This window comes from Candidatus Nitrosotenuis chungbukensis (assembly GCF_000685395.1).
In the GTDB taxonomy this organism is placed as follows: Archaea; Thermoproteota; Nitrososphaeria; order Nitrososphaerales; family Nitrosopumilaceae; genus Nitrosotenuis; species Nitrosotenuis chungbukensis.
In genome coordinates, this window is the sequence record NZ_AVSQ01000003.1 from 1 (window position 1) to 56855 (window position 56855).

At 36.2% G+C, this 56855-nt stretch carries 64 protein-coding genes and 2 tRNA genes (1 of these 66 running past the window's edge); 25 read left to right on the forward strand and 41 right to left on the reverse strand.

What is annotated here, in order from left to right; genetic code table 11:
• The coding region (gene pstS, locus NKMY2_RS00965; RefSeq protein WP_052347432.1) for a phosphate ABC transporter substrate-binding protein PstS at positions 1 to 1175 on the reverse strand (1175 nt) is incomplete at its 3' end.
• Between the two features lie 258 nt (positions 1176 to 1433).
• Between pstS and NKMY2_RS00970 the strand changes: the two genes are divergently transcribed.
• Positions 1434 to 2063 (forward strand): hypothetical protein, encoded by a 630-nt coding sequence (locus tag NKMY2_RS00970; RefSeq protein WP_177316491.1) that lies wholly within the window; start codon positions 1434 to 1436, stop codon positions 2061 to 2063.
• Between the two features lie 33 nt (positions 2064 to 2096).
• On the opposite strand, the gene NKMY2_RS00975 is transcribed toward NKMY2_RS00970, so the two are convergent.
• A complete protein-coding gene (locus tag NKMY2_RS00975; protein ID WP_042683720.1) occupies positions 2097 to 3134 on the reverse strand; it encodes a phosphate signaling complex PhoU family protein in 1038 nt (345 codons plus the stop codon).
• A 127-nt stretch (positions 3135 to 3261) separates the two neighbouring features.
• Between NKMY2_RS00975 and pstC the strand changes: the two genes are divergently transcribed.
• From pstC to NKMY2_RS00995, 4 genes are read left to right on the forward strand one after another with little or no spacing between them, the layout of a single operon-like run.
• On the forward strand, positions 3262 to 4230 hold the full coding sequence (pstC, locus tag NKMY2_RS00980) for a phosphate ABC transporter permease subunit PstC (protein ID WP_042683722.1): 969 nt from the start codon (positions 3262 to 3264) through the stop codon (positions 4228 to 4230).
• Entirely contained in the window at positions 4227 to 5150 is a 924-nt protein-coding gene (pstA, locus tag NKMY2_RS00985; protein WP_052347433.1) for a phosphate ABC transporter permease PstA, read from the forward strand. Before pstC ends, pstA begins: the two co-directional genes overlap by 4 nt.
• Positions 5151 to 5158: 8 nt before the next feature.
• Positions 5159 to 5974, forward strand: a complete 816-nt coding sequence (pstB, locus tag NKMY2_RS00990; protein WP_076613356.1) for a phosphate ABC transporter ATP-binding protein PstB — start codon at positions 5159 to 5161, stop codon at positions 5972 to 5974.
• On the forward strand, positions 5975 to 6616 hold the full coding sequence (locus NKMY2_RS00995) for a phosphate signaling complex PhoU family protein (protein WP_042683723.1): 642 nt from the start codon (positions 5975 to 5977) through the stop codon (positions 6614 to 6616).
• 114 nt (positions 6617 to 6730) lie between these two features.
• On the opposite strand, the gene NKMY2_RS01000 is transcribed toward NKMY2_RS00995, so the two are convergent.
• Together NKMY2_RS01000 and NKMY2_RS01005 are read right to left on the reverse strand one after the other, a co-directional pair.
• On the reverse strand, positions 6731 to 7018 hold the full coding sequence (locus tag NKMY2_RS01000) for a hypothetical protein (RefSeq protein ID WP_157832405.1): 288 nt from the start codon (positions 7016 to 7018) through the stop codon (positions 6731 to 6733).
• Between the two features lie 77 nt (positions 7019 to 7095).
• Positions 7096 to 7169: transfer RNA gene (locus NKMY2_RS01005), tRNA-Lys, on the reverse strand.
• A gap of 151 nt (positions 7170 to 7320) precedes the next feature.
• Here NKMY2_RS01005 and NKMY2_RS01010 point away from each other — a divergent pair.
• Positions 7321 to 8553, forward strand: coding sequence for an RNA-guided endonuclease InsQ/TnpB family protein (locus NKMY2_RS01010; protein ID WP_076613357.1), 1233 nt, complete (start codon positions 7321 to 7323; stop codon positions 8551 to 8553).
• On the opposite strand, the gene NKMY2_RS01015 is transcribed toward NKMY2_RS01010, so the two are convergent.
• Positions 8545 to 9147, reverse strand: coding sequence for an SRPBCC family protein (locus NKMY2_RS01015; RefSeq protein WP_042683860.1), 603 nt, complete (start codon positions 9145 to 9147; stop codon positions 8545 to 8547). The genes NKMY2_RS01010 and NKMY2_RS01015 overlap by 9 nt on opposite strands.
• An 82-nt stretch (positions 9148 to 9229) precedes the next feature.
• Between NKMY2_RS01015 and NKMY2_RS01020 the strand changes: the two genes are divergently transcribed.
• The gene (locus tag NKMY2_RS01020; RefSeq protein WP_238549728.1) at positions 9230 to 9745 is read left to right on the forward strand and encodes a hypothetical protein; all 516 of its coding nucleotides are present in this window, start codon (positions 9230 to 9232) and stop codon (positions 9743 to 9745) included.
• On the opposite strand, the gene NKMY2_RS01025 is transcribed toward NKMY2_RS01020, so the two are convergent.
• From NKMY2_RS01025 to NKMY2_RS01050, 6 genes are read right to left on the reverse strand one after another with little or no spacing between them, the layout of a single operon-like run.
• Complete coding sequence (locus tag NKMY2_RS01025; protein WP_420887342.1) at positions 9735 to 10127, reverse strand: COX15/CtaA family protein; 393 nt, start codon at positions 10125 to 10127, stop codon at positions 9735 to 9737. The two genes, NKMY2_RS01020 and NKMY2_RS01025, sit on opposite strands and share 11 nt — an antisense overlap.
• A 52-nt stretch (positions 10128 to 10179) precedes the next feature.
• Positions 10180 to 11133, reverse strand: a complete 954-nt coding sequence (locus NKMY2_RS01030) for a plastocyanin/azurin family copper-binding protein (RefSeq protein WP_042683726.1) — start codon at positions 11131 to 11133, stop codon at positions 10180 to 10182.
• Positions 11134 to 11143: 10 nt separating this feature from the next.
• On the reverse strand, positions 11144 to 12670 hold the full coding sequence (locus NKMY2_RS01035; protein ID WP_042683727.1) for a cytochrome c oxidase subunit I: 1527 nt from the start codon (positions 12668 to 12670) through the stop codon (positions 11144 to 11146).
• Positions 12671 to 12721: 51 nt separating this feature from the next.
• On the reverse strand, positions 12722 to 13144 hold the full coding sequence (locus NKMY2_RS01040) for a cupredoxin domain-containing protein (protein ID WP_042683728.1): 423 nt from the start codon (positions 13142 to 13144) through the stop codon (positions 12722 to 12724).
• A complete protein-coding gene (locus NKMY2_RS01045) occupies positions 13145 to 13402 on the reverse strand; it encodes a cytochrome c oxidase subunit II (protein ID WP_042683730.1) in 258 nt (85 codons plus the stop codon). It abuts the gene before it with no gap.
• 52 nt (positions 13403 to 13454) lie between these two features.
• A complete protein-coding gene (locus NKMY2_RS01050) occupies positions 13455 to 14081 on the reverse strand; it encodes a histidine phosphatase family protein (RefSeq protein ID WP_042683863.1) in 627 nt (208 codons plus the stop codon).
• A gap of 49 nt (positions 14082 to 14130) precedes the next feature.
• Here NKMY2_RS01050 and npdG point away from each other — a divergent pair, with 49 nt between their 5' ends.
• Genes npdG through NKMY2_RS01065 form a run of 3 tightly spaced genes read left to right on the forward strand, consistent with a single transcriptional unit; the run spans position 14131 to position 15420 of the window.
• The gene (gene npdG, locus NKMY2_RS01055; protein ID WP_042683731.1) at positions 14131 to 14802 is read left to right on the forward strand and encodes an NADPH-dependent F420 reductase; all 672 of its coding nucleotides are present in this window, start codon (positions 14131 to 14133) and stop codon (positions 14800 to 14802) included.
• Complete coding sequence (locus NKMY2_RS01060; RefSeq protein WP_042683732.1) at positions 14802 to 15029, forward strand: hypothetical protein; 228 nt, start codon at positions 14802 to 14804, stop codon at positions 15027 to 15029. The genes npdG and NKMY2_RS01060 overlap by 1 nt, the downstream gene beginning before the upstream one ends.
• Positions 15022 to 15420 (forward strand): pyridoxamine 5'-phosphate oxidase family protein, encoded by a 399-nt coding sequence (locus tag NKMY2_RS01065; RefSeq protein ID WP_042683733.1) that lies wholly within the window; start codon positions 15022 to 15024, stop codon positions 15418 to 15420. Before NKMY2_RS01060 ends, NKMY2_RS01065 begins: the two co-directional genes overlap by 8 nt.
• On the opposite strand, the gene NKMY2_RS01070 is transcribed toward NKMY2_RS01065, so the two are convergent.
• Positions 15404 to 16585 (reverse strand): aminotransferase class I/II-fold pyridoxal phosphate-dependent enzyme, encoded by a 1182-nt coding sequence (locus tag NKMY2_RS01070; protein WP_042683735.1) that lies wholly within the window; start codon positions 16583 to 16585, stop codon positions 15404 to 15406. The two genes, NKMY2_RS01065 and NKMY2_RS01070, sit on opposite strands and share 17 nt — an antisense overlap.
• A 43-nt stretch (positions 16586 to 16628) precedes the next feature.
• Between NKMY2_RS01070 and NKMY2_RS01075 the strand changes: the two genes are divergently transcribed.
• Both NKMY2_RS01075 and NKMY2_RS01080 read left to right on the forward strand, forming a co-directional pair.
• Positions 16629 to 16703: transfer RNA gene (locus NKMY2_RS01075), tRNA-Arg, on the forward strand.
• A 37-nt stretch (positions 16704 to 16740) separates the two neighbouring features.
• Positions 16741 to 17232, forward strand: a complete 492-nt coding sequence (locus tag NKMY2_RS01080; protein ID WP_052347434.1) for a hypothetical protein — start codon at positions 16741 to 16743, stop codon at positions 17230 to 17232.
• Here NKMY2_RS01080 and NKMY2_RS01085 read toward each other — a convergent pair.
• A complete protein-coding gene (locus tag NKMY2_RS01085) occupies positions 17196 to 17789 on the reverse strand; it encodes a hypothetical protein (protein ID WP_042683736.1) in 594 nt (197 codons plus the stop codon). The two genes, NKMY2_RS01080 and NKMY2_RS01085, sit on opposite strands and share 37 nt — an antisense overlap.
• A 101-nt stretch (positions 17790 to 17890) precedes the next feature.
• On the opposite strand from NKMY2_RS01085, the gene NKMY2_RS01090 reads away from it, so the two are divergent.
• Positions 17891 to 18133 (forward strand): hypothetical protein, encoded by a 243-nt coding sequence (locus NKMY2_RS01090; RefSeq protein ID WP_042683737.1) that lies wholly within the window; start codon positions 17891 to 17893, stop codon positions 18131 to 18133.
• Positions 18134 to 18135: 2 nt separating this feature from the next.
• Here NKMY2_RS01090 and NKMY2_RS01095 read toward each other — a convergent pair whose 3' ends face one another.
• The 3 genes from NKMY2_RS01095 to NKMY2_RS01105 form a co-directional block, all read right to left on the reverse strand.
• The gene (locus NKMY2_RS01095; RefSeq protein ID WP_042683739.1) at positions 18136 to 18765 is read right to left on the reverse strand and encodes a PqqD family peptide modification chaperone; all 630 of its coding nucleotides are present in this window, start codon (positions 18763 to 18765) and stop codon (positions 18136 to 18138) included.
• 36 nt (positions 18766 to 18801) lie between these two features.
• A complete protein-coding gene (gene mtnA, locus NKMY2_RS01100) occupies positions 18802 to 19854 on the reverse strand; it encodes an S-methyl-5-thioribose-1-phosphate isomerase (RefSeq protein ID WP_042683740.1) in 1053 nt (350 codons plus the stop codon).
• A 70-nt stretch (positions 19855 to 19924) separates the two neighbouring features.
• Positions 19925 to 20548: a class I SAM-dependent methyltransferase gene (locus tag NKMY2_RS01105; RefSeq protein ID WP_338140609.1), complete on the reverse strand. Its 624-nt coding sequence runs from the start codon at positions 20546 to 20548 to the stop codon at positions 19925 to 19927.
• Positions 20549 to 20921: 373 nt separating this feature from the next.
• Between NKMY2_RS01105 and NKMY2_RS01110 the strand changes: the two genes are divergently transcribed.
• Positions 20922 to 22763 carry a hypothetical protein gene (locus tag NKMY2_RS01110; protein ID WP_157832407.1) on the forward strand — a complete coding sequence of 614 codons (1842 nt, stop codon included), beginning with the start codon at positions 20922 to 20924 and terminating at the stop codon, positions 22761 to 22763.
• Positions 22764 to 22819: 56 nt separating this feature from the next.
• Here the strand turns inward: NKMY2_RS01110 and NKMY2_RS01115 are convergent, their stop codons facing one another.
• From NKMY2_RS01115 to NKMY2_RS01150, 8 genes are all read right to left on the reverse strand, one after another.
• Positions 22820 to 23923, reverse strand: a complete 1104-nt coding sequence (locus NKMY2_RS01115) for a hypothetical protein (protein WP_042683743.1) — start codon at positions 23921 to 23923, stop codon at positions 22820 to 22822.
• Positions 23924 to 24030: 107 nt separating this feature from the next.
• Positions 24031 to 24441, reverse strand: coding sequence for an acyltransferase (locus tag NKMY2_RS01120; protein ID WP_042683744.1), 411 nt, complete (start codon positions 24439 to 24441; stop codon positions 24031 to 24033).
• Position 24442: 1 nt separating this feature from the next.
• Entirely contained in the window at positions 24443 to 25591 is a 1149-nt protein-coding gene (gene neuC / locus NKMY2_RS01125) for a UDP-N-acetylglucosamine 2-epimerase (RefSeq protein ID WP_052347435.1), read from the reverse strand.
• A gap of 34 nt (positions 25592 to 25625) precedes the next feature.
• Positions 25626 to 26750: an N-acetyl sugar amidotransferase gene (locus tag NKMY2_RS01130; RefSeq protein WP_042683745.1), complete on the reverse strand. Its 1125-nt coding sequence runs from the start codon at positions 26748 to 26750 to the stop codon at positions 25626 to 25628.
• An 85-nt stretch (positions 26751 to 26835) separates the two neighbouring features.
• Positions 26836 to 28422: a methyltransferase domain-containing protein gene (locus NKMY2_RS01135; RefSeq protein ID WP_042683746.1), complete on the reverse strand. Its 1587-nt coding sequence runs from the start codon at positions 28420 to 28422 to the stop codon at positions 26836 to 26838.
• Positions 28423 to 28454: 32 nt separating this feature from the next.
• On the reverse strand, positions 28455 to 29291 hold the full coding sequence (locus NKMY2_RS01140; RefSeq protein WP_042683748.1) for a phytanoyl-CoA dioxygenase family protein: 837 nt from the start codon (positions 29289 to 29291) through the stop codon (positions 28455 to 28457).
• 36 nt (positions 29292 to 29327) lie between these two features.
• Positions 29328 to 30275 carry a polysaccharide deacetylase family protein gene (locus tag NKMY2_RS01145; RefSeq protein ID WP_081781848.1) on the reverse strand — a complete coding sequence of 316 codons (948 nt, stop codon included), beginning with the start codon at positions 30273 to 30275 and terminating at the stop codon, positions 29328 to 29330.
• A gap of 23 nt (positions 30276 to 30298) precedes the next feature.
• Complete coding sequence (locus NKMY2_RS01150; RefSeq protein WP_157832408.1) at positions 30299 to 31357, reverse strand: GNAT family protein; 1059 nt, start codon at positions 31355 to 31357, stop codon at positions 30299 to 30301.
• 83 nt (positions 31358 to 31440) lie between these two features.
• Here NKMY2_RS01150 and NKMY2_RS01155 point away from each other — a divergent pair, with 83 nt between their 5' ends.
• Positions 31441 to 32136, forward strand: a complete 696-nt coding sequence (locus NKMY2_RS01155) for an N-acetylneuraminate synthase family protein (RefSeq protein ID WP_042683750.1) — start codon at positions 31441 to 31443, stop codon at positions 32134 to 32136.
• A 5-nt stretch (positions 32137 to 32141) separates the two neighbouring features.
• Here the strand turns inward: NKMY2_RS01155 and NKMY2_RS01160 are convergent, their stop codons facing one another.
• The gene (locus NKMY2_RS01160) at positions 32142 to 32858 is read right to left on the reverse strand and encodes an acylneuraminate cytidylyltransferase family protein (protein WP_076613358.1); all 717 of its coding nucleotides are present in this window, start codon (positions 32856 to 32858) and stop codon (positions 32142 to 32144) included.
• Positions 32859 to 32941: 83 nt separating this feature from the next.
• Between NKMY2_RS01160 and NKMY2_RS01165 the strand changes: the two genes are divergently transcribed.
• A complete protein-coding gene (locus NKMY2_RS01165) occupies positions 32942 to 33820 on the forward strand; it encodes an SDR family NAD(P)-dependent oxidoreductase (protein ID WP_052347437.1) in 879 nt (292 codons plus the stop codon).
• An 87-nt stretch (positions 33821 to 33907) separates the two neighbouring features.
• Here NKMY2_RS01165 and NKMY2_RS01170 read toward each other — a convergent pair whose 3' ends face one another.
• The 5 genes from NKMY2_RS01170 to NKMY2_RS01190 all read right to left on the reverse strand — a co-directional run bounded on the left by NKMY2_RS01170 (position 33908) and on the right by NKMY2_RS01190 (position 38032).
• Positions 33908 to 35050, reverse strand: coding sequence for an N-acetyl sugar amidotransferase (locus NKMY2_RS01170; RefSeq protein WP_042683753.1), 1143 nt, complete (start codon positions 35048 to 35050; stop codon positions 33908 to 33910).
• Between the two features lie 68 nt (positions 35051 to 35118).
• The gene (locus NKMY2_RS01175; RefSeq protein ID WP_042683754.1) at positions 35119 to 36024 is read right to left on the reverse strand and encodes an NAD-dependent epimerase/dehydratase family protein; all 906 of its coding nucleotides are present in this window, start codon (positions 36022 to 36024) and stop codon (positions 35119 to 35121) included.
• Between the two features lie 48 nt (positions 36025 to 36072).
• Positions 36073 to 36495: a hypothetical protein gene (locus NKMY2_RS01180; RefSeq protein ID WP_042683755.1), complete on the reverse strand. Its 423-nt coding sequence runs from the start codon at positions 36493 to 36495 to the stop codon at positions 36073 to 36075.
• 39 nt (positions 36496 to 36534) lie between these two features.
• Positions 36535 to 37626 carry a DegT/DnrJ/EryC1/StrS family aminotransferase gene (locus NKMY2_RS01185; RefSeq protein WP_042683757.1) on the reverse strand — a complete coding sequence of 364 codons (1092 nt, stop codon included), beginning with the start codon at positions 37624 to 37626 and terminating at the stop codon, positions 36535 to 36537.
• Positions 37595 to 38032 (reverse strand): GNAT family N-acetyltransferase, encoded by a 438-nt coding sequence (locus NKMY2_RS01190; RefSeq protein WP_042683759.1) that lies wholly within the window; start codon positions 38030 to 38032, stop codon positions 37595 to 37597. Before NKMY2_RS01190 ends, NKMY2_RS01185 begins: the two co-directional genes overlap by 32 nt.
• A gap of 86 nt (positions 38033 to 38118) precedes the next feature.
• On the opposite strand from NKMY2_RS01190, the gene NKMY2_RS01195 reads away from it, so the two are divergent.
• Positions 38119 to 38898: a glycosyltransferase family protein gene (locus tag NKMY2_RS01195; RefSeq protein WP_238549730.1), complete on the forward strand. Its 780-nt coding sequence runs from the start codon at positions 38119 to 38121 to the stop codon at positions 38896 to 38898.
• Between the two features lie 107 nt (positions 38899 to 39005).
• Here the strand turns inward: NKMY2_RS01195 and NKMY2_RS01200 are convergent, their stop codons facing one another.
• The 5 genes from NKMY2_RS01200 to NKMY2_RS01220 all read right to left on the reverse strand — a co-directional run bounded on the left by NKMY2_RS01200 (position 39006) and on the right by NKMY2_RS01220 (position 44365).
• Positions 39006 to 40499, reverse strand: a complete 1494-nt coding sequence (locus tag NKMY2_RS01200) for a capsular polysaccharide export protein, LipB/KpsS family (RefSeq protein WP_042683760.1) — start codon at positions 40497 to 40499, stop codon at positions 39006 to 39008.
• Between the two features lie 66 nt (positions 40500 to 40565).
• A complete protein-coding gene (locus NKMY2_RS01205) occupies positions 40566 to 41726 on the reverse strand; it encodes a DegT/DnrJ/EryC1/StrS family aminotransferase (protein ID WP_042683762.1) in 1161 nt (386 codons plus the stop codon).
• 71 nt (positions 41727 to 41797) lie between these two features.
• On the reverse strand, positions 41798 to 42655 hold the full coding sequence (locus NKMY2_RS01210) for a sulfotransferase family protein (RefSeq protein WP_076613359.1): 858 nt from the start codon (positions 42653 to 42655) through the stop codon (positions 41798 to 41800).
• An 86-nt stretch (positions 42656 to 42741) separates the two neighbouring features.
• Positions 42742 to 43788 carry an N-acetylneuraminate synthase family protein gene (locus NKMY2_RS01215; protein ID WP_042683875.1) on the reverse strand — a complete coding sequence of 349 codons (1047 nt, stop codon included), beginning with the start codon at positions 43786 to 43788 and terminating at the stop codon, positions 42742 to 42744.
• A 121-nt stretch (positions 43789 to 43909) separates the two neighbouring features.
• On the reverse strand, positions 43910 to 44365 hold the full coding sequence (locus NKMY2_RS01220; protein ID WP_042683763.1) for a WxcM-like domain-containing protein: 456 nt from the start codon (positions 44363 to 44365) through the stop codon (positions 43910 to 43912).
• A 107-nt stretch (positions 44366 to 44472) separates the two neighbouring features.
• Here NKMY2_RS01220 and rfbB point away from each other — a divergent pair, with 107 nt between their 5' ends.
• The 3 genes from rfbB to NKMY2_RS01235 are packed head-to-tail and all read left to right on the forward strand — an operon-like array spanning position 44473 to position 47593.
• Complete coding sequence (gene rfbB / locus NKMY2_RS01225; protein ID WP_042683764.1) at positions 44473 to 45459, forward strand: dTDP-glucose 4,6-dehydratase; 987 nt, start codon at positions 44473 to 44475, stop codon at positions 45457 to 45459.
• Positions 45460 to 45483: 24 nt separating this feature from the next.
• Complete coding sequence (locus tag NKMY2_RS01230) at positions 45484 to 46545, forward strand: glucose-1-phosphate thymidylyltransferase (protein WP_042683765.1); 1062 nt, start codon at positions 45484 to 45486, stop codon at positions 46543 to 46545.
• Position 46546: 1 nt separating this feature from the next.
• Positions 46547 to 47593: a glycosyltransferase family 2 protein gene (locus NKMY2_RS01235; RefSeq protein WP_042683767.1), complete on the forward strand. Its 1047-nt coding sequence runs from the start codon at positions 46547 to 46549 to the stop codon at positions 47591 to 47593.
• Here the strand turns inward: NKMY2_RS01235 and NKMY2_RS01240 are convergent.
• From NKMY2_RS01240 to NKMY2_RS01255, 4 genes are read right to left on the reverse strand one after another with little or no spacing between them, the layout of a single operon-like run.
• Complete coding sequence (locus NKMY2_RS01240; protein WP_042683768.1) at positions 47590 to 47949, reverse strand: holo-ACP synthase; 360 nt, start codon at positions 47947 to 47949, stop codon at positions 47590 to 47592. The two genes, NKMY2_RS01235 and NKMY2_RS01240, sit on opposite strands and share 4 nt — an antisense overlap.
• A 9-nt stretch (positions 47950 to 47958) precedes the next feature.
• Entirely contained in the window at positions 47959 to 48396 is a 438-nt protein-coding gene (locus tag NKMY2_RS01245) for a MaoC family dehydratase (protein WP_042683769.1), read from the reverse strand.
• A complete protein-coding gene (locus NKMY2_RS01250; protein ID WP_042683770.1) occupies positions 48389 to 48628 on the reverse strand; it encodes an acyl carrier protein in 240 nt (79 codons plus the stop codon). The genes NKMY2_RS01245 and NKMY2_RS01250 overlap by 8 nt, the downstream gene beginning before the upstream one ends.
• Positions 48628 to 50382 carry an HAD-IIIC family phosphatase gene (locus tag NKMY2_RS01255; protein ID WP_042683772.1) on the reverse strand — a complete coding sequence of 585 codons (1755 nt, stop codon included), beginning with the start codon at positions 50380 to 50382 and terminating at the stop codon, positions 48628 to 48630. The genes NKMY2_RS01250 and NKMY2_RS01255 overlap by 1 nt, the downstream gene beginning before the upstream one ends.
• A gap of 115 nt (positions 50383 to 50497) precedes the next feature.
• Here NKMY2_RS01255 and NKMY2_RS01260 point away from each other — a divergent pair, with 115 nt between their 5' ends.
• Positions 50498 to 51028: an acyltransferase gene (locus NKMY2_RS01260; RefSeq protein ID WP_042683774.1), complete on the forward strand. Its 531-nt coding sequence runs from the start codon at positions 50498 to 50500 to the stop codon at positions 51026 to 51028.
• Positions 51029 to 51070: 42 nt separating this feature from the next.
• Positions 51071 to 51904 (forward strand): polysaccharide deacetylase family protein, encoded by an 834-nt coding sequence (locus NKMY2_RS01265; protein WP_042683775.1) that lies wholly within the window; start codon positions 51071 to 51073, stop codon positions 51902 to 51904.
• Between the two features lie 10 nt (positions 51905 to 51914).
• Here the strand turns inward: NKMY2_RS01265 and NKMY2_RS01270 are convergent, their stop codons facing one another.
• Entirely contained in the window at positions 51915 to 52853 is a 939-nt protein-coding gene (locus NKMY2_RS01270; RefSeq protein WP_042683776.1) for an NAD-dependent epimerase/dehydratase family protein, read from the reverse strand.
• Positions 52854 to 52937: 84 nt separating this feature from the next.
• Here NKMY2_RS01270 and NKMY2_RS01275 point away from each other — a divergent pair, with 84 nt between their 5' ends.
• Entirely contained in the window at positions 52938 to 53714 is a 777-nt protein-coding gene (locus NKMY2_RS01275) for an FkbM family methyltransferase (protein ID WP_042683777.1), read from the forward strand.
• A gap of 1 nt (position 53715) precedes the next feature.
• On the opposite strand, the gene NKMY2_RS10140 is transcribed toward NKMY2_RS01275, so the two are convergent.
• On the reverse strand, positions 53716 to 54492 hold the full coding sequence (locus tag NKMY2_RS10140; RefSeq protein WP_052347440.1) for a class I SAM-dependent methyltransferase: 777 nt from the start codon (positions 54490 to 54492) through the stop codon (positions 53716 to 53718).
• Between the two features lie 139 nt (positions 54493 to 54631).
• On the opposite strand from NKMY2_RS10140, the gene NKMY2_RS01285 reads away from it, so the two are divergent.
• Both NKMY2_RS01285 and NKMY2_RS01290 read left to right on the forward strand, forming a co-directional pair.
• A complete protein-coding gene (locus NKMY2_RS01285; protein WP_042683779.1) occupies positions 54632 to 55816 on the forward strand; it encodes a glycosyltransferase family 4 protein in 1185 nt (394 codons plus the stop codon).
• A 27-nt stretch (positions 55817 to 55843) separates the two neighbouring features.
• Positions 55844 to 56855: the 5' portion of a DegT/DnrJ/EryC1/StrS family aminotransferase gene (locus NKMY2_RS01290; RefSeq protein ID WP_052347441.1), read on the forward strand. The gene runs 155 nt beyond the window's last position; the window shows 1012 of its 1167 coding nt (coding positions 1-1012); the start codon lies at positions 55844 to 55846; its stop codon lies off the right edge, out of view.

Genomic DNA, 56855 nt, shown 5'->3' on the forward strand with positions numbered 1-56855 from the left:
TCTGTCTTCTTGTCAGCGGTATCAGACTTTATCGGCTCAATGCCTGCTTGCTTTGCAGAACCGTAATTCCAGACTGTTTCTCCGTTGAATGTTATTCTTGCCAGTCCTTGCTTTCCTAACTCCTGAACTGCCGGAGGCAATGGGTCATAAAGCAACGGCTTTGAGAATTTCTGGCCGTCAGTTATCATCCAGTGAACCAAATGAATTAGTGCCTTGGCCTCATCCATGCTTTTTACCGACCTGTCAATATTCTCATAGAGAAGCAAGTAGGTAAAACTTGCAATCGGATACGAATTTGCTCCAGGCGCGTTGGTGATGCTTACTTTGCTCCAATCGGCTTCTGCTTTTGGCAGCTGATCTACGTCAAATGCGCTTACTGCCGCAAACACGGATTCAAGGTTTGGTTCTATGAATTTGGTCTTGTCCGCGTTTTGCAAATATGCATAGGTCATTCCATTTTGAAACGCATATGCTAATTCAACATAGCCAATTGCATACTTTGTGTTTCTTGTAGCCCATGCAACACCTTCGTTTCCTGCAGCTCCAACGCCTGTTGGCCATGGAACGCTTTTTCCTACACCTACTTTGGCAGCCCACTCCTTGCTTACCTTTGATAGATAGTCTGTGAACACGTATGTGGTCCCTGAACCATCTGAACGTCTAGTAACAAGTATTGGCCTGTCTGGCATCTTGGTTTCTGGATTTAGTTCAGCAATTTTTGGATCGTTCCATCTCTTTATTTTCCCAAGATAGATGTCAGCTACGATTTCGCCCGTTAGCTTGAGTCCTGATTTTGGAACTTCAGGCAAGTAATACGCCATGACTACAGATCCAATTGCTTCTGGAATATGCAATGTGCCTGAAGCAAGATTAGCTTCGGCCGCTGTAAGTGGCGCATCACTAGCTCCAAAGTTAACGGTTCTTTCCGTGTGCTGTTTTACGCCCCCACCGCTACCAATTGACTGATAGTTCAGATTTACATTTGGATGTAGCTTGTTGTACTCTACTCTCCATGTATCAATTAGTGGGTATGGGAATGTAGCGCCCGCTCCGTTTATTGCAAATGTCTTGTCAGACTTTGGCGGTTCTGGCCAAGATGCTGCACTTGCAGACAATGGTACAAAGACACTTGCCATAAGAATCAGACTGAGTGTTATTGAAAGTATTTTCTTCATTGATCAACGAGATTGTAATTTGCTATATACAAATAATTGACATAGATTACATTTCGTTCGTAAGTAGTCATATACTATATAGATTTGATTAAATACAAATTAAATTATTACAAAAAAGCCTAATTTTTGAGAATTGAGTTGTTTTTCTATGCGTAAAGTTAAGATTAGAATTTTGATCTATATAGTATACAGCATACATCGTATGATACGCAATCAATATGGAATCTTCTTTATTATTTGTCTGCCAAAATGGCATCAATGATGAAAAACAAAATAATAATGACATCTGTTATTGCAGCAATTGCATCAATCGCGTTGGTTTTTGGTTTATCACAAACCCAAAACATCGCTGCAGACACACCGCAAGGAAACAGTGTGTATGTATTTGCCGAAGGAGTAAATCCACGTATGACATTCCTATTCAGGGATGGTACAGAAGTGTCTGATTTCCAAGCATTTACACAGACTAATGCATTAAGTGGAGGTAGCGGCATAGGTATTCAGCCAGAATTCACGCTGGTAAAAGTGCCAGGCAATACACCACTCCTCTACAAAGCAACCGACGAATTGCTCGTAAAAGGTAAACGGGGCAGCATAGAATGGCAGCACAACAGATTTGATGTCACAGTAGATCTAGTACAGGCTGGAGAACCAGTTAGATCCTTCAAGTACACCGGATGCGAAGTTACCAGCTATAGAGTGTATACTGATTGGGACAAAGAAGAAGGTTACACAACTGGTGGAAAGACAGGATTTGCTGTTCAGGATGAGTTCAAACTTCTGTGTCAGGGATTCTCTCCTCTAAATCCACAGTTAGACCAAATGAACGGTGTAACAACAGAATACAAAACCAAATCCACGCTAGATCTTAAACAGGAAAACAACTAATTTTTTTTCTTTTTTATTTTTAATTATACAAGACTATTTTTCAGTTATAATGTTCTGAATAGTCTCATTGATTACAACTTCAATTATATCGCTTGAATATTCTGCCGTTCTTCTGATGTCCTCTAGGATAAACTTGATAGCAGTAGAGTTTTTTGATTCCCTCATTCCATACATGAGTTCCTTTTCGTCCTCGATCACTTTGGCTATGTTTGAGGCTACTTTTTCGGCCAAAATGTGGTCCTTATTGACTAGTGCGGAAATAGAGTTCTCAAAACAGCCAATCACGTCATTGCTCAGCGTTTCTAATTCCTTGAGCATTTTTGGCTCCAGGGGTTCCTTTAGAAATCGGGTTCGCTTTGCCATGAGTGCGGCGTGATCAGCGATTCTTTCTATTCTAGATATCACCGTTCTAAAATTAAGACAGTCAGATGGCTGTTCTAATCCCACATCATAAAGCATGCTTGCATTTTGTATTGCCATCATCAGAGTTCTCATGATATAAAGGCTGAACCGGTCTACTTCGTCATCCATCCGTGCAACTTCCTCACCGTATTCAACATCGTGTTTTTTCAGAGCCTCGATTGCCTCGCGATGCATGTTTGATGTCATAAGGTACATTCTTTTTAGCGCCACATCAAATGTCAGTTCCGGAAGTCGAGTCAGAATTTGTATTGTCATAGATTCAGAATCAGACTCCACTATTTCCGTTCCTATCATCGAGCGTCTAACCAGATCTTTGATCAAACGTGAGTGCTCGGAAAGTATCTTCATCCCCTTTGTTGTTATTTGGATTGTCTTGTAGCCGTTCAGATACAACGCAATGATTTTTCTCCGTATGGATTCTTCGGGATCCTTTTGGCTAATTATGATGATTGCCTTTTTTGCAGGCATCTCGGCACCGATTCCAGGATAAAGCGTCATGGACCTGTTTGCATTTTTTATTATTGTCATGTTATCACCGTTTTTGATTTTGAGCTCGTCAACCCATTTTTTTGGAAGAGAAATTGTATATGTAGAACCGCCGCTTATCTGTATGCGCCTAGTTTGTTTTGTATCCTGTAATGATTGCAATCATTGTTTTAGAGATTTAACAGCTAATACTGGTTTGGTCTGTAAACTATATTGAGGCATATAGAACTATGTTTCCTCGGTAGAGTATGTACAGATCTTAGATAAGCCAAAACTAGTCAGTCATCATATGTCAAGGCAGATCCCCTTCAGCAAGCGTAGACTGCCTACTGACAAGATATTCAAGATCAGCGCCATGGTTGCAGGCTCGTATGTTTTGGTAATTATTGTGCTAATAGTATTCCAGTTATCATCAGAGTCCTATCCCATTTGGCAGCGCGAGGGGCTGGCGTTTTTGACAGGCTCAGATTGGAATGCAGTTGAGGGAAGAGAGTCGTTTGGTGCAGCCCCCTACATACTTGGCACACTGGTTACGGCAAGCCTTGCGATGATAATCGGTGTCCCGTTGAGTATCGGTATTGCCATGTTCATTTCCCAAGCTCCGAAATATTTGAGCGGTCCCCTTTCTATTTTGATAGAATTGCTTGCAGCAGTTCCAAGCATAATATACGGACTGTGGGGAATTTTTGTTTTCAGACAGGTAATGCTTGATTGGGTTGAGTATCCGCTATACGAGGTATTTGGGGACAATGTTTGGATTTTTTCCTCTGCTCCATTTGGACTAGACATCTTTAGTGCAAGCGTGATACTTGCAATTATGATCATACCTACCATTTCGGCCGTGTCAAGGGAAATAATGATTGCAGTTCCCCAGCAGCAAAAGGAGGCAGCATACATGCTTGGCGCGACCAAATGGGAAATGTTCAGGCTTGCAGTATTTCCCTATGCAAAAACAGGTCTAATTGGCGCTGCAATCTTGGGACTAGGCAGGGCAGTGGGTGAGACAATGGCAGTAACAATGCTAATTGGAAACGCCACAGGTCCAAGTGCCTTTCCGCAATCATTATTCCAGCCAGGACAGACAATGTCAAGCATAATTGCAAACGAGTTCATCGAGGCGTCTCCTGCGTCATTGCACCTTCCGGCACTAGTAGGCGTTGGCCTCATCTTGTTGCTAGTTGCAATCTGCATCAACGTTGTTGCACACATACTTGTTTCAAGAATGCTAAAGGTAAGAGAGGGGGCAATCAACGCATGATGTCGTCAAGTCAAAAACGCGCAGAATACAGATTGCTGTTCAAACAAAACGTTGGCGGCAGACTGGTAGTAGACAAAATCATGATGGGGATTGTCTTTGGCTGCGTGATTGCTGCAGTCATTCCACTGGGGAGCATTTTGATTGAGGTCTTTAAAAACGGAATTTCAGCAATTTCAATCGAGTTTTTGACGCAGGTGCCAGGAGCGATAGGCTCAGGGGAGGGCGGAATAGGCCCTGCCATTCAAGGAACGCTGATTATCATCGGAATGTCAAGCATGATCGGCGTGCCAATAGGTGTGATGTCTGGGATTTTTCTTGCTGAGTTTGGAGACAACAGGCTTGGAAGAACTGTTCGCTTTTTCAATGATGTCTTCATGGAGTTCCCATCAATAGTGCTTGGAATATTTGCGTTTTTGGTAATAGTGCTAGTTCTTGGGCACTTTTCGTTGTGGGCAGGAGCCTTTGCGTTATCACTCATAATGTTTCCAATCGTAGCTAGAACAACAGAGGAATCACTGAAGATGGTCCCAATGACATACAGGGAGGCAGGCATCGCACTCGGGTTAAAAAAATGGGTGATCACTTTTAGAATTGTCCTTTCTGCGGCAAAAAGCGGGATGATAACAGGCATTTTGCTATCTGTGGGAAGAATTGGTGGAGAAACTGCGCCACTAATCATGACCGTCCTAGGAAGCAGTCAGTTTTTTTCAGGAGTCGACTCCCCGATGGATGCATTGCCACTTAGGATTTGGCGCATGTCGCTTTTACCATACGACAGTGCCCAGATGCAAGGGTGGGGGGCAGCACTGGTATTGATAATCATAATTCTTGCGATCAACATCACTGTAAGATATTATTTTGCAAAAAAGAGTAAGAAAGGAAATATCCTAAGCAAGTTAATGGGTATGAGAAAAAAGTGACAGCGATTATGGACGGTAAACAAGATGATATTGAAAACATAGGGGATGATCATTTAGATAGTGAAAAAAAATACAAAATGATTGCAGAAAATGTCTCTGTGTTTTATGACGATGTCGAGGCTGTCAAAAATGTCACGATGAAGTTCAAGGAACGATCAGTGACATCTCTAATTGGCCCCTCAGGATGCGGCAAGACCACATTTTTGCGTTGCCTAAACAGAATGCATGACATGACAAAAAATGCCAGAGTGCAGGGAAGAATCCTATTAGACGGGGAGGATCTGTATGCAAAGGACAAGGATCCAATATACCACAGGCGCAAAGTCGGCATGGTGTTTCAAAAACCAAACCCATTCCCAACAATGTCAATTTATGATAACGTTGCGGCGGGACTTCGCCTAAACGGAGTAAAAGATAGAAGAATCCTAGACGAGATAGTAGAAGACTCTCTAAAGATGGCATATGTGTGGGATGAGGTAAAAAATAATCTCAAAAAGCCAGCAATAGAGCTGTCAGGTGGTCAACAACAGAGACTATGTATTGCACGTGCACTTGCAATTCAACCAGAAGTTTTGTTAATGGACGAGCCTGCATCTGCACTAGATCCAATAGCTACGCAGAAAATCGAGGAGACGATTACGGAGCTTGCCAGAGAATTCACAATAATCATCGTAACACATAACATGCAGCAGGCTGTCCGCGTTTCAGATTATACTGCATTTATGTATCTTGGAGATTTGATAGAATTTAATGAGACAAAAAAGATTTTTACTCAGCCAAAAAATGAACTGACCTCAAAGTACGTAAAGGGGCAATTTGGATAGATGACTCGCCTTATCGATCCCTCACTGAAAGAGCTTTCCTTACTGATGTCAGAAATGGGCGATCTTTCAATTCAAGGAATCATGCTTGCAATAGACTCGTACATTTATGGGAAAAACAGCGCAAAGCAGGTTCATGACATATCAGATGAAATCACAAAAAAATATTATCGTGTAGCAGACTTGACATTTGAGATTTTATTAAAATACCAACCAGTTGCTGATGATTTTCGACTGATACGTTCTGCGATTGAGATCTCTTATGGCTTTTCAAGATTTGGAAGATACGCATACGACATAGCCCTTGTAAGAGATGTATTTGGCGACATATCAGAATGCGACAAAAACTGGCTAATTGAGGCTTCAGAAAAAGTAAAAACGATGATCAAGGATGCAGTTATGTATTTTGCAGAACTTGATATCAGAAAGGCAGCTACAATGCAAGAAAATGAAAATTTCATTGATACGCTGTATAAGGAACGACTGCCCATGCTTGTTAATTCAAAAAACACCAAGTGTGCCTTGGCAGAAGCATTGGTATTGAGATATCTTGAAAGAATAGCAGATCATGCCATGTTTATGAGTGATGCGATAAACTATATCGTTACAGGCAAGCACAAGATTCCAAAGCAAGGCTTGATGTAATCATAGAAAAATTCCTATTCTGTATTATGATTTAGTTTATACAGAATCTATTTGAAATGTCTTTTTTTATTACAAAAATGCTGTACAACACATCAAGTTGCCTTGTCATAATGATCAGACTTGTTTCATTCTAGACTTGATTTGATCAATGTATTTTGTTAAAAATTTAGCAAACAGTTCCATTTTTGGTTGTGATAAGGCCATGGATCCTGAAAGTCTATCGAGTGCTAGTTTTACTGTAAGTTGTTCCTGTAAGATTTCTTGTAATTCTGCTTGATTTTTGTTTTCAAGATTTTTTGTTAGTGTTGAAAATTCATTTTCAAGCTTTGTCATTATTTCAGGCCCTAATGGCGGTACTTCACCAATTATTTCTTTAAAGGTAAAATTTTCAAAGACTTTCATGTTCAAGTTGACCATGGAAAACTTCTATGAATCATATCAATAAATAATTATTCTAAAATTTCAGCTAAGGAAGAGAGCGGGTCTAGTGGGATTCGGACCCACGACAGCAGGATTAAGAGTCCTGCGCTCTACCTGGCTGAGCCATAGACCCACAGAACAAAAACAATTTTGTGGTTATAAAATCATAGCGTGAGTTAGATCTATTCATTATATTATAATGAAAATTACAACTGTTCACAGTTAGTTTACTATATTTGCATGAAAAGCGTTTTAGATATGAATCTGAATCCAGACAGCACACAATGTTTGTAAGAAACTTCAAGTTTCGTCTCTATCCTTCATACCAGCAACAGAAAAAATTACAAAACAATATTGAAACATGTAGATGGGTCTACAATAAATTTGTCAAATTTGCACAAAGGAGTTTTCTTACAAGAAATGATATGAACTATATGCTAACTGATTTAAAACAGTCTGAACCGTGGCTCTACAACTATCATGCCAAAATGCTACAGATGGTATCAACCCAACTCGATGGAGCCCAGAAAGCAATAATCAGGTTACGAAAAAACGGGCATAAAACTGGTGGACTTAGATTTGCAACACATATTCAATATCGCACTTTTATTTATAATCAATCAGGGTACAAGCTTGAAAAACATGGACATACCGATTTGCTTTGGCTTTCAAAAATAGGTTATATGGAAATTAGAAAACATAGAGAAATAACTGGAAATGTCAAACAAATTATCATATCCAAATCAAGAAGTGGGAAATGGTACGCTATAGCTACATGTGAGAATGACAATAACATTTTACCAAAAATTGACTTCAAAAAAGCAGTAGGCCTTGATGTAGGGATAAAAAATTTTGTCTACGATTCACATGGATGTGTGACGCCGAATCCACTTAATTTCAAAAAATCTTTAAAATTACTTGCTAAAATTCAGCGAAAGATTACACGTAGACAAAAAGGATCAAATAAAAGAAAGAAAGCAGTACGTTGGTATCAGATAATCCATGAAAGAATAGTAAATAGAAGAAGAGATTTTCAACATAAACTGTCAACACATTATGCAAAAAATAATGATGTGATATTTGTTGAAAGGCTAGAAAAGTTAAACATGGTAAAAAACCATCATTTGGCTAGAAGCATTCTAGATTCTAGTTGGGGATCATTTTGCAATATGTTGGAATACAAATGTAAGATATTGGTTGAGGTACCAGCAAAGAACACCAGTGTTGATTGTTCAAGATGCAGTAACATAGTTCCAAAATCTCTTGCAGTCAGGATTCACAGATGTAATGTATGTGGACTTGTTTTAGATAGGGATCAAAACGCAGGTATTAACATTTTAAGAAGAGGTCTAGAAATTTTTAGAGTTACTCCAAATTTGAGTCATATTGTGAATCTACCGCAGGAACTGCGGGAAGTAACGCCTGTGGAGATACGAAAGTGGTCAATGAAACAGGAAAAAGCTACAAAATTTATTGGTAGTAGTTCACTTAAAGTAGAGCTGAAAAATTTAGTTTGAAGGCTTTGCTTCGATTTCGCTGTATTTTTCCAAAATCGCAGTCAGCACGGTAGAAACTGGAACGTTGTTCATTTTCTTTTTCTCCTCGAGCAGTTTTTGGTATGCATCTAGTGTGATGTACACTGGGATAGAGCCGTTTCCTTCGAGTAATCCCTTTACCTTGTATAGTGCGCTTTCCATTCCCCTTTCTGCTGCCTTTGCAAACTTGAGCTTGCTTAGGATTCCGCCAATTACGCCAAACGGCATCTCATAGTTTACTGTCATGGTGATGTTAGTTAGTCTCTCAGTTACTGCCTTGAATTCTGTTGTAATGTCCCATTTTTTGAATGGTCCAGAGGTCATTTTTGCAGCGATTTTCTGTTCTCTGACAAATTCAGTCGTCTCGCAGTCCCATTCTAGTCTTTTTCCGCCAAAGTCGCCGACTATACGAAATGTTGTTCCAACACCCATTCCGTCTTTGATCTCCATTGGAATCACAGTCATTGCTACTCCCTTGTCTGACATTTGGTCAGATACGTGCTCGGGTCTTGCAAAATATGTGAAAACTGTGTCAACTGGGGCTTTGATATCGAGTGATTTTCTAACTGTAGTCAACGTTTGGCCTTTTCTTGCGTCTGGATTTAAAGCTTTTGTCATTTCCCAAAGCGCTTTATTGAAGAAACGGATTTTCTGATCCATGCAAATCAGGATTATACTTTTTGTATTCTTGTTATTTGGGATGATACCTATGATGCACGAGGCAAGCGGGCATGCCATGTTTAATTCGGCCGAGTCCACCATAGGGAACAACAGGGTTCAGATCGCAACGGTTCCAGAAATCCCAATAATTAATGAAAAATGTACAATCCGCATACATGTGACAGATCTGGATCTCAAGGACGTTCAGGGGTTCACCATGGGCATGAGGATATTCTATAATGACGAGCAGGTTGACGGCATTCCACCACAGTCACATGATGGTGGATACTGGGATTTTGATTATGTCTTTGAGAGGCAGGGAAACCACATTTTCAGAGTCGATCTTTACGATTCTGACGGCAAAGTAATAACGCACACGTTTAACATGAGCACACAGAGCCCATTTGCTTTCATTTTCACCTACGTCATAATGTGCGGCGCGGTAGGAGCAGCTGTCATATTTGCCTACATCTACCTGCCTAAGAAACTAAAAAAATTACGAGCTAAGTTCTAGCCGGGATTACTGCCTTGCCCATTCTGAATGCAAACAATACAGTAAGCAAGGTCATAGCAAACAGCAGTATTCCAATTCCTAGGTGAATCGCGACAAGGACTGCGTGCAATTTTAGATCAATCACTAGCGCGCCAAGAGTGACTTGGGTTACGACTAGAATTGCGGCAAGCGTGCCTGTTATCTTGATTTTTCTATCAGATTGTTTGTTTAGCCACACTCCAATCGCTGTTGCCACTATCAAGGCTCCAGTAGTTGCAGCTACAAACCTGTGCGTCCACTCTATGAGATATTCCTCGTCTGGCATGATTCCGTTTGGACACAAAGGCCAGTCAGGGCACGACAGCCCAAGCCCTGCCGAAGAGACGTATCCCCCAATAAACATCAGAGAATACAAAACTACAAGCGATGCTAGTGCGATATACTTTAAAATCAAGTTAAGGCTCTACTATGAAATTTCCCTGCATGCCAAGCAAGGCATGTCCTGGAACGGTGCAGACATAATGGTATTCGCCTGGTGCGCCTGCAATAAATGTGACCTCCCCGGTTTCGCCAGCCTTCATGGGATTGTTTGCAGACTTTATGGCGGAATTAAACACTATGGTGGTTGGATCATCCACATCTGACACTACTGCAAATGCGTGGAACGATATTCCGGCATTTTCTACTTTGAATGTAACTGAATCGCCAGATTTTACTTTAAAGTCTGGATTGCTTCCTTCTTCGCCAGGCAATGCGTTGAACACCAGTGTCTTAAAGTCTGGAGATTCGATAAACTTGAGATCAAAATTGTGGCTGATTCCAGTTGGGGCTGCTGCTTTTGGAGCCGCTTCTGCTGAGCCGACGTTTATTTTTCCAACCATTCCCATTTCCCTGTGTCCTGGAACGGTGCAAATGTAATAGTATGTGCCTTCTTTGCTTGGGACAAATGCAGATTCTCCACTCTCGCCAGGCTTCATAGGATTGTTTGCAGAGCTTATTTCAGTGCCAGGGATAATTCCCTCAAAGCCCTCTTCTGCCGCTGTAACGCCAAATGCGTGGAATGATTTTCCATTATTTGCAACAAGGAACTCGATGCGGTCACCAACACTTGCGTTGATGTCTGGGTTATGCCCTTCTTCGCCAGGCAGTGCATTAAACGCCAGAGTCCTAAAGTCTGGAGACTCGACAAAGTTCAGATGAACGTCAAATTGCTTTCCCGTAGCTGCCATTCCGCCAGATGATTCTACCGGTGCTGCTTGCATTTGGTTTCCAGGAGGCATTGATATCCAATAATCCCAAAAGCTAAAGAAGATGGCACCGCCCGCAATGCTGATGCCCAGCATTATCACTAGCATCTTTGTCGTTCTTACCGGTGTTGTCCTGTAGATTGTTTCGTTGTGTTGTTCCATGTTTAATCACTCAATGATGCGGGTTCTTGGCCTGGTGTGGGAAGTAGTACTTGCCTCCCAGTCCCCACGGGTCGTCCATGTTGGCCTCCTTTCCTTTTCCTGCGCTGTAAATCATGTTTATTAGCCAAATTACCATACCTGCGCCAATTATCATTGCTCCAACGGATGCAATTTGGTTCATGATGATGTATTCTGGAGATGGTATGTAATCGAAAACTCTTCTTGGCATTCCGTATAGTCCAAGTACGTGCTGCGTAAAGAAGACCATTACTGTTCCAGCAAACGCTGTGATGAAGTGGATTTTGCCCCAGGTCTCATTGTACATTCTTCCTGTGATGTATGGGAACATGTAGTACAGGAATCCGATTGAGCCAAATGCGATCGTTCCCATCACAAAGAGGTGGAAGTGTCCCACTACCCAGTAAGAGTCGTGTGTGATAAAGTCAAACGGCATTGCGGCATTTGCTACTCCGCCTGCTCCTGCAGAGAAGAACAGTGCGATTCCTCCAACTGCCCACATCATTGGTGTTGCAAATCTAATTCGTCCGCCCCACATTGTGGCTATAAAGTTAAACACGTGCATTCCAGATGCCGGAACCGCCGCAAGTGTTCCAATCATGAAGACGGTTTTTTCTGTAAACGACATGCCGGTTGCATACATGTGGTGTGCCCATGATGAGAAACTTACTATGCTTAGCATGACAAACGCGAAAATTCCAGAGGACTGGCTAAAGATCGGCTTTCTTGAGAATCGAGGGATTATTTCGTACATCATTCCGATTGCAGGAATTACCAATACGTATACTTCGGGATGGAACGTAAACCAGAACAGGTGCTGGTATGCTATTGGGTCTCCGCCCTTTGACGGATCAAAGAATCCAGATACGCCTAGCCTGTCAGTTAGCAGCATGACAAGTGCAGCTGCAAACGTCGGAACTGCGACTATAACAATTAGTGATGCCGACAGGAACGACCATGCCAAAAGCGGGACTTTGCTTAGAGGCAAGTCAGGATGCTTGCATTTTAGAATAGTAACTATGAAATTAATTGCGCCAAGGACTGATGAGACACCAAGTATTTTCTGCGCAAAGATCCACATGTCTGCTGAAGGGCCTGGTGATCTGATTGCAGAGTATGGAGGTGTCGCATACCATGTAAAGTCTGCAAAGCCAAGCCAGATTAGTGCGCCTGCTGGAGGAATCATCCAGAATGCAACTGCGTTGAGTTTTGGATATGCCATGTCCTTGTATCTGACCATGATTGGAACAAAATAGTTGCCAACGCCGGATGCAAATGGAAGCAAGAACAGAAATATCATTGCGGTGCCATGAACGGTAAATATTCTGTTAAACGTCATAGAGTCAGCGATTATTTGGGTGCCTGGGAAGAACAGCTCCGCTCTAATTCCAAGTGCGAGCGCGCCGCCCATAAAGAAGAATGCAATCGAGGTTATGGTGTACAGTAGACCTACGTCGGTGTGATGGGTTGAAAACATTATTTGCCAGATTGGACGCGGCTTTTGTAGTTCTAGGACCATCTTAGAGAGACACCTCGAGTTCTTTTATTAAGTTATTAGTTTTGATCAACTTCATTCCTCCACGATTAGGGTTCCCCTCATGTTGTAATGGAGTAAACCGCAGTACTCTCTGCACTGGATGATATACTCTCCTGCCTCGTCAGGTACAAACCAAGCGGTGTTGACTCTGCCTACGATGGCATCCTGTAATATGACATAATCATGAATGTTAAAAGAATGGTTGACGTCCTTTGCAGTTATTTCAAATTTGTACGGCTGGCCTTTCTTTAGGTGTAATTCGCCTACCTCCTTAGTTCCGTCTGCATGTTCAAATGTCCAAAACCACTGCTGTCCTACTACCTTGATTACCTCTGCGTCAGCAGGCGTATGCTCTACTAGTCTTTCAACGTTCCAAGCCTCTGCCCCAACATATGCCAGCAGGCATATGACAACTCCAACGTAAATCCACTCAGGCCAGTTAGAATGTCCGCTCATCTACCATTCCGTTCCTTCGTATTTTGTGGGTTTGGCATGCGGATGCGATTCTCTAAATCTCCATACCAGCCAGATAAGCGTACCAGACACTACGGCACCGACAGTGAATGCTATAGTCATCATTTTGAAAAACAGGTTCCAAATCTCAACTTTACGGTTCACATATTCGTGAGCGTCCGTTGCCGCAAATACAAGTTGAATTGTCGGCAATACTATCAAAATAGTCAAAACTGACATTAACGCAATTGTTTTGTCCATGACCGGTTACAGCCCGTGACCTTAGAATTCTATTTAAGGGTTTTGTAAATTCTTAGAAAGGTCCCTGATCGTATCTTTCAGAATTCATTGCATTGATTGCAGATAATGAAAACTTGCCCTGCTCTTGTCTGATTATGGTAAGTGACGCGTTTGCAATTATAAGTTCAAAAAGTGATCTTGGGGTGAGGTTCATAATGTTTGAGATCATCGCCTTGATCGGGTCCATGTGAGTTACAAAAAGCACGTTTTGTTCCCGGTGCTTTTTGGTTGCATAGTCCACCATATCGAGCACTCTTTTTCTAACCTCGGCAAAAGTCTCAACGCCATTTTCCTCAATGGTGGGATGGCCCTCATAGAATTTCAAGAACACGTTTCCGTGCTTTGCAAACAATTCGTCGTACGGCATTCCGGAAAACTTGCCCATCTCTAACTCATACAGCCTTTCGTCAATTGTCGTACCAAGTCCAATGTGGCTTCCGACAATTTCTGCTGTGTTTTTTGCCCGCTCGATCGGACTTGCATAGATGTGAGAGATGTTAAACGACTTTAGGAATTTTCCAATGTCGTTTGCTTGTGCTACTCCTTTTTCGGTTAGCGGAATTCCAGATGCCCTTCCTGCCAAAACGCGTTCAGTGTTGTTTCTTGCTTGGCCGTGACGCAGGAATATGATTAATCCCAATTTTTTAAATTTCAAAAAAAGATAATAATAACATTACCTGCCTGCGAATATGAAGATAGGTATAATCGGAGGCACCGGCGGCATGGGAAAAGGCTTTGCACTAAGATGGTGCCTAAAGCATGATGTTTTGATCGGATCGCGTGACTCTCAAAGAGCATCAGACGCTGCATCCGAATATGTCAGTATTGCAAAAGAGTCTCACGGTGGGATTGGCGGGACCATTGCCGGCAAGGACAACGTGTCAGTTGCGGAGCAAAGCGATGTCTTGATTTTGGCCATTCCATATGAGAACATTGATTCTATCTGTTCTGAGTTACTTGGAAAAATTAAAGACAGTTGCACCGTGATTTCGCCTATCGTTCCAATGGTAAAAACGGAAACCGGTTTTGAGTTCATTCCAATAAAGGAAGGCAAGCCGTTTGCACACCAGATGGTTCAAAAATACATGAAGAACAAGTCAAAATTGGTTTCTGCGTTTCATGTCATTTCGGAAAAAAAGCTTGTTGATCCCAAATTAGCATTGGATTACGACATTTTTGTTTGCGGTGACGACAAGGAGTCGCTAGACGTGGTCAACGGTCTTATTTCGGAAATCAAGGGCCTAAGGGCAATCTTTCTTGGCTCAGGCGCACTGGCATACTTGGCAGAAATGTCAACGCCACTTCTCTTGAATGCGATGATAAAGAACAAGATGAAAAACCCGGGCATCAAGATCCTATAATGAGTCAATACTATCCGCGTCGTGGCAGAAACTGGTACTCTGCCATGGGCGTCCTGTTTATCGTAGTTGGCGGAATCGTCGTGGTAAGGGATGTTTTGATCTGGAGCCCGGACTTTGTTTTGGACTTTCTTTTGAATTCAGAGATCACAAACGCAAAGATTTCACTTGGAATGTTTGTATTTGGAGGAATACTCGTAGGAATTGGGTTTAGGAAAAAAATTGTTTAAAAAAACCAAATTCCTAAAAGAGCAGAAAATTCTCCGCCTGGCCACGGTTGATAAAAAAGGAAACCCGCACCTGGTTCCTGTCTGGTACGACTATACTGGAACCAAATTCCACATCGGGACAAACACCAGGACAAAGAAGGCAAAAAACATTCAAAAAAACAACAAGGTGTGCTTTTGCATAGATGACGGGGTTTGGTCACCCATACACGGAGTTATGGGGAACGGGAAAGCAAGACTGATTCTAAAAGAAGTCACAGTAAAAAAAATTGCAAAAAAAATTCTTCTTCGCTATTTCAAGAATTTGGAAGGCAAGTCCGCAAAGGAATTGCTAGACAACACAGACTGCATCATAGAGATAACTCCAGGCAAAATTACTACTTGGGAATACTGACGAACTTTTCTATTTCGTTTAACGCGTAATCTAGCGTATTGAGATCAGGTAAAAAGACCAGCCTAAAGTGGCCGCTGCCATATTTTGTTCCAAAACCAGAGCCGTGAACTGTCAGCACCCCGGTGTTTTTGAGCAGTTCCATTACGAATTCCTGATCGGACTTGTATCGGTTGTTTTCAATTTTTGGAAAAGCGTAAAACGCTCCCTTTGGATTTGGACAAGAGAGTCCTGGAATGGAATTGATTCGCTTTACCACAAAGTCCCTTCGCTTTTTTAGCTCAGACACAAACTCGGAGATGTACCCCTGTGGACCCCTAAGCGATTCCAGCGCTGCATACTGGACAGGCAGATTTGTCGAGATTCTGACGCGTGCTAATTTTGGCAGATGCTCGCGCAGCGATTCTAGTTTTTTAGACTGGTTAAATCCGACATAGCCTATTCTCCAGCCAGACATCAGGTGAACCTTGGAAAACCCGTTTAGCAGTATGACTGGTGAATCCTTTGCCACTTTTCCTATTCCTGTGAATTTTTCATCAAATACGATTTGATCATATATTTCGTCACAGATGATGTAGAGGTCGTGCTCGTTTGCCAAATCGACTAGATTTTTTAGAGACTTTTCGCTAAACACAACGCCTGTTGGGTTGTTTGGCGAGATGAGGCATATGGCAACTGTCTTTGGCGTGATTTTTGATTTGATGTCATCCATGTCTGGAGTTGAATTGTTCAGATCAACTGCAAACTCTACTGGAACGCCCCCATGCAGTCTTACGTATGACGCGTATGGCGGGTAATACGGTCCTGGAAGCAGGACCTCGTCTCCTTCCTCTACTATAGAAGACATGACCATGTCCAGTGCCTCGGACACGCCGTTTGTTACAAGTATGTCATCTGGTTCTACTGCGAGTCCCTTTGCGTTTTCTTTTTTTGCTATTGCCTCTCGTAGATCTGGCAGTCCTTCAGATGCGGCATAGTAGTTGTTGCCGCTTTTGATTGAACGTATCATTGCGTCTTTGACGTTTTCTGGAGGCTGGAACCCAAACTGGACTGGGTCACCTATATTCAGGTACGTGATCTTTTTTCCCTGCTTTTCCACCAGACGTGCAGCAGACACGATATCTCGTATAGCATACTCCACGCCAGCTACTTTTTTTGAGACCTTCAAATATCTAGACAGATATTTAGCCCCGTTAAAGTCTTACCCCTTTGGACTCGTAGCACAGTCTGGACAGTGCGGGCGGCTTCGGACCGCCAGGTCGAGGGATCGAAGCCCTCCGAGCCCTCTTTTCTCTTAAATAACGATTTGTGCAAAGACAGGATGTGAGAATCTCGCCACTCAGAATTGGTTTGGTATTGGCAGCAATTGGGATCGTTGCAATGATCATCATATTTGACAGCAATCAAAAAGTCATTTCATCTGTCATACTGGAAAGGGAGGAAACTTCCAGCGTAAATCTGAATTTGAGAGATGGCGGAATTGGATACTACAAGATAACAATTCCTGACTTTGATGGGCAGATGGTTTTCGTCCAGATTGAGGATGATATTGGAAATGTCATCTCAGATAAAAAAATAGAGACTAAGATGTCTGTAAACTACTTTGATTTCCAGTCTGGCGGAAAATACACGCTAAAAGTTACAAACATTTCGGAAAAGCCAACAGGCCTTCAGATTGAGTTTGGCAATACTGATGTTTCAGCCCTTAGAATTCCGGCAGTCGTCTTAGGAATTGGGGTCATGCTGATATTGTTTAGCGTGTACAAGAGGCTAAGAAATTACAGTACTGCGCAGCCAGATGAAAATATTTCATAGACTAGCGTGCACACTGGGATAGCAGATACAAGCAAGGACAAACTAAAGGCAAGCCAGCATGAAGACATAATGACTGTGAAAATCGAAACAGGTATTAATTTTTTAAAAAAATCGTTTTTTCTATGGCTCAGTAACAAGTATCCTCCAATGGAACTAAGCACCAATCCTAATTCTAGTGGTTGGTGTGACCATGAGATAAGACCGTCTATCCCAAACAGGTCGTGGGATACCGAGTCGCCATACCCTGCAGCAATCTGCAGTATGGAGCCCAGAATGATTATTTTGATTGCCGTTTTTGATTTTCCGGTTATGATTTTCTTATGTAACATTAAAAACCCTAGAATTGAAGAAGATGCAACCGTACTTACGCCAAAATATACCGCGATGTGCTGGATTGACCAGAACTGCTCAGGTGCACGTATGGCGTGAGACGATGCGTCCCATATACCTCCCAAGAGCTCCAAGAGGACGCCAAGTGTTGCAAGCAGTGACACAATGATCGTTAGTGTTTGCGGATTTGGAAGAACCGAATTGATTATTCGCTGTTTTAGATACATCTGTATTTGTTGGGATTTTTATTTAGAATATCAGTGTTGTTTAAGGTTTTAGAGAATTTACTCGAACTAAACTATATTAGAACATCAGTACAACCAATCCCATGAGCCCCGGAATAGGGTTGATGAAAAGACGACTAGAGACGGAAAAGCAGGCAGTGGCTTTGGCAGTATCTGGAATTTTAAAAAAGTATGAAGGCATTACGCAAGATCAGATCAAAACGCTAGAAACAAAATATGACAGCGATTCGGGGGACTGGTATGTGGCGCTTGGCTTTGGCGAAAAACGTACAGTAGTCAAGATGGACTCGGTGCATGCTACCATATCAGAGATAAACGAGATTTAATTTTATTTTCTAAATTCTACGTTTGGAGAGTCAGGAGTTGGAATGGTTATCAGTCCGCCGTCGCGCAACTGGGAAATTAGTTGAATGACTTCCTTTTCCACCTGTGAGCGTTGAAGGCCAGTCGTTTGTGCAAAGACATCTACAAGTTCGGTTATCTTGCGCTTTCCGTTGCACGACTTCCAAAAGTCGATAATTGCCTGATTTACCATAAACCCTTGATCGTGTTCGTTTGCCAGTACCATCGAACCATCCTCTTGCTGAATTAGTGATCCTACGCCCTGTGGGAGTGCAGTCTCATAGTCAATTGGGGCAGGAGCACCACTTTTTGAAAAGCTCTTTAGTTTTTCCTTTGCTGTTTCTGACATTTTATCCATCGTCCATGGGGGATCCCAGACGATATCCACTTTGACATTGTTTACACCTGGAACCTTTTTGACGTATCTTGCCACATCCTGAACTATCGTTTGATGAAGCGGACAGCCTTGTGTAGTCATTGTCATTTTTATGTTAACATCATTAGATTCTGTAATATCAATCCCGTAAACTAGACCCATTTCCACTATAGATAGCGGAACCTCAGGATCCATGCACTGGTTGAGAGAAGTTCTGATTTGGTCAACTGTGATAGCCATATTTTGATTAGGCTATGAAAAATAAATAAAAACGTTCTATTTCTTAGCTTCAAATAATTTTTTGATTGATTCCTCGTATGGCGGTTTTGCCACGCCTGCCTCGGTAATTATGCCTGAAATCAACTCTGGTGGCGTCATGTCAAAGGCAGGGTTTATCACCTTGATTCCGTCAGGCGCTGTCTTTTTGTCACCGATTTGCGTGACTTCGGTTCCCTTTCTTTGTTCTATTATGACGTTTTCGGGATTGCTTTTCATGTCAAACGTTGAAAGAGGGGCTGCGACATAAAATGGAATTCCGTGCTGCTTTGCCATGAGTGCTACCTGATATGTTCCTATTTTGTTATACACATGACCTGTTCGCAAAATCCTGTCGGCTCCAACTACAACTTTGTTTACTAGTCTGTTTGCCATGGTATAGCCGACTGCGGTATCCGGAATCAGGCTTACATCGATTCCATCATGGTGCAGCTCAAACGCAGTTAGTCTTGAGCCTTGCTGGACTGGCCTTGTTTCGGTTGCAATCACCTTGATGTTTTTTCCGCTATCTTTAGTTGCACGAATAACACCTAGTGCGGTTCCATATCCCACAGTAGCTAATGCACCGGCATTACAATGTGTCATTACAGTATCATTATCATCAAATAACACAGAGCCATTTTTGCCCATTTTCATGTTAATCTTGACATCATCTTCAGCCATCTGTTGCGCGGTTTGCACGACAGATTTTTTAATTTCTGAAACGTCACTACCATTTTTTGCCACATTCATGATTTTATCTAATCCCCATGCAAGATTTACTGCAGTGGGCCTTGTTTCAAAGAGAATTTTTTTTGCAGATTCAAGATCGGAAATTAATTGATCTTTTGTATTTGCACTGCTTTGTAAAGCTGCAAGTGCAAGTCCAAATGCACCTGACACACCTATTGCAGGTGCGCCTCTCACGATAAGCATTTTTATTGCATTGGCAACGTCTTTGTAGTCATTATACTCGACAAATACGAGTTCGCTTGGAAGCTTTGTCTGGTCAATCATTACAACTTTGTTATCTTTCCAAGCCACCGTCTTTAATGAGAGAATTTTATCTTCCATTTAATTTCAGCTGTCGTCTTCCCTATTTATAATAAATCAAATAATTTCTGAGTAATAGAAGCCAGAAAAATTATTTTGATAAGAATAAAAATAAATGATGCCCATTTGGATCCATTTCATAGACAGGTTTTATATGATATTTGAAATAATTCATTAATTCAGAACGTTTGCTAGAGTCTTTCAATCTATTATTGTAGATATTGGGTCTGAAAGTAGTGTAATTTTGAATCTTCAGATTTAGTTTCGACGCAATATCTTCAAAGTTTTTTTTGCTGAAAAGAATGTTCATGCTTTTTTCAAAGACGGGTAATTCATGATTTTTTATGATGGTAGAATGAGGGTTTTGAGTAGAGATGAAGATCAAACCAGTGTCATTAATGAGTGTGGTCACGTTTTCAAGAACATCTACCGGATTTTCAACATAATAGATCATCTGAGTAAGACAGATCAAGTCATACTTTTTTTCTGATTTGTAATTCTCATCAAAAAATCCATGAAAAACTTTTTTTGAAATTCCATTTTCTATGTTATTTTTATCAACTTCGATCCCAGATGCGTCAATATTTAGTTGATTTAATCTTTCAACTAAATGCCCGTATAATGCACCAACATCTAACGCAGTCCTGAACTTCATATCGGTGTATGCACTTAGATATTTTATGTATTGTAGAGACACAAGATCCCAAAATCGCATTGATATAGTTTTCTTGAAAAAATCCACGTGACTTTTCTTATGGGGGATTACAGAAGTGCGCAATAATGTCTTCTTTTCATTTTGAAAATTTTGGTTAAAAACACAGTAACAGTTGTTACAGATAAAAAAATCCTTTTGGTTTTTTATTAGTTGTGTATCTTCAGCAAGACAAAACCTACATGTGACTTTTTCTGTTTTTTGATCCAAATTAGAGTACCCTAATACTTCGATACATTTCAAATTATCAGGTAATTATTAAGTTAAATGACATTCAAAGAATTTTTTTGATTTGCCCAATACAGAATTGACATTCGATTGAATAAATCAAAAGAAACAAAGATTAATCAAGTTAAGAATAAACTAATTTGTTAATTTGAAAGTTGTATTTTTTGATACCAGTATGGATTTGAATAGTTTGAGAGATGTAAAAGAGGAAGACGTCATAGTGACGTTTGATTATGATTCTCACAGATTGTTATCAGACAACAATATTGTGCATACCGTATCAGACGAGTTTGTGACTAGAATGGATTTAGAGAATATTCAGTCATTTTCTTATAAAATGACCAGATGGTTTGAGGATAAAGAATTTGATGAATTTAATTACGAGGGACTTAATCTAGGAACCATCATTCAAGTAGAATTAAATTATTTTTTAGTTCCATTCATGAAGAAATTTGCTGAAATAGAAAAGATAACAAAAGTCTATTCAAATGCAGAGTATATTTCTTCAAAAGAAATTGAGCCGATATTAAAGAAATTTTGTACCAGATATAAGATAATTGAAAACAGTATGTTGCAGAAAAACGAATTTTATTATGACTCTATTAGTTTTTCGATAAAAATCAGTAATTTAAACATAAACCTAAAAATTTCAAAAGAGAAGTTCTTAAAAATTAAAAGAATTTTTGAAAATATTGTTGGTTCTTACATTAAACAGAAGCCGGTAAATGATAAGCACGTTCTATTGGTGGAATTTGATCCAGCGAGATTCAGTAACTTTTTTGAAAAAACAAATCAAAAAGATATGAGATTGGTCGTATTTAATAGAAGGCGGCCAAGCTTTACTAATTTGAAATCAATAATGACATTAAAGAAGACAAAATCAATTGTGTTTTCAGAAAACACGATTGATAAATCAAGATTTACAGCAGAATACAGAAAAAATGAATTAAAAAACAAGTATTTTGAGATTTTAGAGAAAAATCAAAGCTGCCTAGCAGAGAATTTTGCAATCAATGGTAACTCCTTTTTTGATATAATTAAGGAGCGATTTTATGATCTACTCTCAAGAAGAATATTATTTGTGTTAAGCGAGATAGAACTCACAAAAGCATTATTTGAAAAACTGGAGATAGGTTCGGTGTTAATTTGGTCAGAAATGGGTTTAACGGAAAGAATCGTGATCAATTTTGCCAAGAAAAGAAACATTCCTATTATTTTATTGCAACATGGATATTTTTTTGATGATGAATCAGTTGGAACGTACGAGATGAATCTGTTCCAAGGGGTATTTCCGATAGCGTCTGATCAATTTTTGGTTTGGGGCAATATTGAACGTGACCATCAGATCAGAGCAGGAATTTCCGACAAAATTGTTTATCCTTTAGGTTCGTTATATTATGATGATAAGATTTATGCAGATGTTAAAGAAGAATTTGTCTTATTAGCCACTTCAGGACCAGTAAAAGAAAACGCGTTTGATCTTACAATCAAGACAATTGAAAAGAACATTGAGGCAATAAGACAAGTATCGAAAACGGTTACCAAAAATGGAAAAAAACTAATCATTAAGGTTCATCCTTCACCAGATGAATTTGATCCTTCTAATTTAATCAAATCAATTGATAAAAATATCCAGGTTGTTAAGACTGGGGACATCTTTGAATTAATTAAATCGTGTATTTTACTTGTAGTAATTGACGTATCAACGGTAATACTTGATGCCCAGATTATCGGTAAGCCCATAATATCTGTAAATGTAAAGGATAGTGGATTTGGAATCCCTTCCATTATATCCTCCAACTTATTTCCCTCAGTTGAAATTGATGGATTTGAACAAGCTTTCTTGAAGATCATTAATGATACAAATTTTAAAAAAAACATTATTGATTCCGGGAAAAAATTCTCCAATAATTACATCAATAATTTAGGAAATGCATCTGAAAAAATTATTGAACATATTTCCACATTACATGATGAAAGTAAGCGTTGATTGTTAGTTAATTTGCCAAATAAGAATAATATTCAAAATGAATTTGTGATTCATTGTCATTGTTTGATTATTCTATGATACCGCCTCATTAATCCAAATAACAGTCGATAGATTTTGTATGAAATTTTCTTTCTGACTTTGATGAAAACATAATATTCCTTTGGTTCTCCTCCCCACTTACTTTTATAGAACAATAAGGAATCGGCCTTTTTTGTCGCTGCGTCAATATCAGGCTTGATGACTTCCCCTCCTGAAAAATCATAAATTCTCATATTATTCTCTTTGGCCCATTCTAATACAAACCAATTAAGAATCGAACCGCCAAGATTTGTTTTCTCAGCATAGGAATTGATGACAAAATTAGTATAACAGATACCGTTGAAACAACCCACTCTCATTCCAGAGATAAGTTCGTCGTTTTGAAAAGCAAGGAAAATCTTTTCTATTCCACTTTGATGATTCTTCCAAAGAATTTCAGTTTCGTGATCTATGTCCGTTATTACCAAGCCTTTTGATTTGGTCCATTCCATGTTTAACAAAAAATACTTTTTCAGCTCATCATATGTTTCCAAAACTTTTACCACGATATTTCTTCGTTTGGCCCTATTAACATCACCACGTGCCTTCTTTGAAACATCATTCCAAAGATCATCTTTGCTTTTTGTTAATTCAGTGACAAACGTAATGTGATCAATTTTATGATAATTGTGATCTTTGAATATTTGTTTATAATTCTCTTCGATCATTCTATCGAATGGTGAAGTCTGTCCTTCGATATGAACTAAATCGTATCTTTTTCCAATTTCATCAACTGCTTTAAGAATTTCATTTAATATCGCATTTCTATTCTCAATGATATTCGAATGTATAATTGGACCATAGACCCATATTGCCCTGTTTGTGATGTTTGAGATTAGATCCAGGAAATGACGAAATGTTTTGCTTGAATACATGACAGTAGTTTTTATTATTCGTAGTCCTAATTGGCCAACAATTTCATCATTATTATCAAAAACACGTACATAAACTGGAGTTACATCGCTTGATTTTTGAGAGATGTATTCAAAAGTCTGGAAAAATGTAGAATAATCGCTTTTTTTTAAATTTTCATTCCATTGCGTGGCATCTACAGATGTCAATATTTCATATTTGTAATGCAATCATAATGATGTAAAAGACTTGGGTTTTTAGTTTTTTGTAGTTTCATTTTTGATTTTGATATTTTGTATTAGGTTTTGGATTCAAGGCTTGCAAAAAATGGCTATTTTTATTCCTGATTGATCTTCTTTTTCAGTTTTGCTGGAATTCCAGACCACATCTGGTTTTTGGGGATATTTTTGTTAATAAATGAGTGTGCGGCAACGACAGAATTTTCACCTATAGTAACGTTAGGCATAATTGTGCTGTGAGTCCCGATTTTGCAGTTTTTTTTCAAGATTACTGGCCCTTTTTTATTGTCTATTGTGGAATGAGAATAAATTGAACAGTGAGATCCAATTTGTACATCATCTTCGATTTCAACACCAAACTTGCAATTAATGTAGGTAAACGTTCCAATGTCAAAGTTTTTGCCGGCTTTGAGGTTTTCAGGATATTGCACGACATAGTTGTATTTTGTCATTTTCCCATGCTCGATTTTTGGTTTTTTCCATTTAGTTTCTATATTTTTTTTCTTCATTTTAATACGATATTTGTTTTTGAATTAGTTGTTTATTAAGAGATATTTTTTCTAGGTGTTGGACTATTTTTGTTGATGCGTTTCCGCTTCCATACACTTGTGTTTTATGTCCAAGTTTTCTTTTTGTCATTTTTAACGCCTTGTTGATGCCGTCAATTATGGCAAATTTATCATCATCGACATCTATCACGTTGTGTAATCGCTCTCGGTTCTTTTGTCTAATTCCTATGTTTACCACTGGTGTATCCAAAAAACTGGCTTCAATTATGCCACTACTTGAGTTTCCTACCAACATTACACAATTCTTTAACATTCCCAGATAGTCGCATCGTGGCATCGATGTGACATTCTTAATCAAACCATATCTATTGGCATACTTTGTTAAATTCGTAAAGATTGCGCTATTTCCAGCATCAGAGTTAGGAGAAATCGCCACAACTTGTTTGTTAATTTCAACCAGTGCATCCAATGTATTGATAATTTGTTTTGTGCTAAGGTTCGTCTCCGTGGTTACCGGGTGTTGCAATAATAAAATTACATCTTTATTGAAGTTCACATGATATTTTTTCTCCAAATCTTTTTTTGATGTAATATTATTTTGTATTATTTCATCAAGACTAGATGAGCCAGTTAGAAATACATATTTTGGGTTTTCGCCCATTTTGATTATCCTGTTCATGCTTTTCTGGGTTGCAGCAAAATGAATGTTAGAAATTTTAGTTATCGCATGTCTGGTATATTCATCTATGCCGCCGGATTTATCTCCACCGTGAATGTGTGCATTAGGTATATTCATATGGTAAGCGGCCAAAGCAGAGGCCAGCATTTCGTCTCTATCTCCAAGGATTAAATTTACATCAGGTCTTAGTCTTCTAAAAACTTTGGAAAAAGCAATAATTCCCTTACCTAAAGAAATTGTGACATCATAATTAGTGTCTTTTTGAGGAATCATTGGTATTTTTGCTGCAATAATAAAACCGTCCTTTTTTATTTCCCTGATTGTTAAACCAAACTTTCTAGATAGATGTGAGCCGGTAACAATCAAATGTAGTTCTAATTTTTTATTTGCCAAGATTGCTCGCAATATAGGTCGTAAGAGCCCATAATCTGCCCTTGTTCCTGTTGTAACTACTATCTTTCTTTTAATCAATAAATTAGATATGATAATCTCATAATTTCAATATTTATTTTACCAGACCTGTACCAACTTTGAATTTGGGGTGCCATACGCCGTCTCTATCTTGTTCAAATAATTCCTTATTATACCACTTGTCCATAATTACCCAAAACTCTCTATGGGACATTCTGGTAAATTCGCAGAATTTGTCCACTATTCCTTGATCCAGTTTTCCGTCTGTTTCTTCAATCAATGGGATCATTTCTTCCCTTGTTTTAAGACCGTAACGAATCCATCTAGACGCATTATCTGTAGCTACCGAGTGTCCGTATTTTGGATATTTGAGATAAGGATTAAGCAAATATGGGATGTTATCTATTTGATCATAATTATCTAATGAGCCTTCTCGTTTGTATTCATGCTCAAGATGTCTAAACCCGTATTTTTTTGAAACCTCATAGTTGTGTACCGAATTCCATGGAACAAAATAGCTTAGATAGATAGGGTCTAAACCAAATTTTTTGCAATCTTCTATCGATGGTTGTTTTATTGCTTCTAGATCTTTTTTTGAGATTTCGTTATCTTCAAACCAAATATCCCAAACAGGTTTAGCTACATCATTTAGCGGTTGCAACATAGCAGATGGGGTTTCCTTATCATATGTACCACCATAAGTATAATTGATGTCTTCTCCGTAAACTAGAAGCTTTACCCCTAATTGCATTGACATTCTCACAGGATATGCATACATGAGATAATCCATATACCAGGTAGGAGATCCCAGTTTCTCGAAAGCTTTTTTGAACATTTTTCTAGCTACATTTACGTTAGGATGAAACATGATTATGTCGCAGCCAAAGGAATCAGATAGATTATTGATATTTTTCCAACCTGTTTCTGTCCATTCAATATTGCCTACAGATAACAAGACAGGATTCATGCCCAATTTTTCTTTCATGACATATGTTTGAAAATGAGAATCCTTTCCTCCAGAAACTGCGATTGCACAGTCATACCCATCACCATTACATCCTCGGTATTTGTCACAGAGTTTTTCTAATTGCTTCCATCTTTCCTCCCAATCAGTATGTTTTTGTTTCTCAAAATTAATACACGCATAACAAACACCATCATCATCAAATTTTAAACCAGGTCGGGTGTCAGGCATCAAACATTTTTTACAGTATTTCATATGAAGTAGTTCACAAGATGATGTATATTGACTTTATTATTTTTATGGTAAAAAAGATGCAAATGTTTTGAATATTTCATGCAATTCATGTTTTTTGAAATAAAACTATAGATTCAGATCCAGCATTAACATCGTTAAGATGTCTAAATACATTATGAAAAAGGGATTTATTTTTATACAATATATCAAAAATAGCTATAGAACTTCGTATATCCTCATTAGGTGAATTTTCACGAAAATATGAAAACCATTTTTGATAATTTTCCAATATTACTGAAGAGGATTTTTCCGTTATCTTCTTAAACAAATTATTTTTTACAAGGAAATTTTCTAGCCAGGGAACAGATAGAATTGTTTGGTGTACCGGTGGAAATACAAGATGATAGTCAAAAAATTTTGCGAGTGGAGAAAGGTAGTTTGGGGTGGTTAGAAGAAGATACCCATGCGGATTTAACGCTTTACGCATATTTTGAAAAAATATCAGGAGGTTATCAAATGGAATGTGTTCCACTACATGTAAAGCTGTGATCAAATCAATGTTATTTCCTATTTGTTGTTGAAGAAAGTTTGTGCTTATAGGAGTCACTAAATGTTTTTTCAGGATAGTACTGACGTGTTCAAGATCAAAATCTATACAGGAAACATTCCATGTAGGATTTCTTTTTTTCACTAAACATGAGAATTCTCCAAAACCACCGCCAATATCTACCACTTTGGCATCACGATCCATTAATTTTTCCATAATGTCTAACACTTTTAATTTTTCATCAAAATGGCTACCGCCTTTATTTGATACTAGATCTTCAATTACCTGCTCTTGATCAATAGGTGGTCTTTCATAGATATCATAAAATCTATGAATATCGTTTACATGACATTGCCTTCTTAGTAATACTAGTTGACAATCCATACATTCGATATAGAAGTATTGTGATGACGGTAAATAACCTAAAGCTGGTTGACTGGTGCCACAAAATATAGGTTTTAAATTTCGACTTGCACAATACGGACATTTTTTAATTTCTTTTATGTGCAGATTTGATTCACCATAATCCAATATAAAATTAAAAATTTCTTGAGACTCTAATTTCTTTATAAAATGCTCAATTGAGATTCGATGTAGAGAGTCTATTGTTTGTAATAATTTAAGAAATATTTTTAATCGAAGTGGTCTTGCTAAGTTGAATTGGTTGTTATACTTTCTCTGAGTATCCCAGTAGATTGGTGTTGCAGATTGAATAACTAATTGTGGATTTGTAAAATAAGATGTAAGTGAATCTGCATTAACAACGATTTCTGGCGAAGTTCCCGGTATAGCCCCCAATGGAATGAGATTATGGTTTTTGGTTTTAAAATGAATTAATAGATTTTTAATTAATTCAAAATCGATAATTGGATTAATGGAATTAATAATAAAAATTGGTTTTTTATTACTGATATTTTTTTTCCATATTTTTATCTCATCGATCGACCGCAATATTTTAGAATTCAAATCGTCTTCATTTAATAAACCAAGAAAATCAATTATTACAACTGAATTTGAACAAAAATATTCTAGTCGTTTATGTTCAAACTTGATTATGTTTACAAAATGACCACCATACGTCAAAGCAGAGTTTGTGTTAAGAAGAAAAACCATATTTTTAATAGATGACGTATTTTTTTCTTTCATACTAAACTTCCAGTGACCCGATTGAGTATTTGTTAATTTGTTGATGATTTAAAGGTAGATTCGTAATAACTTAAAAATTTCTTTTCTCTATCTTTTTCAATAAAACGTGGTGGAATAAAATATTCATTGTCCAGATCATGATTAATGCCCACTAATGAATATCTTACTTCTTTAGACAGGTTATTTCCAGATCGATGAATTAAACGTGAATTGAAGATCAATAGCTGTCCTAATTTTAGCTCCATTGTTGTTTTTTGAAATTTCTCAACTTCGCTTTCATCAACAATAAAAGAATATTTTTCGCTTTTTGGATTGCTGCAACTCTGTTTGGCTGTATTCTTATGACTTCCCACACAGACCTCAATCGCTCCATTTTCCTTTGTGGCATTATGAATTAGTGGAGCCCAAGTTTGAACAAAATTACTATTCGGAACATAATAAAAAACTTCTTGATGCCAACCACATTTCTTATTATGAGGATCAAATGGAGGATCAATTCTACACCTACTTTGATCAATATACAATGGACTATCTACCTCTCTTTTTAATAGTTGATTTATACATTCTGAAATTTCTTTTTTGGAGGATAATTGTAGAAAGGCAGATGTGGAATATATCGTATCATAAATATCTGCCACGTATTGATGATCAATTTCTTCAAATTTTATCATAGCATCATCAAATTCTTTTCCAATAAAATCAGCTATTGATATTTGCGGATGTATTTTGGATGCTTTTTTTAATTGTGTTAAAATTATCCTGCGTAAGGAATTTTTGAAATTATTTAGTTCGTTTATTTGAAAAAAATCACTAAGTACAAGATAACCGTTTTCATTAAAGAAATCAATTTCAGCTTTATCTAATGTCATATTCTAATAAACGGTGTTTTTTCCAGTAAAAAAACATTATTGAGGAAAATCATTAGTGTCATATCGCATAAGATGGTAGGCATTACGCTTGTTTAGAATTGCAGTACCTACGTCGGTCGTTAGACCAGCTTTAAAATTATATTTTTTTAGTTCTTGAATAATTTTTTTGTTGTAATCTCCATATGGATAACACATTATCAAATCATCACCACTATTTTTTACTATAGAGTGATGAAAGTTTAGGCTTTTTCCAATCTCAATTTTTAACTCCTTTTCGGATAAGGTAGTCAGCCAGTTATGGCTATAACTATGCGAACCAAAATACATACCTGATTCACACATTTCTTTAATCTCGTCTAAAGAAAGATACAGTTCTTCTGAAAAGGCTTGTTCATCAGAAGTGATATATTTTTTGAATAAATATGAAGTGACAATATTACGTAATTTTTGTGGTAAGTCTCTTTGTAGAATTCTTTTTATAAAAATCACATCTTTGGTATCAAATCTATTAGGAATTGCAAGTCTCTCATAATATTTGGAAGGAGAGTCTAGATCGTACTCATCTTTATAGTTTCGAATGAAATGATTGATTTCATTGACAAGAGTTTGCTTATTATTGACATTTGCCAGAATGTGATGAATTTTATGAACATCGAGAATAGATTTCTCCTTTATTGGTTTTGCAGGAGGAAAAAACAGGCCTTGAATTTTAAATTTTTTTAGTAATGGAAATACAAATGAAAAATGATCTTTGAAACCATCATCAAATGTCAGAACTGCCGATTTTGAAGGTATCTTATTTCGGTTATAAATACAATTTAACATTTGATTTGCAGTTATAATATTGAAATTGTTACACAGATAATTGAGTTGTCTCCTAAATCCAATTAATTCCAGCCCTTTAATTTTAGGAAATGAGCTTTTTTGGATCGGTCTAACATAATGATACATGATTATCGTACAAGAATTCATTTCTGGATCCAATCTACAGATTGTAAAGACATCTATTAATTTGCTCTATCTTGATCCGAATCTGCTTTCACAAAATACCAGTTATTAACATCATCAAGAATTTCCTTGTTCGGTACATCCTTGTCCACGGCATTATAAAAAAAGTTAATGTGAGATCGTCTATTCACATCAATTGGATTAAAGACGCTAGGTATTGGCAAATTAAGATCAGTGTTATTGAAAAAGCCTTCCCGTTCAAAATCATCCCTGTAGAATTTACCAGAGCAGAAAAAATCCATAAAATGCCCTTTACCTTTACAATAATTCACCATATGTTGTAGGAATTCACGTTCATAGCCAGATAAGACCACGAGGTCAACTATCCGGATAGCCTTAAGAACTTCATTTTTATCCTCAAACCTCAAAACCGTAAATCCAACCAGTTCATTATTTTTTTCTAATATCATAAAATGATAATCCAGTAAAGGATGCTTCAGGTAACGCCAATCTAAGTATTCCATAGTTCTGTTAACAGTGATTGGAAATTTTTCTTTTACTTTTTCCCAGAATTTCTCATATTTTTGATCCAAGTTAAAAACTCGTTTAAAATCAGGGTTCAAATTGGATACGAAATTAAGTTGATTTTTAGGAATTGTAATGCGGCTGAATTCCTCAACTCTGTTTTTATCTAACAATCCCACATACCGATTTAGGTTTCCAAGATCTTTTCCTCCAGTGTTAACATAGATTTTTTTTGTTCCATCAGAACCGTTTAGAACCATTGAAAAATCGCATAAATTATTTGAATATTGAATTAGTTTTGTCCCCAATCCTTGACCTCGATATCGTTCAAGAGTAAAAAATGAAACATGCCAAAGTGCGGAACGGGTGGAATTTAGTACCTTGAGTTCAACAGGTATTAATCCACAATGAGATGTGATCTCATTTTCATTTTCGTCTAAAACAATGGTTACTCGATTGAATGTATTAAAGGGGTTTTTTTTAAATTGCCAGTCTTGGTGAATCGGGCTGTGTAAAATATGTTTAGAGCCATACGCTTCGTCATAAAACTTTTTAAGATTTTTAGCATCCCCAGCCTCCAGAAAACGGATCAAACTAGGACTAACTCCACATACTTGTATTTGAATTCGATTATATAATTTGTAAATTATTATAACCACAAGACAATCAAAAATCAATGTTCATTGTTGCCGAAATAGGAGTCAATTGGGACGGTGATTTTGAACATGTCAGAATCATGATTGAAAATGCCAAAAAATCAGGTTGTGATGCTGTAAAATTTCAAGCGTTTGATGAAAAACTTGTCAGAGAACACGAGGAGTTTTCACGTCTGCTGAAGTGCACGATAACTGCAGACAACGTAGAACAAGTAAATGATTTAGCTAAGGAGATCGGAATAGAATGGTTTTGTACTCCAATGTATAAAGAAGCCGTTGATTTTCTTGATCCCTTCGTAAAACGTTATAAAATTCGGGAAATGGATGGCCGTGTTTTACTCCAAAATAAAATGTCACCTCTAATTGAAAGAGTTATTGAAACTGGTAAGGAAATAATAATCAGTGCACAGCAATCACCAAAAAATTCAACATACTATCAGTCACCACAGATAAAATGGTTATACTGCGTTCCAAAATATCCTAGCGAGATATCTGATCATGACTTTACACACATAAAGGACTTTGATGGATTTTCAAATCATTGTCCTCATTACTTAGTACCGTTAAGTGCAGCCATATTGGGTTCGAAGATACTTGAAATACACGTTACAATCGATAAAATAAAGAATTTTGTAGATAACGCCGTAAGTTACGATTTTAATGAGTTAGCAGAGCTGATCAAGCTTGTCAGATTATCGGAAAAGATAATCAAATAACGTCATTAGTTTGTTAAACGATTTTTGTATTTTTTCCAATATCTTAAAGTCATTTCTGTGACAAAAAGATCATATGGTTCATCAATATCAATGTTGTATTCGGGTTCATTGATTACAATAGGAGAAATTCTTGGTCCGTAAATAGAATCATAATCAACAAGTGTGTTTCTCCAAAATGCATAAAGAGATCCATTTGGATGATACAACGGCTCCACCTTTTGGCGTATAGAGAATTTTTGGAAATTTTTGTTAAATGGTACAAGTTTTTTATTTCTTATTCTAAAAGATGAGTTTGGATGTAGTTTTACTTTAGATACTGTTACGACTGAAGTAGCATTATTAGTTGAAAGTCTTTTTAATGCTTCGATGATCAGTCGTGTGGGTCTAATTGGGCTAGTTGGTTGGAAAATCATAATCACATCTGGCTTGTAATTCTCCTCATTTTCTAAAAAAGACAACACGTGTTTAATTACATCCACAGTACTAACAAGATCTCCTGATAGTCTTTTAGGACGCATGAATGGAATTTGAATATTTTGCGATTGAGCTATTCTTGCAATGGCAGGATTGTCAGTAGATACAATGATCCGATCAAACAATCTTGAATTCTTTAAGAAATTAATTGTGTGAACGATGAGGGGTTGTCGGTTAACTAGCCGGATATTTTTGTTTTTGATTCCTTTGGAACCACCTCTGGCAGGAATTATAGCCAATACTTTCATACGATGGCTTAACTATTCTAGAATAAAAATAAATTCTAAATGATATGTGTAAATTAAAATACTAATCATATTGTTACTGTTTTGTGCTAGTTGATAAAGAAAAAATACGTGATGACGTAAAAGGGAAAACCATTTTGATTACAGGTGGAGCTGGAAGCATAGGTTCTGAGATTACCCGCGAACTTTTGCGTTTTCCTGTTAAAACAATAAGAGTATTTGATTCGGACGAATACTCATTATACAGATTAAGTAAGAGTGTGGATGATGCCAGAGTCAGATTTCTTCTTGGAAGTATTTTGGATAAGGATAGATTGGAGGTTGCTGGGCAGAATGTTGATATTATAATTCATACTGCTGCTGTAAAAAATATAGAAATAACTGAATTTAATCCGCTTGAAACAATAGATATCAATGTTATTGGACTTATGAATCTGATAAAAATGGCAATGAGAAATAAGCCAAAGAAATTTTTGAACATAAGTACGGATAAGGCTGCGGAGGCTACAACGCTTTATGGATCTACTAAAAGTCTAGGCGAGAAATTAACGACATGGGCCGGGCAGCATGTCACTACTACAAAATTTGCAACTGCGAGATTCGGTAATGTGATGGAGACTAGAGGTAACGTGTTTGAGTTATGGAGAGAAGAAAAAGAACGGGGAAAACCACTGTCAATAACACATCCAGACATGAAACGGTATTTTTTTAATGTTAATGAAGCTGCAAATTTTGCATTATCATGCATATCAGTAATGAGAGAAGGAGAGATTTTTGTTCCCAAAATGAAATTATATAATGTAATAGATTTAGCTAAGAAAATTTCAAACAATTATAAAATTGTAGGAAAAAGAAATGGAGAAAAGATCATTGAGACTTTAATTACTGATGAGGAGATCGGCAGATCAGATACAAAAAAAGACAGATGGGTGATTAGACCCAATAAATTAGGGAATAAAAAGTAAGTTTTGATGCAAGTTTAAGAGGATAATTGCTTATTTGACGAATAAGATAATCATCATAACATTATGAAAGTGAATTTTTCATAACCATTATAGATTGTCGTACTGGATTTTTTCCAGATTGCCATCATTATCACGTAACAAATTTCCAAGTTTATCTTTTTTGAATAAGGCTTTATTTGTAAATTTATCAACTATTGCGTAGAATTCATCTCTAGTAATTTCCATATCATTTAAAAAATCTTCAAAATATTTTTCTGGTATTTTACCTTCATATTGTTTCACTAGTTTTAGGCCTTCTTCCCTATTGATTTTTCCAGATCTGATATCCAAAGATGCATGATCTGTAGCTCTGCCAAATCCATATTTTACCCATTTGAAATAATCATGCATTCCAGTATACTTGGTATCAAGATTTTCCCAATTCGTATAAGTTCCTTCTTTTAGTTCAGGGTTTCGTGAAAAACCTAGTTTTTCTACCGTTTCAAGCTGTTTTTCTATATCATATTTGAAGTATTGACCTAGAAAAATTCCTTTAATTCCTATTTGTCTAATTTCTTCATCAGACGGATACACATAGGGTTTTAGATGTCTTTTTTCTACTCCCAGATTCATCATGATACTGACAGGATTAACTTTATCCAGCCAGAATCCTCCAAACTGTTCTAACCATTTTCTATCTAAAACTTCGGTGACTCCACTACCGCCATATTCCGCTTGCGGATTTTCTCCCCATACTATTAGTGGAATTTTGTATGCTACAGCGACCTGAACGGGAACCGTAAAAATTCCAACATGCTCTGGCCAATTCGCGTCGCCAAGCTCAGTCAGACCATACTTTTCCATTTTACGATAAACCTTTGGATTTGGCGTGAATTCAATATAGTCCACACCTTGATTTTTTAGATTTTCTATATTCTTTCTACCTAATGGAATTAGATCAATAGGTACAAAGTTTACGCATAGAGGATTCATTCCATACAAGTCTTTCATTACATGTACTTGAAAATGTGAGTCTTTTCCACCACTTACTGGTACAATACAATCATATCTAGAACCATCAAGACATCGATATTGTTCTATTAGTTTTTCAAATTCTTTTTTGCGTAGATTCCAATCAATTTTATCCTTTTTTTCAGCCCATACGCATGCGTCACAAATACCTTTTTCATTAAAACGCAACCCAGGTTTGGTATCAGGGTAAAGACATTTTGTACAATATCGCAATTCCATTATTTGTGATAATAGTAGGTATTTTAATTTAGAGGTATACAAATTAGTAGTATCAATCTAATCTTAAACTATTTGCGCAATATTTGAGCGTCCATTACTTTTCTGATTCCGTCCTCAAGCGATATTTGTGGGTGATATCCTAAAAGTTTTTTAGCTTTTTCTATATTCGGAACTCGTTTTAATATTTCATTTCTGTTTCGTTGAGATTCTTCAAACGGAATAAATTTTATCTTACTTTTTGATTTAGTAATCGATATTATTTTGGTTGCCAGATCTTTGATGGAAATTGGTTCACTATTATTGCCTATGTTAAAAGTTTCTCCATCACCATCATTCAAAACTTTGGAAAAAGCATCGGATACATCAGACACATAACAAAATGATCTAATTTGGGATCCATCTCCATGAATCATGATATCTTGATTTGATAATGCTTTGTTAACAAATTCTGGTAAAACCCAATCGGTAGCTTGCTCATCTCCATACACATTAAAAAGACGAAATATTGTATAACGAAGTCCATAATTTCTTGAATATGCTTTAATGTATTCCTCAGCAGCAAATTTACTTATTCCATAGGTTGTAATCGGTATAGGCTTGTCATTTTCTTCAATTGGAATTTTTAATGGCTCACCATAAACTTCAGATGATGAGGAAAAAATTATTTTTTTCACATCGTTTAATCTGCAGGCTTCCAATACATTTTTTGTTCCACCTAGGTTGGTATCTAATGTCAAGACTGGGTTTTTTTCAGTATTTACAACTCCAAGTGTAGCAGCCAAATGAATCACATAGTCACAATTTTTTATTGAGTTTTCAACTAGTTTAGAATCTTTAATATCGCCTTGAATAAAATTAGTTTCAGAATTTCTTTTTTTAATGTCAAAAATTGTCATATTATAATTTTTTTCCAGTTTTTTTACTATGGCATGGCCAATGAATCCTGAACCGCCAGTTACAATAACGGAGGTTATGAAACTACACCTCTTATTTTAAATGAAGAAAATACATTAGTCATCACATCAGCCAGAATCAGGTCGGAGTTCATAAGTGTATTGAATTAATTTGAATCCTTTTTTCTTAAAGAAATTAATTAGTGATGTATTTTTTGGATTGCAGTTAGCAAGATATCTTTTTCGGGGATTTAATTTTAAAAGTATTTCATAACAATTATTACAAATTTGTTTCGTTGGAAAGCCTTTCCTAATATGAATTCCAATTTCATTTTGTTTTGTAAGATAAACAGAACCACATTTTTTACCATCATAATACGCAACATACCATTTAGAATAAGGTTTGGACATTACAAATTTTACATGTTCATCATAGGTAGGCATTTTGATGTGTGAGATGTTAACAATCGGATCCCTTTCTTCTAGAAGATCAAATAGAAATCGTAAATCTGATTTTTTGATTTTTTTTAACTGTACAGAAGTCAATTCCACATGCTGTTGTAATGTTTATTTTTTATATGTTTAAGTCAATTAATTAGAAAATTTATTAACTAATTTGATTATTGTCGTGACGTCTTCTTCAGATAGATTCGGATGGGTGGGAAGAGAAACAATTTCTTGTGCCACCTTTTCGGTTGTAGGTAAGTGTTCTTTTCTTCGATAAAGAGTCATCATATGAATTGGTTTGTAATGAATGCCCGTTTCCACTCCATTCTCGTACATTTCACCCATGAATTTGGTCCTATTTTTTACTCTAATCCAATAGAAATGATATGAAGAGTTCAAATCTAGTGGCATTTTTTTAGCTAGAGAGATTTCTGCAAAGTATCTTTTTGCTACTTCTTTTCTTTTTTTATTATTTTTTTCTAACTTTTTTAATTGTTCTATTCCAATTGCAGCAGAAAATTCATTCATGTAAAAATTCCATCCTAGCTGATCAACGTCATAAATAGAATTTTTTCTATTAGATATGCCGCACCATCGTTTTGATTTTAGTAACGGTTCAATAGATTCGGGTTGTGAATTAATTGTTATTGCTCCTCCTCCAGGAGTTGCAATGTTTTTTGCTGGGTGGAAGCTAAAACAGACTAGTTCTGAATGACTACCAATTTTTTTGTCGTTATATGATGTACCGGCCGCATGTGCGGCATCCTCTATCATATGAATACCGTGTTTTTCAGCCAAAATATTCAGCGAGTTGAGATCGCACGCCAAACCCGCAAAATGTACTGGTAGTATTAGTTGAGTTTTTTCTGTAATTACATCTTCTACGGCATGAGGATCAAGACACAAGGTATCAGGGTTTATTTCTGCAAATTTTGGTATGCCACCATTGTAAAGTATTGAGTGGGCAGTTGAAACAAATGAAAGGGATGGAAGAATTACCTCTTTGTTTTTTATGTCCATCATAGATAACGCCAAGTGTAATGCGGCAGTACCGCTATTCACAGCAATACAAGATTTTGAATGAACATATTTGCTAAACGACTGTTCAAATTTTTGGACAGAGCCAGTACCAGCTCCGGATGCCCAAAAATGACTATCTAGTACCTTCTTAACTGAGATTTGTTCTTGATCATCAATAACTGGATCAAATAGCTTTATTCTTTTTTTTGGTTTCATTATTCTTTAACTCAAACGTGTATTGAATTAATTTAAAATTATGTTTTTCAAAAAACTCCATAGATTCTTTATTCTTTGGATTAATATTTGCCAGGTATCGTTTTGTTGGACTTTTTTGTATTAGTATTTCAAGTGCCTTACTTCCTATTCCTTTATTTTGGAACTTTTGTAAAATCCATATACCAATTTCATTCTGAACCGTTATAGAAATCGAGCCTGCTCGTACAGAATTAAAATAGATAACATACCAACGTGAGTATGGAAAGGATTTTACAAACTGTTTATGCTCGTGATAAGTTGGTAAGCTTTTATGCGAAATAAAACTTTTAGGATTTCGTTCTTTAAGTAATTCGTAGAGAAATTTCGAGTCAGAGCTTTGAATTTTTCTTAATCTTATTCTAGCCATGTTTTAGCTTGGTAGTATGCTATATTTCATTTTTTTAATAAATCTCAACAGATTATAATTAATATCCTTTCAAGATAACTCAAATAGTGAACATTTATAATAAAACGGGCATAATTATTCAAGCTCGCACTGGTTCATCGAGATTTCCTAATAAGATTTTTAAAAAAATTAACGGCGTTACGGTCATTCAATCCCATGTAAATCAATTAAAACATTCCAAATTCTCAGACTGTTTAATTGTAGCAACTACTGACAAACGTGTAGACGATACAATAGTACAGTTTGCCATAGAAAATAAAATAGAATATTTTCGTGGAGATGAGAATGATGTGTTAGATAGATATTATAACTGTGCTAAGAAATTCATGTTATCTAACATCATCAGAGTTAGTAGTGATGCTCCCTTAATAGATCCAAAAATTTTGGATCAGACAGTGAAACATTATTTGAATGGCAATTATGATTATGTAAGTAATTTTTATCAGAAAACATTTCCAATTGGTACCGAAGTAGAAATTTTTTCATTCAATGCTCTGAAAGATTGTTGGAAATTAGCAAAAAAACCTTCAGAGCGAGAACATGTAACTCCATACATCTATAATAATCCAGAAAAGTTTTGTATCGGTTTTATTAAACATGATGAAGATCTTTCCAACCTACATTGGACTGTCGATAGAGAAGAGGATTTGACTTTTGTTAGAGAATTATATTCTCGTATATCAGATAGACCAATATTATTATCAAACATACTTGACGTATTAAATAAAAATCAAAATTTATTACAAATTAACTGCCATGTAAATCCCAACGAAGGATATCAAAAATCACTAAAAAAGGATCAAAGTGCTGAGAACGGTACATTATAGAGACAACGTATTTTGTCCTCATTACAATCATAGTTCAACATGAGCTCAGGTCATAAATGTATGATAAATCAAAATTTTATTACAATTTTAAGAAGCATCTTATCAGCTCATTTACTGTTAATTTTCTTCAAATGTTCAGATGCAAGGCCGGATAAGGATTCATAGTTATCATCCATGTACTTGGATAGTTTTTCATCTGTTATGTTGACATCGGTAAGAAATCCACCGTAAAAAAACTCAATACTAAAACTTAACTGTACTCCAGCAAAATCAAAATCGAATGAATTTTTTTCGGTGTTATTGATATATTCATTCAAATCTTTTGGGTTAATTTTTTTGTTAAGTGAATTTTTTATTACTTTGGAAAGGTCATCAACATTTTCTACCTTTGCCACTGAAGGAACATCTTCATACATTACGTTGCCTAAAACAACAGATGGTTTTCCATAGAATGCGGCCTCTAGGCCTGCAGTACCAGTTATTACTACAACCAGATCTACTTTTTCCAAAATTTCATCGCTTGGCATATTTATTGAAATTAGACGTACATTAGGAATATGAAGAATTTCTTTATAGAATGACAATTCTCTGTACCCACGGATATTCATCAACGGGTGCTCTTTTACTACGAGTGTATAATCGATAGGAATTGATTTAGAGATGTGCTTGATAACTTCTAGTTGGTTTGTAAGGAAAGGGGCATTTAATGTGTATGAGCCTTCTGGCTGTACATGTAATGGAAAAAAAATCAGATGCTTGTAATTATCTAGATTTTTTAAAGAATGTTTTTCAAGGTACCAAGATCTATACTTTTCCACCAGATTCAACCATATTGTAAAGAGAAGAGCCTGAATTCTGTTTCTGCCAAAGTAGGTGAAATATTCCGAATTCATATTTCTGTGCGATAAATATTTTAGAGCGGCTTTGATTAAGGCAACTTTGTTGGTCAAAAATTTACTTTTATAGTCCACTACTTCTTTGTAGAAATCTTTTTTCTTTAGATAAGATTGAAGTTCTTCAAAGCTCTTAAAATTATGGATTGATAAATCAGAATTATTATTCTTGGGCAGCTTGTCGTATTCTTCAGAAATTACACACCTTTTAGATAGTCCTCTTGCCAGACCTAAGAGCAGTATTTTGATTTTTAATTTTTTGCAAATCAGATAAAAAAGATAATCATAGTGGAACATAGGCATCTGTATAATAAGAAAATCTGGCTTTACATCAGACAATATCTTCTCAAAAAGCCTACATTCGTTTTCTAAAATACATAGAATCTCTTCTTTGGTGAATTTATGAAAAAAATCTACGTCTTTGGAAAAATATCTCTCATTGATTGCCAAATTCCACAAATTGACATCATATCTTTCTTCTATCTGTTTTAGATACTCCATATCTGGATTCTTTAATTTTTTAGATGCATGATCCTGAAAAAACCAAATGCTTTCAAATTTTACTATTTTTTGACTTTCTAGGAACTTTTTTTTGGCTACAGTGACATCGGCTATGGCATGTATTTCAAATTCACTTTGTTTTTTTATGAAATTAGCTAAGCAAAAATAAAGTAGATCGTCATTTATAAAGAAAAGTAATTTTTTCATTCGATAAAGTTCATCCTGAGATTAATAAAGTTAAAGAATTATTTGTGTTTATCAATATTTCTAACATCAGATATAGAGTTCAAAAAATTCCGATACGGAGTTTACGAGATAGTTTTTTTCTTCATCATTCATGTTTGGATATATTGGCAACGTCAACACCTTTTTAGATATCTGCTCGGTCACAGGCAAGTAACCCTCACCAAGGTTAAACCTTGTTTTGTAGTAATCGGTAAGATGAATCGGAGAAAAATAGACCTTTGAAAATATCTTTTTACTTATGAGAAATTTTTGCAAATCGTCTCTTGTTTTTTGATCATTAAGCATTATTGTATACATTTGATAGATGTTGTTATAATTATTAGAATCATAAGGAAATTTGATATGATCAGAGTATTTCGATAATTTAGACGAAATATATCGTGCGTTTTCTTTACGCATCATAATTATTTTATCCAATTTTTGTAATTGGCTTATTCCAAGTGCAGCGGTAATTGAAGACATCCTCCAATTATATCCTAAAGAGAGATATTCAGGATCAGAGGCATTATTAAAATAAGAAACGCGATCTAATCTTCCATGCGATCGTAGCGACTTTATTCTTTCATAAGTTTCTTTTGAATTAGTAACAATTGCTCCACCCTCACCTGTTGTCAATACTTTGTTACCACAGAAACTGAATATTGTAATGTCAGCAAAAGAACCGGTTTTTTTACCATTAACTGAGGAGCCTAACGCTTCTGCAGCATCTTCAATTAATGTAAGATTATTTTCTTTTGTAACATTGCTGATTTCAGATATTTTACATGACAGACCTCCATAATCCATTGGTATCACAGCTTTGGTTTTAGGACTAATTTTATTTTGAATTGATGCTGGATCAAGTCCAAAATTATTTTCTTCAATATCCGCAAATATGGGATTGGCATTAACAAAGAGTACAGAATTTGCTGTTGATATGAATGAAAATGACGGTACGATAACTTCATCGCCACTTCCAACTCCATACGCCAGTAATGCGGCGTGTAATGCGGATGTTCCAGAGTTTAATGTCAAACAATAATCACATCCAATGTAATCAGCTATCATTTTTTCAAATTCTTCAATTTCAGGACCTATTGCCCAATGCGTTCCTCGTTTGATAACTTTGGTTATTAAATTTACATCATCGTCATCGGTGTAAACTTTGTAAAGTGGTATAATCCAATCTTCAGGATTGCTTGTATTCATGATTTTTTTTCTAACTGCTACTATTTTTCCTTTCTTAGAAAGCGCAGCACGATATAACCCATCTTACAAAATTATGAAGTCCATGGCAAATTTCTAGCCAGAAGTTGTTGTAGTCTCTTAATATCATCATTATAGAATTCTATGAGAAAATTTTTATCAGATTCGTTCAACTTTGGCTTAGTTTTATTCAGATCCCTCAAACGTTTGTATGTTGATGTTCTAATACGTTCAGGCAGAAGAGAGTATCCTATTCTCTTTATTAGTGGATTTTTGAGAAATTTCATCGTGATTGGGTTAGGGGTATAGTATTCATTATATCGTTCATTTTTTACAGTTTTAATTACCATATTAGGTACTCCCAAAAACTCCAAAACCTTTCCGAGATGATAATTAATATCATTAAAGAACTCTTCATAAATTAATATTAACACTTGATGCGAGCCAAATTTTTTCAGATACCGGTCTACTTGATTATGGTATAAACCATATACTAATGGATTATCATGTTCTAGATTCATTTCATCTAATTTTTCCGCATCTTTGTGGATTTCCTCACTGATGGAGATTCCAGATTCAATTGATTTTGATAGATAGTGAGAGTATGCTCTATCAACGGGGTTTCTTAACATAATTATGATCTTTGCGTTAGGGATTTGTCGGTAAATTTTTTCGTGGGAGAGTGGATCTCTCAAGTATTGAACACTTGCATCTCCGATTATTTTTTCATCTTTGACATTTTTAAATAAATCCAAGTATTCCTCTTTTGTAAGAGATCTTTTGGGATTCAGTCCTCCAGGAATGGAGGAAAAATAAGCAGGCTCTTTTTCTTTTGGCAGGTAAATCCCAGGCTGTTGTTTTAGATAGGAGTAAAGAGAAGTAGTTCCAGATTTCATAGCTCCAACAATAAAAAAATTAGGCCAAATTTCCACGATATTATCACAAAAGTACTATATTAATTCTTAATTTAATCATGTTTTATTCTTACAATATTCGAAAGTCTTCAGCATATGAAAAATTATTCAAAGTGAATTATTCCATCTCCTTTTAAGACATTCTCTTTTGACTTTTTTCCGTTAACATTTTGTAAAAATCTAGCATCAAGACCACGAACTCTATTACCTGGCCTTAGAACATCAAAATTAATGCCTTCCACTAGCAAATCACCTTTTTGTATGTTGGTCAGCGCTTGCAATGAGCGTGTAGCAAATTGTTTTAGTTCCAATTCTTCTGGAAGTATTATTTTTTCACCATGTCCTTTTGCAAGTTCTGCTTTGCGTATTGTACTAATCATGAGTTTAAGTTCATCAGGACTAAGGGCAAACATATGATCTAGTCCAGATAATGTTTTATCTATTGTAAAATGTTTTTCTATTATTGTAGCTCCTAAGCCAATAGCTGTCAAAGGAGCAACAATTGGATCTATACTGTGATCTGAAAGACCCACAGGCAGGTTATAACGCGATTTTATTTTTGGAATGGTTGACAGATTAAGTGCTTCAATCGGACATGGATAACATGAGGTACATTGTAGTAAGGACACAGATGATTTGGAATTTTTCAGAATATTAACAGCAAAATCAATATCATCATAGGTACTTGCACCTGTCGAAACAATTACAGGTTTGTTTGTTTGTAAAAGATATTCCAATAATCGTACATGGTTAATTTCGTAAGAGGCAACTTTGTGTATTGATACATACGGATTAATTTCTTTTGCATCCCTAACAGAAAAAGGGGTTGACATGAAAAGTATGTTTTTTTTCTTTGCGTAATTATAGAGTTCCGGAATCATTTCATAGGGCATCGCGTTATTTTCAAAAAGCTCGTTAATTTCCACTGAAATTCCTTTTTTATCAAGATAGTCACTTTTCCCCGCATTATGAACATATGTTGTCTCAGAGCGAAAGGTTTGAAATTTAACTGCATTAGCCCCGCAGTCAGAAGCTATTTGTATTAACTTGAGCGCTTGTTTGAGATCTTCCTCATATGTTCCACATTTCCAGTTAGAGCCAGCTTCTGCTATAACAAAGATCTTGTCTGTATTACCTTGAAAAAAATCCAACAAAATACACAATAATCATGCAAATTTAAAAATTTGGAAATTAGAAATATTAAAAACACATTGAATTAAAGGTGAACGTTGTGATAGTGTGTTACAGACTGTTACTATGTTGACCTAAGTGTTACTTCTCGCTCCACTTTTTCCAATTATAATCATTAAATTCAACATTAATCATTTCATTGTCATTAGGTCTCCATGCAATATCAGCTAGTGCCAAGACGATAGATTTTTTGTCATTAATGTTAATGTGTGCAGACGGAGTTCCCTTAGGAATTGTGACCAAAATAGGACTATCTTCACTTGACTCGATTTCCTGATAACTTCCATCTTCACATTTAACGACAAAGACCACCTTTCCCCTTATACAAACAAAGAAGCTATTTCGTTTAGTATGAAGATGAGGTCCCTTAATTTCTCCTGGATTTACCGACGAGGCATAAACCATCTTAGGATCAGATTCGATTATGTTATCCCAATCTCTCCAAATGACAGTAAGTGAACCATTAACATGTCCATCTCGGGTATCTTTTGTATCATGTTTTTCTAATTTGATAGATTTTACAGTATTGTTTTGCATAAGTTATCAATACGAGTCATGTTATTAAATTCGTTACACTTTTGTGTGTTTGCCTGAAAGGTAATTAATGATCAAAAGATCAAACACATACGAGGCAACGTAATAAAATGAGGGTTTTAGTGACAGGTGGTTTGGGATTTATTGGAAGCAATTTTATTTTAAGAATAATTGACAAATATTCTGATTTTAGCATCATTAATCTCGATGCTTGCTTACCAGGATCTAATAAGCAGAATCTTAACGAGTTAAAAATTAAGAATTATTCATATGTTAAAGGAAACATAACCAATAAAAAATTAGTTGAAAGATTAGTCTCAAGAGTAGACGTTGTAATAAATTTTGCAGCCGAATCCCATGTCGATAGGAGCATCGTAAATCCTCGCCCATTCATAGATTCTAACATAATTGGTATTTACACTATTCTTGAAGCAATAAGAAAACACAAGAAAAAACTCATACAGATATCCACTGACGAGGTTTTTGGTAGCCTCAAATCCCAAAGTGCACACGAAAAATTTCCTTTCAATCCTTCCAGTCCTTATGCCGCATCTAAAGCATCAGCTGAAACATTGGTTAAATCATACACAACAACTTACGATTGCGATGCAATTATAACAAGATGCACTAACAATTATGGTCCACGACAGTCGCCGGAAAAACTTATTCCAAAAACAATATTACTTGCAGAGAAAAATAAAAAAATCCCAATATATGGAACCGGTAAAAATATCAGAGATTGGATATTTGTTCTAGATCACTGTGACGCAATCTTACGTGTCTTATTTAAAGGAAAAAAAGGCGAGTCGTACAACATCTCAGCCCAAAATGAGATCGATAATTTGACAATTGTAAAAAAAATCCTAAGCATCATGAAGAAACCAAAAGGTCTCATCCAATTTACAAATGATAGGCCGGGCCATGATTTTCGATATAGTTTAGATTCAAGTAAAATTTCCAGTAATCTAGGCTGGAAACCATCACATAGTTTTGAAGAAGGGCTCAAACATACAATAGAATGGTATCTTGAAAACAAAAAGTGGCGTAAAAATATCCCATCAAAAGAGATCAAGACGATTTCTTGGAAAACTAGATAAGATAATTAGGATCTTGAATATCAATTGAAAGGAATAATCTTACATGGTGGTCATGGAACCAGATTAAGACCACTTACTCATACAGGTCCAAAACAGCTTTTACCAATTGCAAATAAGCCAATGTCACAATATTGTTTGGAATCACTAGTTGATGCTGGAATTTCCGATATTGCGATAATTATTGGTGGCATAGGCTCAAACAAAGTTCAGGAATACTATGGGACCGGAGAAAATTTTGGTGCAAAGATAACATATGTCAACCAAGATCATCCCAGAGGCATCGCTCATGCAATACGATTGTGCAAGGAATTTATTGGAAATGATAAATTTGTTGTTTTTTTGGGAGATAACATATTAAAAAAAAGCATTGTAGAGTATGTTTCAAAATTTAAACAAACAGACGCCACTGCATCCATTTTATTGTGCGAAGTGAATAATCCTACACAATTTGGAATTGCGGATGTAAAAAACGGCATTATAACAAAGATTATGGAAAAACCAAAGAATCCACCTACAAATCTTGCTGTAACTGGAATCTATCTTCTTACTCCAACAATATTTGGCATAATTGATAGACTAAAACCATCTTGGAGAAATGAATATGAGATAACTGATGCTTTGCAGATGCTTTTGCAGGAGGGGCATAAGATCATCTACAACATGGTCACAGATTATTGGAAGGATACCGGTACGCCTCAAGACATAATTCATGCTAATGAAGTTATCTTAAGGAGTACAGAGCCTTACTTTCATGGAATAAAAGAAGACAATGTATCAACTATGGGCAACATTATGGTTGGGGAAGGAACTATAATTAAAAACAATTCAAAGATAATCGGACCTGTCATCATAGGTAAAGGATGTGTGATTGATGCAGCATCAATAGGTCCAAACATCAGCATTGGGGATAATTCAAAATTATCAAAATGTAGCATTGAAAACTCGATTATTATGTCAGGGTGTAACATTGATGGAGATTTTAAAATAAAAAATAGCATCATTGCTTTTAATTCAGAGATTACGATGACCGATAATACCGACAGCAAGATATTTCTTTTAGGAGAAGGAACGAAGATTTCACTTTAAATTGTCAGAAAACAAGCCATTAGTCAGCATAATAATTCTAAATTACAATGCAGGTGATTTATTGTTGGATTGCGTACAATCCGTGTTTAAAACAGACTATACGAACATAGAGTTGATTGTTGTAGATAATGCTTCAACAGACAGCAGTCACTTAAGATGTAAAGAGAGATTTCCCAACATAGTTTTGATAGAAAACAAAGGTAATCTTGGATACTGTGAGGGAAATAATGTAGGAATCAGACAAGCAGCCGGCGATTTCATAGCAATTCTTAATCCAGATACAATAGTTTCTCCAAAATGGTTGCAAGAATTAATTTCTGCATACCGGGAAGTTGGAGAGGGACTTTATCAGCCAAAGATACTTTCACTTTATGAAAAAAATGTAATACAGAGTACCGGAAACATGATTCATTTGTTTGGCTTTGGTTTTGCGCGAGACAAAGGTGTTTTAGATAGCAACCAACATAGTGAAATAGAACAAATAGGCTATGCATCCGGTACCTGCCTGTTTACATCAGCAAATGTACTCAAAAGAATTGGTCTTTTAGATTCATTTTTGTTTTTGTATCACGATGATCTTGATTTGGGTTGGAGGGCTGCACAAATGGGCATAAAATCATACTATGTACCATCTGCGATGATTTATCATGTAGAAAGCTATAGTCTAAAATGGAGCTCAAAAAAATTCTTTTGGCTTGAAAGGAACAGACGATATTGTTTGTTAACCCATTATTCTATGCATACTTATAAAAAAATGAAAATATCTTTGATGTTAGTTGAAATGATGGTTTGGTTATTCTATCTGTCAAAGGGGTTTCTCGGGGCAAAGATAAGAGCAGAGATGGATATTAAGAGAAATCGGAAGTACATTGAGAATCGATACAAGGAATTAGAAGAAAAAAAGACAGTACCAGATAAAGAACTGATAAAACTTTTTCCTGACGAGATTTTTGTTCCAAAAAATGTTTCAGGCCAAATAGGCAGCAATACCTTCAACTCGATTATATCTAGGCTTAGCAAGAGAGCCAAGCGTTCAATTTTATCCTAACTAGATAATTTTTCAGAAACTACCATTGCTATTGCAAGTTTTTGTTCGTGAGATATCGATATTAGAAAGGAGTATTTTGTTTTATTATTTCCTCTTAGATTTACAACCGGTTTAGATTTGGAATAAGATGTTTCAATATCCAGCATAGATATTCGGTCATCGATTGCTTTTTTTACTGCCTCTTTAATTGCAAATTTTCCAGCAAAGTGTTCATATGGGTTTTTGTACTTTAAGCAATATTGTATTTCAGATGGGAGAAATAACTTCTTATAAAAATTCGGTTTGGTCAAATACGGTATTTTTTTAAACTGATCCACATCCGCGATGTCGATTCCGATACCAATTTTTTCTAACATAATAAAACACTATTCCGAGTCTTCTCGTACTATAACCTTGGCAAGTCCATCAACGAGACACTTTCCAAGCTGATTATATGCAGAGGTTTTGATCGTTATTATTTTTGTCGAGACACTCTTGTCAGTTACCTGTCCTTCAATTGTTACGATATCTCCCATAAAACAAGGCAATTGAAAGTTCAATGTTTGTGAAAAATACAATGCATTTTGACCAGGAAGATGCATTCCAACGAGTCTTGAGAAAAAAGATGCAAGCAGCATTCCATGACACACTCTTTTTCCAAACGAGGTTTTTGCTGCATATACTTGATCCATATGCAGTGGATTATAGTCGCCAGATATTTTAGCAAACCCATCCAGCATTGATTCGTCCATAGTAACGGTAAACTTTACTTTTTGACCAACTTCGATATCATCAAGTTTGTACGATGTAGGCTGCTCAGTCATTTAAAATTGCCCCGTGATTTTTGAGATGTCTTTTGATATCGGCTATTTTTTTTACGTCCATTGCTTCATTAATTGTAAACTTTACCTTGAATTCAGTCTCAAGCTCATAAAGCAGAACATAGCCCTTAAAAGATGTCCAATTCTCAATGGATTCAGGTCCTGATTCGTCATTAATAGTAGAAGATTGTACATTCATCACCTTTGCTACAAGATCATATAGTTTCTTTGACATTATTCAACACTAACCATGAGAAAGTCCGGAATTGTAAATTGTGTTTTTGACTGATAAATCCAATAATCTCCATCTTTTTGAAAGCCACAATTTGGTAAAAACTCCTCAATTGGTTTATTTTTTTGCGATGGAATAAATTGCGCTTTTATTCGCTCAATTTCATTTTCTTTTGCTTTATTTATGATGTATCCGAGGATTCCTTTTTCCACTTCTCTTCCCATGACTCTGCAGCTTAAAAGAAATGTGTCGATAAACCATTCTTTGGGATTTTCCTTGCGCACAATAAAGACTCCAGTAATACCATTGTCACCAAATTTATCTGTCACTTGTGCACACCCAACAACATACCTGTCATCTTCAGAGAGTTTTTTGATGTCGGATTCCTGATATCGTTTTGTTGTAAGGTTGAACTGATTTGTCTTTAATGTGAGTTGAGATATTCTTGGAATTGTAAACTCGTTGGCGTTTTTTATCAGTACTTTAAGATCTAAATTTTTCAGGAAACTTTCCAGATCTGGGGCAGACTGCTCAAGATCACTTCTTTTGCGCTGTTCAAGATACATTTTTCCTCGTTGTGCATCTTCATCCGTTATACTTAGAACACTAAACTCGTTCATTTTTTTAATGGTTTGTGCATATTGTGATGGGTCTTGCGGTAGATCAACGGTCAGAATTTGCGGCATGTTTATCCTCATATATTCCCGGTTTACTGGATCATCATCAAAAAACACCATGCTATCTGCTCCTATATTCAGCTCATTTGCAATTTCTTTCATGTTTGATACCTTGTCATTCCAGTTTATTCTAATTGATGCAAAATGTTCTTCTCTAAGAACCATGTACGGATGCTCTTTTATGACCTTCAGCGCCTCATCATAGTTGTTTTTGCTGTTTATTGCAAGAATTATTCCACGTTGATAAAGTGAAAGCAAGACTCGTTGGAATTCCAAATACGAGTTTCCGGGTGGCTCTGGTCCCAATCTAATTCCATTGAATCCATCTTCGCCTACTATTCCTCCCCACAGTGTATTATCCAAGTCCAATATGATGCATTTTTTTGAAAGGCCTAAGTGACCGACTACATATCCTATCAAATCATTTGCTAAATACGGGATGTAGTCAAGTGAGATTTTCATGTCGCCAAAGAGAAACTGCTTGTAATCAAAAATATTGTCTTCACCATACTGTGAAACAAACCCATTGAAATCGTAAATGTAAATAGAGTCAGAGTTTGCAAAAGAGTCAATCAACCTACTATTAAGATCTTCAATCATTTTATGTAAGCCATATTCAGTTTTTGTTTCAAATATTCCATGTGGTGAATATGTTGGAAGAGGAAAATTCGCTATAACCAATTTTGATTTTGTTTTACTGGTAAAAGCGTTAGCCAGATTTTGTATTTCTTTTACCTTTTTTTCGACAAAACTTCGTCTTTCTGATGCAGATATGGAATATGGGAAATGAAAAAGATTTCCTAAAATGTTTCTTGTATCTACGATCAAAAATGTGAGGTCGGGAGAAAATTTGTACACATTGCTTTCATGATTTAGAATTTCCTGGTTGTATTGATTATATCCACCCACGTATGTAATACAGTCAATATTTTTTTCTGCAGATTTTACTCGCATGGCTTCTTCAAGACCATTGATAGTAAAGCTGCAAAGAATCCCTATTCGTATTTTTTTCCCAAAAGTTCTTCCTGTAAGCTCGCTGGCTTTGTTGATATAATACGATAATTTTTGTTCAATGGTCATAATTCGCTGTATTGTGTTTTCTCAATAAGCATTTGTATTAATTATTTATTACGACTCAGGGCGATTCCTCAGAAAGGTTTTAGACAAAGAGTTCCACTTTATGCAATATATACTCATGAAAGATGAATTGGATGCTTTTTCTACAAATGAAGCAGAAATTTTGGAATATTATGGCCTGCAAGGAAGCTTTGGGAAGATAAGGCTACGACTCAAGTTTCTACGAATGTGGATATTACATTCTCTTGCATATTTATCACCAGATTCCGGCTTTGCGATTAAAATGCAACGATCCAGAGGAGTCAAAATAGGAAAAAATTGCCATTTATCACCATATGTTCTAATAGATTTACTGTATCCACAACTAGTAAAAATTGAGAACAATGTCACAATTGGTAGCAACACGTTGATTTTTGCACATTCCAATCCAACTGCAAATCTTTTTTTAAAAAAACAATATCCAAGAAAAATTGATCCTGTAAATATCAAATCGGGTGCAGTGTTATTCCCAGGATGCATAATAACTGCCGGTGTCACAATTGGCGAAAATTCGATGATAGGTGCAGGCAGTGTAGTTTCTGAAGATGTTCCAGATTATTGCGTTGCTGTAGGAAATCCGGCACGGGTAGTAAAAAAGATTGATCATTAGAATTTCGATTGGTCACATTATGATATTTTGTGGTGACATAAGTTGAATTTGTTAGGTATTGATTTTGAGGATTGGTTTCATCCAGAACTAATTCAGCGTCATATAACAGACAAAAACAACAAACCAACTGTAGTACAAGGCATAGACAAAATACTTGATTGGTTAAGAAAAAATGATACCTTTGCTACTTTTTTCACGGTTGGAGAGTTACTAGAATCAAAACCTGAATTGTTAGACAAAATACTGGGAAATGGACATGAGATTGCATTTCATACAATGCATCATACGAGGCTAGATGCACCAAATTTTAGAGAAAAATTTGATGAAGAGATCAAGAGGTTTGCGGATTTAACCAAAGGAAAGTCGCGCGGATTTAGAGCCCCAACCTTTTCAATGAGCCATTACACATCGTGGGCAATCGATATACTGGCTAAAAATAATTACCAATACGATAGCAGTATTGTTCCAGCAAAAACCAAGTTATACGGAATTGCTAATGCCGAAACAAAACCATACAAAATTTCAAGTGGGAAATTGGAAGGGGGCGATCCTGGCGGAAAAATATTAGAATTTCCTCTGCTCACTACAACAATATTTGGGAAAAGAATTCCGGCAGGAGGTGGGTTTTATCTAAGGTGTCTCCCATTAAGAATTATCAAAAAGGCAATTAGGAACTGTAACAAAGAGAATGCTCCTGCCACATTTTACATTCATTCGTGGGAGCTAACTCCCGAATTTATGCCCAAGATTCAACTACCTTTTGTGGATAGATTCATCACATATCATAATCTGGATAAGGCTTTTTTAAAAATGGACAAATTGATCAACGAGTTCAAATTTACATCATTTGAACGATTTATGGAACAAACATCGTAGATGTCTCGCATCACTTGTTTTGTGACGTAAAGTAGTCCAGAGTTTTCTTTATTCCTTCTTTTATTGGAGTCTTTATGTCCCACCCTAGAGATTTCAGCTTAGAATTGTCGACAAGGAAATTTCCAACATCGACTTTTTTGGTATACTGGGGCGATTCTACGTATTTTACTTGTGAATTAGTAAGATCTTTGAGCCAGTCTCCCAGTTCATAAAACCATGTCTTTGTTGCAGACGAGATCCAGTATATGTTTCCAGACTGCCCCTTTTGCATTAATGTCTTTATTGCAGACACTACATCTGAAACATAAACGATGTCTCTGAAAAAGTTCCCTTTGTCAAAAATTGTAATTTCTTCACCCTTGAATGCTTTGTATATTAAAAAATTGATTGCGTTTTTGTTTGCCACATATTGTTCTCTTGGGCCAAACGAATTGGTAATACGGAAAACTAGTGTGTCTGTTCCATACACATTATGGTAGATGGTACAATAATGTTCACTTGTCAGACGGTTTGCTCCATATATTGTAGTTGGATTACAAGGAGTCTCTTCGGTTACTGGAAGTTCGGTTGGACGTCCTATTACAATGAAAGTACTGCCTAGAATGAATCGACATTTGAGATTTAAGGTTCTGATTTTTTCCAGTATGAATAAGGTAGATTTTGCATTCACGTCTATGTCATACAATGGATTCTCAAATGATTTTGAGTGTGATGTTTCTCCTGCAAGATGTATTATCACATCAGGTTTATTTTTTTCAATGCTATTACCCAAACTGGCAAAATCGGTAACGTCTACTTTTTCCAGTGTCATTCTATCAAGAATGTGTGATATATTATCAAGTTTTGATTCATTTCTTGTTAGAGCAATTACTTGATGATTATCTCTTAGAAATTCATCACAAAGATGGCTTCCAATAAAACCTGCGCCGCCTGTAATCATGATTTTCATAAATGTAAACACGTTAACGGTTAGTTAAAAATTCATGTTCATCTTACGCTATCTATTTAATGAAATATGGTATACGATGCTTAGTTGAGTGCAAGTTTACTTGAAAAGGCAAGAATTTTGATCAAGGCCATCAAGACAATTAAAAATTGGCATCTTTATGTTGCATTATACCTTAACCTAGTCAAAAATGAGCATATTATTCTGGAAACAAGAAATGGTGTCAAGATAAAGCTCAGAGTAAATTCGACTGATCTCATGGCATTTACGCATGTGTGGCTGCTACATGAATATGGTAAGCCAGGTTTTGAAATAAGAGATGCCGACATTGTAATCGATGTTGGTGCACACATTGGCTTGTTTGCCTTGTTTTCATCTCAATTTTGCAAAAATGGAAAGATCTACTGTTTTGAACCAGTAAAAGAAAACTTTGATTTGTTAGAGATGAATTTGGAGATCAACAACATTAGAAACGTTGTTGCCACCAATGCAGCTGTTTCAACAAATACTGGTATTGTCACCATTTACTTGAATGAAGATGAATCGGGACATAGTATGCATGTTACAGGATCAAAACAGATACAGGCAAAATCACTTTCTTTGCAAGATGTTTTTGTTTCAAACAAATTAGAAAGATGCGACTTCCTAAAAATCGATTGCGAGGGAGAAGAATACAAAATAATTGATTCACTATCAACACAGTATTTTGATAAAATAAACAAGATGTGTATTGAGTATCATTTTGCAGATACCAGACCACAACTGCTACAAGACATGATTAAAAAACTAAGATTGTCATCATACATAGTAGATATAAGAAATATTTTACCCAGTATTGGCTTTTTGTACGCAAAGAAAAGATAATCTATGGTTTTTTTAGTATACCCAAAAATGACTTTTCATTTTGTGGCAATATGAAAGGCTCCAAACTCAATTTTGAGTAAAAATCGCTAAATGCGTTGTTTCCTGAAATGTCATCTGATATCAAAAAACCACCCTTGTTTACAAAAGGCCATGCCGTTTCAAATTCAAATTTCATATTTTTGTAGGTATGTAAGCTATCATGAAAAAACACATCCAGAGAACCCAGAGAGTACAAAGTATCTTTTAGCTTTTCTGATGAGGATCCAAAAACTAATCTCCAGTTTTCACAAAGATGCGACGGTATTGCAGAACCAATCATTTCTTCTGATTGCCATGGCGAAAATACAGAATCTATCGAATAAAGTGTGCCTTTTTTGTTTTCAAACAGTGCTTGTAAAATATACATGCTACTAAGTCCGTACGCGACGCCAGTTTCTACCACTATTTTTGGTTTTACGATTTTACATAAGGCATAAAGGAAAAGGCCACTGTTATTGTCAAGGGTATATTCTAATGGATATGGTTTTTTCTTTGAAGGGTATGATTCATTTTTTAATTTGTTAAAAAAATCACTAGCATGGACTTGTAGTCTGGCGGCGTCTTTCCTAAAATCTGCAATCGAGTATGAAGATTCTGGAAAAAGCGCTTTAATTATGTCATCAAGTTGTGATTTTTTTTCTGCATAATTGGACGCCGAGTGCTTGGAATCTTGCCAAGATTGGTATTTTGCTTGTAGTATTTGCCTACCTATCTTTGGATTTGCTATTGTGTAGGCCAAAAGACTGGCCAAAAATGACAGTTTATTCATCTCTATGATTTATTTTCCAAAGATGCAGTTTAGATAAAGTTGTTGGTAAAATGACAGTATTTGATAAAAAAGCAATTAAAACCAAGATCACAGACTAGATTGTATTCAAATGAAAGTAGCACTCACCTGTCCTGCATCGTTGCCTGCAACACAGTTTGGTGGAATTATGTTTCTTTGTGTAGATATTGCCAGAGAACTTGCAAAAAACGGTCATCGGGTCATCATATTTACCACAGATTTGGATTTTGCCAACAATGCAAATACATTCAATAGAGATCTCGCAAAAATAGAGTCCATTCACGGTTTTACAATAAATCGCGCCCATGTCTGGCTTTCATACCAGCTGTTCTATGTTAACCCGGGAATGTATTTTGAGATGAAAAAAGAAAAGGTGGACATAATTCATACAATAGGAATCAGAAGTTTTCAATCACTTGTTGCCGCATTGATATCAAAAAAATATAAAATTCCATTAGTAATATCAGATCAGGGAGGGCTTAACACCCACCCAGACCTGCAAAAAAATAGTCTAATGAAAAAAATTATGTACAAGATACAAGTCCCCATAATAAGTTTTATAGTGAATCAGGCAACAAAGATCATTGTTCCAAATGAATATGAAAAAGAAATATTTTCCAAATATACTACAAGCAAAAAAATTGAAGTTGTCAGAAATGGCATTAGTCTAGATGAAATATATCAAAGTAAGATAGATTTTAGGGACAAATATAAAGTAAAAAATAATTTTATCCTATTTCTTGGTAGATTCAACAAGGTCAAAGGAATAGATGTTTTATTACAAGCGTGGGCGTCAATCAAGGACAACATAGAGAGCGATACAAAACTTGTGATAATGGGAGTGAATTTTGGTTTCGAGTCAGAAATGTACAAATTGATAGAAGAATTAAAAATTAAAGATAGTGTAATTGTAATCACAAAACCTCCAAGAGAAGATGTTTTGGCAGCATATTCAGCGTGCCAGTTTTTGGTATTGCCATCAAGATGGGAACTTTCACCGCTAACTCCTCTTGAAGGATTTGCATTTAAAAAACCAACGATAAGTACGACGGCACATGGAATACCATACACAATCAAAGATGGTGAGAATGCAATTTTAGTAGAACCTGAAAATCACAAGCAATTAGCAGAAGCCATTTTAAAACTACTGAAAAATGAAGAATTGAGACTTGCATACGGTAATGCTGGATATAGCATGGTTCAACAAGTTTGTAATTCAAAAACAATGTCAGAAAACATTCTGAGAGTTTACCAGCAAGCTCTCACAGATAGTTAATAAGATCATTTCTTTATCTCAGAGAGTATGAAAGCACGTGACATATCCAAATCAGAAAGTAATGTGCCTTTTTTTGTGCCTTGGATAACTAAGGAAGATAAAAAAGCAATAACAGACGCATTAAACTCTCATTTACTTACCGACGGTCCGAAATTACGCCAGTTTGAATCTGCTTTTGCAAAACTTACAGGCGCTAAATATGCCATAGGGGTATCAAATGCTACTGCTGCCCTACATTTGTCTATTAAGGCACTCGGAATTGGAAAAGGAGATGAAGTAATTGTTCCAGACATGACATTTGTAGCTACTGCAAATGCAGTTGTACTAAGTGGAGCAGTGCCGGTTTTTGCAGATGTAGAAAAAGAAACCATGAATATTTCAATTGATTCAATCAAAAAAAAGATTAACCCGAGGACAAAAGCAATTCTTCCTGTTCATTTTGCAGGAAAGGTCTGCGACATAGTCACAATATCTAGGATTGCAAGAGAAAATAATGTTGCAGTAATTGAGGATTGCGCTCATGCGATAGGAGCGCAATATGATGGAAAACACGTTGGAAATTTTGGTAGTACGGGTTGTTTTAGCTTCTATCCGACTAAGAATATTACTACTATTGAGGGTGGCATGATTATAACTAATTCCAAAAAAATCGCAGAGTATGTCATGTCAGCAAGAAACCACGGATTAACAAAAACATTGGTACAAAGATATGCCAGTGGAAAGCCTTGGGATTATGACATGATAGAATCAGGTTATAACTACAGATTAGATGAAATAAGATCAGCCTTAGGATTAAGCCAGATTAAGAGGATAAAAAAATTAAATGCGTTAAGAAAAAAAGTTTTTGAATATTACAATAAGAGATTGAAACATGTTAGTGGGTTGATAACTCCGCATTCTTCAGCAAGCAATGACCATGCATATCACTTGTACATAATGAGAGTAGAAAGAAATGGCAATATTTCAAGAGATAAATTATTTAGTCAATTACTACAGTATGGGATTAAGACCACCGTTCATTACAAACCACTACATGAGT

Excerpts from the sequence above, each read along its gene's own strand:
- NKMY2_RS00970 (WP_177316491.1), top strand. The coding sequence starts at position 1,434 with ATGATGAAAAACAAAATAATAATGACATCTGTTATTGCAGCAATTGCA.
- pstC (WP_042683722.1), top strand. The coding sequence starts at position 3,262 with ATGTCAAGGCAGATCCCCTTCAGCAAGCGTAGACTGCCTACTGACAAG.
- pstA (WP_052347433.1), top strand. The coding sequence starts at position 4,227 with ATGATGTCGTCAAGTCAAAAACGCGCAGAATACAGATTGCTGTTCAAA.
- pstB (WP_076613356.1), top strand. The coding sequence starts at position 5,159 with ATGGACGGTAAACAAGATGATATTGAAAACATAGGGGATGATCATTTA.
- NKMY2_RS00995 (WP_042683723.1), top strand. The coding sequence starts at position 5,975 with ATGACTCGCCTTATCGATCCCTCACTGAAAGAGCTTTCCTTACTGATG.
- NKMY2_RS01000 (WP_157832405.1), bottom strand. The coding sequence starts at position 7,018 with ATGAAAGTCTTTGAAAATTTTACCTTTAAAGAAATAATTGGTGAAGTA.
- NKMY2_RS01010 (WP_076613357.1), top strand. The coding sequence starts at position 7,321 with ATGTTTGTAAGAAACTTCAAGTTTCGTCTCTATCCTTCATACCAGCAA.
- NKMY2_RS01020 (WP_238549728.1), top strand. The coding sequence starts at position 9,230 with ATGCAAATCAGGATTATACTTTTTGTATTCTTGTTATTTGGGATGATA.
- NKMY2_RS01025 (WP_420887342.1), bottom strand. The coding sequence starts at position 10,127 with ATGTTTATTGGGGGATACGTCTCTTCGGCAGGGCTTGGGCTGTCGTGC.
- NKMY2_RS01030 (WP_042683726.1), bottom strand. The coding sequence starts at position 11,133 with ATGGAACAACACAACGAAACAATCTACAGGACAACACCGGTAAGAACG.
- NKMY2_RS01035 (WP_042683727.1), bottom strand. The coding sequence starts at position 12,670 with ATGGTCCTAGAACTACAAAAGCCGCGTCCAATCTGGCAAATAATGTTT.
- NKMY2_RS01040 (WP_042683728.1), bottom strand. The coding sequence starts at position 13,144 with ATGAGCGGACATTCTAACTGGCCTGAGTGGATTTACGTTGGAGTTGTC.
- NKMY2_RS01045 (WP_042683730.1), bottom strand. The coding sequence starts at position 13,402 with ATGGACAAAACAATTGCGTTAATGTCAGTTTTGACTATTTTGATAGTA.
- npdG (WP_042683731.1), top strand. The coding sequence starts at position 14,131 with ATGAAGATAGGTATAATCGGAGGCACCGGCGGCATGGGAAAAGGCTTT.
- NKMY2_RS01060 (WP_042683732.1), top strand. The coding sequence starts at position 14,802 with ATGAGTCAATACTATCCGCGTCGTGGCAGAAACTGGTACTCTGCCATG.
- NKMY2_RS01085 (WP_042683736.1), bottom strand. The coding sequence starts at position 17,789 with ATGTATCTAAAACAGCGAATAATCAATTCGGTTCTTCCAAATCCGCAA.
- NKMY2_RS01090 (WP_042683737.1), top strand. The coding sequence starts at position 17,891 with ATGAGCCCCGGAATAGGGTTGATGAAAAGACGACTAGAGACGGAAAAG.
- NKMY2_RS01095 (WP_042683739.1), bottom strand. The coding sequence starts at position 18,765 with ATGGCTATCACAGTTGACCAAATCAGAACTTCTCTCAACCAGTGCATG.
- mtnA (WP_042683740.1), bottom strand. The coding sequence starts at position 19,854 with ATGGAAGATAAAATTCTCTCATTAAAGACGGTGGCTTGGAAAGATAAC.
- NKMY2_RS01105 (WP_338140609.1), bottom strand. The coding sequence starts at position 20,548 with ATGCGATTTTGGGATCTTGTGTCTCTACAATACATAAAATATCTAAGT.
- NKMY2_RS01120 (WP_042683744.1), bottom strand. The coding sequence starts at position 24,441 with ATGAAGAAAAAAAATATAGAAACTAAATGGAAAAAACCAAAAATCGAG.
- NKMY2_RS01130 (WP_042683745.1), bottom strand. The coding sequence starts at position 26,750 with ATGAAATACTGTAAAAAATGTTTGATGCCTGACACCCGACCTGGTTTA.
- NKMY2_RS01135 (WP_042683746.1), bottom strand. The coding sequence starts at position 28,422 with ATGAAAGAAAAAAATACGTCATCTATTAAAAATATGGTTTTTCTTCTT.
- NKMY2_RS01140 (WP_042683748.1), bottom strand. The coding sequence starts at position 29,291 with ATGACATTAGATAAAGCTGAAATTGATTTCTTTAATGAAAACGGTTAT.
- NKMY2_RS01155 (WP_042683750.1), top strand. The coding sequence starts at position 31,441 with ATGTTCATTGTTGCCGAAATAGGAGTCAATTGGGACGGTGATTTTGAA.
- NKMY2_RS01160 (WP_076613358.1), bottom strand. The coding sequence starts at position 32,858 with ATGAAAGTATTGGCTATAATTCCTGCCAGAGGTGGTTCCAAAGGAATC.
- NKMY2_RS01170 (WP_042683753.1), bottom strand. The coding sequence starts at position 35,050 with ATGGAATTGCGATATTGTACAAAATGTCTTTACCCTGATACCAAACCT.
- NKMY2_RS01185 (WP_042683757.1), bottom strand. The coding sequence starts at position 37,626 with ATGAAACCAAAAAAAAGAATAAAGCTATTTGATCCAGTTATTGATGAT.
- NKMY2_RS01190 (WP_042683759.1), bottom strand. The coding sequence starts at position 38,032 with ATGGCTAGAATAAGATTAAGAAAAATTCAAAGCTCTGACTCGAAATTT.
- NKMY2_RS01200 (WP_042683760.1), bottom strand. The coding sequence starts at position 40,499 with ATGAAAAAATTACTTTTCTTTATAAATGACGATCTACTTTATTTTTGC.
- NKMY2_RS01205 (WP_042683762.1), bottom strand. The coding sequence starts at position 41,726 with ATGAATACAAGCAATCCTGAAGATTGGATTATACCACTTTACAAAGTT.
- NKMY2_RS01220 (WP_042683763.1), bottom strand. The coding sequence starts at position 44,365 with ATGCAAAACAATACTGTAAAATCTATCAAATTAGAAAAACATGATACA.
- rfbB (WP_042683764.1), top strand. The coding sequence starts at position 44,473 with ATGAGGGTTTTAGTGACAGGTGGTTTGGGATTTATTGGAAGCAATTTT.
- NKMY2_RS01240 (WP_042683768.1), bottom strand. The coding sequence starts at position 47,949 with ATGTTAGAAAAAATTGGTATCGGAATCGACATCGCGGATGTGGATCAG.
- NKMY2_RS01245 (WP_042683769.1), bottom strand. The coding sequence starts at position 48,396 with ATGACTGAGCAGCCTACATCGTACAAACTTGATGATATCGAAGTTGGT.
- NKMY2_RS01250 (WP_042683770.1), bottom strand. The coding sequence starts at position 48,628 with ATGTCAAAGAAACTATATGATCTTGTAGCAAAGGTGATGAATGTACAA.
- NKMY2_RS01255 (WP_042683772.1), bottom strand. The coding sequence starts at position 50,382 with ATGACCATTGAACAAAAATTATCGTATTATATCAACAAAGCCAGCGAG.
- NKMY2_RS01260 (WP_042683774.1), top strand. The coding sequence starts at position 50,498 with ATGAAAGATGAATTGGATGCTTTTTCTACAAATGAAGCAGAAATTTTG.
- NKMY2_RS01270 (WP_042683776.1), bottom strand. The coding sequence starts at position 52,853 with ATGAAAATCATGATTACAGGCGGCGCAGGTTTTATTGGAAGCCATCTT.
- NKMY2_RS01285 (WP_042683779.1), top strand. The coding sequence starts at position 54,632 with ATGAAAGTAGCACTCACCTGTCCTGCATCGTTGCCTGCAACACAGTTT.